This window comes from Pseudoalteromonas sp. 2CM39R (assembly GCF_023161845.1).
Genome location: NZ_JALNTM010000003.1, coordinates 403,701 through 461,371 on the forward strand (window position 1 = coordinate 403,701; position 57,671 = coordinate 461,371).

General features: G+C 37.6%; 51 protein-coding genes and 1 riboswitch (2 of these 52 cut by a window edge). Of the genes, 22 read left to right on the top strand and 29 right to left on the bottom strand.

Features of this window, described 5'->3' with window-relative positions:
* The 4 genes from MTF66_RS09120 to bfr (MTF66_RS09135) form a co-directional block, all read left to right on the top strand.
* On the top strand, nucleotides 1–187 hold the 3' end of the coding sequence (locus MTF66_RS09120) for a cation diffusion facilitator family transporter (protein ID WP_248527065.1). The gene continues 674 nt to the left of window position 1, outside the view; 187 of the gene's 861 nt are visible here — the last part of the coding sequence; its start codon lies beyond the left edge, outside the window; the stop codon is at nucleotides 185–187.
* 267 nt (nucleotides 188–454) lie between these two features.
* On the top strand, nucleotides 455–2,593 hold the full coding sequence (locus tag MTF66_RS09125; protein WP_248527066.1) for a TonB-dependent receptor: 2,139 nt from the start codon (nucleotides 455–457) through the stop codon (nucleotides 2,591–2,593).
* Nucleotides 2,594–2,813: 220 nt separating this feature from the next.
* Nucleotides 2,814–3,287, top strand: a complete 474-nt coding sequence (gene bfr, locus MTF66_RS09130; RefSeq protein ID WP_008466858.1) for a bacterioferritin — start codon at nucleotides 2,814–2,816, stop codon at nucleotides 3,285–3,287.
* Nucleotides 3,288–3,298: 11 nt separating this feature from the next.
* The gene (bfr, locus tag MTF66_RS09135; protein WP_008112262.1) at nucleotides 3,299–3,763 is read left to right on the top strand and encodes a bacterioferritin; all 465 of its coding nucleotides are present in this window, start codon (nucleotides 3,299–3,301) and stop codon (nucleotides 3,761–3,763) included.
* 107 nt (nucleotides 3,764–3,870) lie between these two features.
* On the opposite strand, the gene MTF66_RS09140 is transcribed toward bfr (MTF66_RS09135), so the two are convergent.
* The 4 genes from MTF66_RS09140 to MTF66_RS09155 all read right to left on the bottom strand — a co-directional run bounded on the left by MTF66_RS09140 (nucleotide 3,871) and on the right by MTF66_RS09155 (nucleotide 6,469).
* Nucleotides 3,871–4,065, bottom strand: a complete 195-nt coding sequence (locus MTF66_RS09140) for a (2Fe-2S)-binding protein (protein WP_010389142.1) — start codon at nucleotides 4,063–4,065, stop codon at nucleotides 3,871–3,873.
* Nucleotides 4,066–4,592: 527 nt separating this feature from the next.
* Nucleotides 4,593–5,009, bottom strand: a complete 417-nt coding sequence (locus tag MTF66_RS09145; protein WP_138621860.1) for a VOC family protein — start codon at nucleotides 5,007–5,009, stop codon at nucleotides 4,593–4,595.
* A 124-nt stretch (nucleotides 5,010–5,133) separates the two neighbouring features.
* A complete protein-coding gene (locus tag MTF66_RS09150) occupies nucleotides 5,134–5,757 on the bottom strand; it encodes an SMI1/KNR4 family protein (protein ID WP_171043255.1) in 624 nt (207 codons plus the stop codon).
* A 103-nt stretch (nucleotides 5,758–5,860) separates the two neighbouring features.
* Nucleotides 5,861–6,469, bottom strand: a complete 609-nt coding sequence (locus MTF66_RS09155; protein ID WP_138621856.1) for a hypothetical protein — start codon at nucleotides 6,467–6,469, stop codon at nucleotides 5,861–5,863.
* Nucleotides 6,470–6,620: 151 nt separating this feature from the next.
* Between MTF66_RS09155 and MTF66_RS09160 the strand changes: the two genes are divergently transcribed.
* On the top strand, nucleotides 6,621–6,758 hold the full coding sequence (locus tag MTF66_RS09160; protein ID WP_161781326.1) for a hypothetical protein: 138 nt from the start codon (nucleotides 6,621–6,623) through the stop codon (nucleotides 6,756–6,758).
* A gap of 91 nt (nucleotides 6,759–6,849) precedes the next feature.
* Here MTF66_RS09160 and MTF66_RS09165 read toward each other — a convergent pair whose 3' ends face one another.
* The 4 genes from MTF66_RS09165 to MTF66_RS09180 form a co-directional block, all read right to left on the bottom strand.
* Complete coding sequence (locus tag MTF66_RS09165; RefSeq protein ID WP_138621855.1) at nucleotides 6,850–7,332, bottom strand: hypothetical protein; 483 nt, start codon at nucleotides 7,330–7,332, stop codon at nucleotides 6,850–6,852.
* On the bottom strand, nucleotides 7,332–8,054 hold the full coding sequence (locus tag MTF66_RS09170; protein ID WP_109875200.1) for a hypothetical protein: 723 nt from the start codon (nucleotides 8,052–8,054) through the stop codon (nucleotides 7,332–7,334). Before MTF66_RS09170 ends, MTF66_RS09165 begins: the two co-directional genes overlap by 1 nt.
* A gap of 330 nt (nucleotides 8,055–8,384) precedes the next feature.
* Complete coding sequence (locus MTF66_RS09175; protein WP_138621853.1) at nucleotides 8,385–8,753, bottom strand: hypothetical protein; 369 nt, start codon at nucleotides 8,751–8,753, stop codon at nucleotides 8,385–8,387.
* Nucleotides 8,754–8,910: 157 nt separating this feature from the next.
* Nucleotides 8,911–9,261 (bottom strand): cupin domain-containing protein, encoded by a 351-nt coding sequence (locus tag MTF66_RS09180; RefSeq protein ID WP_138570178.1) that lies wholly within the window; start codon nucleotides 9,259–9,261, stop codon nucleotides 8,911–8,913.
* A 506-nt stretch (nucleotides 9,262–9,767) separates the two neighbouring features.
* Between MTF66_RS09180 and MTF66_RS09185 the strand changes: the two genes are divergently transcribed.
* Nucleotides 9,768–11,393: a methyl-accepting chemotaxis protein gene (locus MTF66_RS09185; RefSeq protein ID WP_248527067.1), complete on the top strand. Its 1,626-nt coding sequence runs from the start codon at nucleotides 9,768–9,770 to the stop codon at nucleotides 11,391–11,393.
* A gap of 86 nt (nucleotides 11,394–11,479) precedes the next feature.
* Here the strand turns inward: MTF66_RS09185 and MTF66_RS09190 are convergent, their stop codons facing one another.
* Nucleotides 11,480–11,791, bottom strand: a complete 312-nt coding sequence (locus MTF66_RS09190; RefSeq protein WP_138595812.1) for a hypothetical protein — start codon at nucleotides 11,789–11,791, stop codon at nucleotides 11,480–11,482.
* Nucleotides 11,792–11,969: 178 nt separating this feature from the next.
* Nucleotides 11,970–12,071, top strand: a riboswitch (yybP-ykoY riboswitch).
* 84 nt (nucleotides 12,072–12,155) lie between these two features.
* Here MTF66_RS09190 and MTF66_RS09195 point away from each other — a divergent pair.
* Nucleotides 12,156–12,716, top strand: a complete 561-nt coding sequence (locus tag MTF66_RS09195) for a TMEM165/GDT1 family protein (protein WP_075169947.1) — start codon at nucleotides 12,156–12,158, stop codon at nucleotides 12,714–12,716.
* Between the two features lie 138 nt (nucleotides 12,717–12,854).
* On the opposite strand, the gene MTF66_RS09200 is transcribed toward MTF66_RS09195, so the two are convergent.
* The 3 genes from MTF66_RS09200 to MTF66_RS09210 all read right to left on the bottom strand — a co-directional run bounded on the left by MTF66_RS09200 (nucleotide 12,855) and on the right by MTF66_RS09210 (nucleotide 15,517).
* Nucleotides 12,855–13,379 (bottom strand): DUF6436 domain-containing protein, encoded by a 525-nt coding sequence (locus tag MTF66_RS09200; RefSeq protein ID WP_075169948.1) that lies wholly within the window; start codon nucleotides 13,377–13,379, stop codon nucleotides 12,855–12,857.
* On the bottom strand, nucleotides 13,363–14,829 hold the full coding sequence (locus MTF66_RS09205; protein ID WP_075169949.1) for a methyl-accepting chemotaxis protein: 1,467 nt from the start codon (nucleotides 14,827–14,829) through the stop codon (nucleotides 13,363–13,365). Before MTF66_RS09205 ends, MTF66_RS09200 begins: the two co-directional genes overlap by 17 nt.
* A 133-nt stretch (nucleotides 14,830–14,962) precedes the next feature.
* A complete protein-coding gene (locus tag MTF66_RS09210; protein ID WP_248527068.1) occupies nucleotides 14,963–15,517 on the bottom strand; it encodes an isochorismatase family protein in 555 nt (184 codons plus the stop codon).
* A gap of 159 nt (nucleotides 15,518–15,676) precedes the next feature.
* Here MTF66_RS09210 and MTF66_RS09215 point away from each other — a divergent pair, with 159 nt between their 5' ends.
* Nucleotides 15,677–20,176, top strand: coding sequence for an EAL domain-containing protein (locus MTF66_RS09215; RefSeq protein ID WP_248527069.1), 4,500 nt, complete (start codon nucleotides 15,677–15,679; stop codon nucleotides 20,174–20,176).
* Nucleotides 20,177–20,217: 41 nt separating this feature from the next.
* Here the strand turns inward: MTF66_RS09215 and MTF66_RS09220 are convergent, their stop codons facing one another.
* Nucleotides 20,218–21,111 carry a cation diffusion facilitator family transporter gene (locus MTF66_RS09220; protein ID WP_010389173.1) on the bottom strand — a complete coding sequence of 298 codons (894 nt, stop codon included), beginning with the start codon at nucleotides 21,109–21,111 and terminating at the stop codon, nucleotides 20,218–20,220.
* A 223-nt stretch (nucleotides 21,112–21,334) separates the two neighbouring features.
* On the opposite strand from MTF66_RS09220, the gene MTF66_RS09225 reads away from it, so the two are divergent.
* The 4 genes from MTF66_RS09225 to MTF66_RS09240 all read left to right on the top strand — a co-directional run bounded on the left by MTF66_RS09225 (nucleotide 21,335) and on the right by MTF66_RS09240 (nucleotide 26,258).
* A complete protein-coding gene (locus MTF66_RS09225; protein ID WP_248527070.1) occupies nucleotides 21,335–22,759 on the top strand; it encodes a diguanylate cyclase domain-containing protein in 1,425 nt (474 codons plus the stop codon).
* 175 nt (nucleotides 22,760–22,934) lie between these two features.
* The gene (locus MTF66_RS09230) at nucleotides 22,935–23,786 is read left to right on the top strand and encodes a patatin family protein (protein WP_248527071.1); all 852 of its coding nucleotides are present in this window, start codon (nucleotides 22,935–22,937) and stop codon (nucleotides 23,784–23,786) included.
* A gap of 206 nt (nucleotides 23,787–23,992) precedes the next feature.
* Entirely contained in the window at nucleotides 23,993–26,017 is a 2,025-nt protein-coding gene (locus tag MTF66_RS09235) for an ATP-binding protein (RefSeq protein WP_248527072.1), read from the top strand.
* Between the two features lie 49 nt (nucleotides 26,018–26,066).
* A complete protein-coding gene (locus tag MTF66_RS09240; protein WP_008115648.1) occupies nucleotides 26,067–26,258 on the top strand; it encodes a DUF3185 family protein in 192 nt (63 codons plus the stop codon).
* A gap of 94 nt (nucleotides 26,259–26,352) precedes the next feature.
* Here the strand turns inward: MTF66_RS09240 and ahpF are convergent, their stop codons facing one another.
* From ahpF to MTF66_RS09255, 3 genes are all read right to left on the bottom strand, one after another.
* Nucleotides 26,353–27,930, bottom strand: coding sequence for an alkyl hydroperoxide reductase subunit F (ahpF, locus tag MTF66_RS09245; protein WP_248527073.1), 1,578 nt, complete (start codon nucleotides 27,928–27,930; stop codon nucleotides 26,353–26,355).
* Nucleotides 27,931–28,091: 161 nt separating this feature from the next.
* Nucleotides 28,092–28,661, bottom strand: a complete 570-nt coding sequence (gene ahpC, locus MTF66_RS09250) for an alkyl hydroperoxide reductase subunit C (RefSeq protein ID WP_008115650.1) — start codon at nucleotides 28,659–28,661, stop codon at nucleotides 28,092–28,094.
* 199 nt (nucleotides 28,662–28,860) lie between these two features.
* Nucleotides 28,861–30,963, bottom strand: coding sequence for an EAL domain-containing protein (locus MTF66_RS09255; RefSeq protein ID WP_248527074.1), 2,103 nt, complete (start codon nucleotides 30,961–30,963; stop codon nucleotides 28,861–28,863).
* 283 nt (nucleotides 30,964–31,246) lie between these two features.
* On the opposite strand from MTF66_RS09255, the gene MTF66_RS09260 reads away from it, so the two are divergent.
* Nucleotides 31,247–34,777, top strand: a complete 3,531-nt coding sequence (locus tag MTF66_RS09260) for an ATP-binding protein (protein ID WP_248527075.1) — start codon at nucleotides 31,247–31,249, stop codon at nucleotides 34,775–34,777.
* Nucleotides 34,778–34,919: 142 nt separating this feature from the next.
* On the opposite strand, the gene MTF66_RS09265 is transcribed toward MTF66_RS09260, so the two are convergent.
* Both MTF66_RS09265 and MTF66_RS09270 read right to left on the bottom strand, forming a co-directional pair.
* Nucleotides 34,920–37,175, bottom strand: coding sequence for an ATP-binding protein (locus MTF66_RS09265; RefSeq protein ID WP_248527076.1), 2,256 nt, complete (start codon nucleotides 37,173–37,175; stop codon nucleotides 34,920–34,922).
* A 9-nt stretch (nucleotides 37,176–37,184) separates the two neighbouring features.
* On the bottom strand, nucleotides 37,185–38,453 hold the full coding sequence (locus MTF66_RS09270) for a PotD/PotF family extracellular solute-binding protein (RefSeq protein ID WP_010389226.1): 1,269 nt from the start codon (nucleotides 38,451–38,453) through the stop codon (nucleotides 37,185–37,187).
* 213 nt (nucleotides 38,454–38,666) lie between these two features.
* Here MTF66_RS09270 and MTF66_RS09275 point away from each other — a divergent pair, with 213 nt between their 5' ends.
* From MTF66_RS09275 to MTF66_RS09285, 3 genes are all read left to right on the top strand, one after another.
* A complete protein-coding gene (locus MTF66_RS09275; RefSeq protein ID WP_010389229.1) occupies nucleotides 38,667–39,086 on the top strand; it encodes a DUF3429 domain-containing protein in 420 nt (139 codons plus the stop codon).
* A gap of 67 nt (nucleotides 39,087–39,153) precedes the next feature.
* Entirely contained in the window at nucleotides 39,154–39,546 is a 393-nt protein-coding gene (locus tag MTF66_RS09280; RefSeq protein WP_055011455.1) for a hypothetical protein, read from the top strand.
* Nucleotide 39,547: 1 nt separating this feature from the next.
* Entirely contained in the window at nucleotides 39,548–40,357 is an 810-nt protein-coding gene (locus tag MTF66_RS09285) for a class I SAM-dependent methyltransferase (RefSeq protein ID WP_248527189.1), read from the top strand.
* Here the strand turns inward: MTF66_RS09285 and MTF66_RS09290 are convergent.
* The gene (locus tag MTF66_RS09290; RefSeq protein ID WP_248527077.1) at nucleotides 40,349–41,947 is read right to left on the bottom strand and encodes a GMC family oxidoreductase; all 1,599 of its coding nucleotides are present in this window, start codon (nucleotides 41,945–41,947) and stop codon (nucleotides 40,349–40,351) included. The two genes, MTF66_RS09285 and MTF66_RS09290, sit on opposite strands and share 9 nt — an antisense overlap.
* A gap of 88 nt (nucleotides 41,948–42,035) precedes the next feature.
* Between MTF66_RS09290 and MTF66_RS09295 the strand changes: the two genes are divergently transcribed.
* From MTF66_RS09295 to MTF66_RS09315, 5 genes are all read left to right on the top strand, one after another.
* On the top strand, nucleotides 42,036–43,037 hold the full coding sequence (locus MTF66_RS09295) for an AraC family transcriptional regulator (RefSeq protein WP_109875168.1): 1,002 nt from the start codon (nucleotides 42,036–42,038) through the stop codon (nucleotides 43,035–43,037).
* 35 nt (nucleotides 43,038–43,072) lie between these two features.
* Nucleotides 43,073–44,071, top strand: coding sequence for a Gfo/Idh/MocA family protein (locus MTF66_RS09300; RefSeq protein WP_248527078.1), 999 nt, complete (start codon nucleotides 43,073–43,075; stop codon nucleotides 44,069–44,071).
* A 174-nt stretch (nucleotides 44,072–44,245) separates the two neighbouring features.
* A complete protein-coding gene (locus MTF66_RS09305) occupies nucleotides 44,246–45,112 on the top strand; it encodes a DMT family transporter (protein WP_008115672.1) in 867 nt (288 codons plus the stop codon).
* 334 nt (nucleotides 45,113–45,446) lie between these two features.
* Entirely contained in the window at nucleotides 45,447–47,861 is a 2,415-nt protein-coding gene (locus MTF66_RS09310) for a TonB-dependent receptor (RefSeq protein WP_248527079.1), read from the top strand.
* A 110-nt stretch (nucleotides 47,862–47,971) separates the two neighbouring features.
* Entirely contained in the window at nucleotides 47,972–49,561 is a 1,590-nt protein-coding gene (locus MTF66_RS09315; protein ID WP_248527080.1) for a sulfotransferase, read from the top strand.
* 385 nt (nucleotides 49,562–49,946) lie between these two features.
* On the opposite strand, the gene MTF66_RS09320 is transcribed toward MTF66_RS09315, so the two are convergent.
* From MTF66_RS09320 to MTF66_RS09360, 9 genes are all read right to left on the bottom strand, one after another.
* The gene (locus MTF66_RS09320) at nucleotides 49,947–50,312 is read right to left on the bottom strand and encodes an energy transducer TonB (RefSeq protein ID WP_248527081.1); all 366 of its coding nucleotides are present in this window, start codon (nucleotides 50,310–50,312) and stop codon (nucleotides 49,947–49,949) included.
* A gap of 125 nt (nucleotides 50,313–50,437) precedes the next feature.
* A complete protein-coding gene (locus tag MTF66_RS09325) occupies nucleotides 50,438–50,896 on the bottom strand; it encodes a hypothetical protein (protein WP_010389244.1) in 459 nt (152 codons plus the stop codon).
* Between the two features lie 299 nt (nucleotides 50,897–51,195).
* The gene (locus MTF66_RS09330; RefSeq protein ID WP_171048716.1) at nucleotides 51,196–51,372 is read right to left on the bottom strand and encodes a hypothetical protein; all 177 of its coding nucleotides are present in this window, start codon (nucleotides 51,370–51,372) and stop codon (nucleotides 51,196–51,198) included.
* A gap of 102 nt (nucleotides 51,373–51,474) precedes the next feature.
* On the bottom strand, nucleotides 51,475–51,996 hold the full coding sequence (locus MTF66_RS09335) for a hypothetical protein (RefSeq protein WP_248527082.1): 522 nt from the start codon (nucleotides 51,994–51,996) through the stop codon (nucleotides 51,475–51,477).
* 91 nt (nucleotides 51,997–52,087) lie between these two features.
* Nucleotides 52,088–52,549: a hypothetical protein gene (locus MTF66_RS09340; RefSeq protein WP_248527083.1), complete on the bottom strand. Its 462-nt coding sequence runs from the start codon at nucleotides 52,547–52,549 to the stop codon at nucleotides 52,088–52,090.
* Between the two features lie 94 nt (nucleotides 52,550–52,643).
* Nucleotides 52,644–53,003 carry a hypothetical protein gene (locus MTF66_RS09345; protein ID WP_248527084.1) on the bottom strand — a complete coding sequence of 120 codons (360 nt, stop codon included), beginning with the start codon at nucleotides 53,001–53,003 and terminating at the stop codon, nucleotides 52,644–52,646.
* 1,251 nt (nucleotides 53,004–54,254) lie between these two features.
* A complete protein-coding gene (locus MTF66_RS09350) occupies nucleotides 54,255–54,626 on the bottom strand; it encodes a hypothetical protein (RefSeq protein WP_248527085.1) in 372 nt (123 codons plus the stop codon).
* Nucleotides 54,627–54,742: 116 nt separating this feature from the next.
* Entirely contained in the window at nucleotides 54,743–54,967 is a 225-nt protein-coding gene (locus MTF66_RS09355) for a hypothetical protein (RefSeq protein ID WP_248527086.1), read from the bottom strand.
* A 311-nt stretch (nucleotides 54,968–55,278) separates the two neighbouring features.
* The gene (locus MTF66_RS09360) at nucleotides 55,279–55,773 is read right to left on the bottom strand and encodes a GNAT family N-acetyltransferase (RefSeq protein WP_096039026.1); all 495 of its coding nucleotides are present in this window, start codon (nucleotides 55,771–55,773) and stop codon (nucleotides 55,279–55,281) included.
* A gap of 587 nt (nucleotides 55,774–56,360) precedes the next feature.
* Between MTF66_RS09360 and MTF66_RS09365 the strand changes: the two genes are divergently transcribed.
* Entirely contained in the window at nucleotides 56,361–56,723 is a 363-nt protein-coding gene (locus MTF66_RS09365; protein WP_248527087.1) for a hypothetical protein, read from the top strand.
* Between the two features lie 166 nt (nucleotides 56,724–56,889).
* On the opposite strand, the gene MTF66_RS09370 is transcribed toward MTF66_RS09365, so the two are convergent.
* On the bottom strand, nucleotides 56,890–57,671 hold the 3' portion of the coding sequence (locus tag MTF66_RS09370; RefSeq protein WP_248527088.1) for a PA4780 family RIO1-like protein kinase. The gene runs 73 nt beyond the window's last position; the window shows 782 of its 855 coding nt (coding positions 74–855); its start codon lies off the right edge, out of view — the gene reads right to left on this strand; the stop codon is at nucleotides 56,890–56,892.

Consider the following 57,671-nt stretch of genomic DNA (forward strand, 5'->3'; position numbering starts at 1 on the left):
GAAATTACTGCAACAGTTTGCTATTACGCAAATAAAATCAATAAAAGCGTGGCAACTGGACGATACTACCACTCACTGTGAAATTGTGATGCAAACAGATACCCCTATTGAGCTTAATGCCATAAAACACTATTTACATGATGAATTTGCAATTGAACACTGCGTAATTGAGTGTTGTTCACCTTAGTTTGATTATACAAAGTACTTTGTAATTAAAACTGAACACATATTTATTTTTATGCCTTGTGCAACAAAACGCAGAAGGCCTGCTAACAATAATCAACTGCCGTTACGAGCATCTATTTTAACGCAACGTTATATTTGACCCCCTATAGCTTGCAATAGCATGCATGCAAATAAAAACAATTATCATTAACCTTGCGTTTACTTTAAATTACTCTTAATATTGCGCCCATCATTAATACAACTAAAACCATTCAAACGAAGGACCCGCATGTTTAAAACATCTCTGAGCTTAATTGCATTAATAGTCAGTGGCGCCAGTATTGCAGACGAATCAACGATCCAAAGAAATTTAAATCAAACAGAAATGGAGTACGTTATTGTTTCGGGTAGTCGTGTTTTTGAAAGTATTGATGAGGTCCCTGCTTCCATAACTATTATTAGTCAAAAGCAAATAGAAGCGCATTTAAAAGTTAATCCAGAATTACAAAGCCTTTTAGCACAAATGGTTCCCGGCCTTGCTCCAGATACTGGAAGCTCAAGTAATTCAGGACAAACTTTACGCGGGCGTGCCCCACTGATCATGATTGATGGCGTGCCACAGTCAACGCCACTGCGTAACGGATCATTAGGGGTAAAAACCTTAGATCCAAGCGCAATAGGTCGAATAGAAGTCATTAAAGGGGCAACGTCAATTTATGGTAACGGCGCATCAGGCGGAATTATTAATTATATTACCAAACAAGCGCAAAGTGATGGCCAAACCCAAGGTGAAATAAGCTTATCGAGTCGTTTTAGTGCGGTAAAACTTGAAGAAAGCGCAGGCGCAAGGTTATCTGCAGCATTGAATGGTCGTGCAGATAAATTTAGCTACTTAGTAACTGCAAGCTATGAAGAAAACGGTGTACAACGCGATTCGCAAGGCGATATTCTCGGTTTACAATATGGTTTATCTGATGCCGTTACACAAAATTACTTCACTAAGCTTGGCTATGACTTTGATGATGAAAAGCAACTCCAATTTAGTTATAACTACTTCAGTTCACAACAAAAAACCGACTTAGGCGATGTTGTTGGTGATATGAGCCTAGGAGAAAAAACCTACGCCATTCATGTGCCGTCAGAATTACAAAAGCAAGGTAAACCACAAGGGCCAGAAGGCAACGAAAATATAACCTTAAAATACACCGACTACGCACTGCTTGAAAACACACAAATGACGTTAGACCTCTATACGCAAGATATAGAAAATGTGTTTTTCTTCTCTCCAAACCTTGCCAATCCTGATGAGAATTATCAAGGTGGTCAATCAGTTATAAGTTCAGAAAAAAAAGGCGCCAGAGCAACTTTTAATACCCAGGTAGACTTTGACTCAGTTGAAGCGTCATTTATTTACGGAATTGATGCGTTAAATGATGTAACTGCACAACCGCTGGTTGATGGGCGTGTTTGGGTGCCAGAAATGGACATGAAAAGTGTCGCGGGCTTTTTACAAACTAAGTGGGTTATTGCTAATGACTTAATAATAAAGGCCGGTGTACGCAAAGAAAATATCGACCTTAGCGTAGATGATTATCGCACGCTTAAATTATGTAAAACGGCCACGCAATGCTCTGTGCCAATTAGCGTAAAAGGCGACACGGTTGATTACAATGCTACGACCTATAACGTGGGCATTAAATACAATCTAGATGAAAAATTCAGCCCCTTTTTAAACTACTCACAGGGATCTGATATATCAGATATTGGCCGCCTGCTTCGCTCTGCCACAGTAAATGATATAGGCCTTATTCAAACACAAGCTTCAATTATCGATAATTATGAAATTGGTTTTAATTCTCAATTTGATGCAGTTCGTTTAGAAGTCGCAGCATATCGAAGCACCTCTGAGCTTGGTACTACAAACAAATTTAATGAAGTAACCGGTGTTTATGAACCGGTTAGAGCACCTCAAGAAATTTGGGGTTATGAAGCCTTAGTAGACTACACCATAAGCCCATCCCTTAAATTACTGGCAACTTATAGTTATGTAGAAGGTAAAAATACTGAAGCCGATATATATTTAGGCTCTAAGCAAATCAGCCCACCAAAAGCCACAGCCAATCTTAACTGGCAACCTACGGACACCCTATCATTAACATTAAGTTACTTGTATGTGGGTGATAGAAAGCGCTTTGAGCCTAATGATAATGGTAAATATGTTAGCGATCAGGGACCTGTCGATAACTACACGGTTTTTAATTTAAGCGGTCAGTATCAGTTTGCAGACAACTGGAAAAGTTTTATCGGGATAGAAAACCTATTTAACCAAGACTACTTCCCTGCCCGTGCGCAATCTTACACCTATGGTGGATACAACATTAAAGGTTTAGGTACAACGGCCACAGTGGGTGTTACTTATCAATTTTGATCACTTACGCGTTCATACTTTTACGGTATGAACGCGCTTATACCCTCAACTAACTTGCTGATCTAAAATACAAATAACAACCTGTCCGTTTATTAACCAGCAATGCAAACTTAAACGAGAATCAAACTCAATATTAACCATATGATTTATAAGTAAATTACTTGCAATTCTGTGCCTATATACTAGACTAGCCACAATTAGAATTTTTAGGATAAGCGCTATGAAAGGTAATCAAAAAGTAATCGACGCCTTCAATACACTGTTAGCTAACGAATTAGCTGCTATTGACCAGTATTTTATTCATTCTCGTATGTACGACGATTGGGGCTTAAACAAACTTTATGAGCGTCTTAACCATGAAATGGAAGAAGAAAAAGACCACGCTGACTGGCTAATCAAGCGTATTCTTTTTTTAGAAGGCGTACCAAACATGACCAAACGTCGTGACCTGTTAATTGGTAACGATGTAAAAAGCATGATGCAAAACGACTTAACCTTAGAACTTGAAGTGGTTGAGTGTGTTAAAGAGGTTATTGCTATCTGTGAACAACAGCAAGATTATCAATCTCGTGAAATTTTAGAAAAGCTATTATTTGATACCGAAGAAGATCACGTCTACTGGTTAGAGCAACAACTGGGTCTGATTGACAAAATTGGCACTCAAAACTATCACCAAGCTCAAATGGGCGAATAAGGACTTATATTATGAAAGGCGATAAAGACGTTATTGCAGCACTAAATAAAGTACTTGCTAATGAGCTTGTGGGTATTAACCAATACTTTTTACATGCACGCATGTTTAAAGATTTTGGTTTTAGTAAACTAGACAAAGCTGATTACAAAGTATCGATACAAAAAATGAAAAACGCCGATCGTTTAATTGAGCGTATTTTATTTTTAGAAGGCCTGCCTAACCTTCAAGATTTAGGACGCTTACGCATTGGTGAAAACAGCGAAGAAATGATTGCCGCTAACATGAGCTTTGAACTTGATACAGTAGACGAGCTTCGTGCTGCCATTAAACTAGCTGAAAGTAAAAAAGATTACATTAGCCGTGAAGCGCTCGATAACATTTTAAATGAGCAAGAAGAGCAAATTGATTGGCTAGAAACACAGCAACTACTGATCAAAAACACTGGGCTTGAAAACTACTTACAATCGCAACTGTAAATTAAAGTTATAAATACAAAAAAAGCAGCTAAGGCTGCTTTTTTTATGTTTAATTTTTAAATGTTAAACCAATTCGTTTAGATAGGGCCTACTTTTATAAATTACTATTAAGCCACTTGATCGGTTATATCTGCAATTTGAATCAGTTTACGATTGAGGATCTTTTTAGTACAGCAACAACACTTACCGCATTGGCTGCCCACTTTAAGCTCTTTAGTTAGCTCGCGCATGGTAGTAGCACCATCGTCGATGGTTTGCTCAATTTTTTTATCGGTCACACCGTGACAAAGACAAACATACATGAATACAAACAACTCTCAATTTCATTTAGTAGGTTTATATTAATCTAAACGAAAATAGTTATCAATTGGTTTTTTATAAAATTTGAATTTTTTGCATTTTTTTTAGCCAGCGCCACTTAAGTTGAGAATTCGCGGCAGCTTGAGAATTGTTTGAGTTTCATTCGAAGTATGGCACTTAAATTGAGAATTCGCGGCAGCTTGAGAATTGTTTGAGTTTCATTCGAAGTATGGCACTTAAATTGAGATTTATTAGCTAAAGTCTGACCTTGAATTTAAGTAGGTTTAGAGGTAAATAGTTGAATGGTTGAGAATTAGTTACTTTAAAGCCAGAAGAAACCTTAATGTATAAATATAGAATTAGTGCATGGGCTATTTCCGGTTTATACCATTTGCAGACAGTGGTAACGCCCAATTAAGGGGTGAACAACGCCTCCACCCAAACCTAAAGCATTGTGCCATAAACACTAAATTTGAAGTAGAAGCAAAAATGCCGAGCGTTGTGAATCCCTCTTAAATTGCTTGTTATGCTACCTTTTCGCCATTGGATGGCCTGGGTTTAGTTGGAGCAGATCCCACAAGTTCCCATACAGGTCTTCAAACACTGCCACCGTTCCATAGTCTTGTTCTGCTGGCTCTCGAACGAAATTAATACCAATAGATTTCATGCGCTCAAAGTCACGCCAGAAATCGTCAGTATTTAAGAACAAAAATACTCGGCCACCAGCTTGGTTTCCAATAAAGTCATGCTGCTCTGGTTTCGATGCTTTAGCAAGCAACAGAGTAACACCATGAGAGTTAGGCGGGGCGACAACTACCCAACGTTTATCTTGCTCAGGTTGATAGGTATCTTCAATAAGCTCAAATTTGAGTTTGTTTACGTAAAAATCTATTGCTTCATCGTAGTCTTTTACAACCAAGGCTATATGGACAATGTTCTGTTTCATAGTATTCCTTATTGAAGATTTCGGGCCGGTAGCATAACGCCACATTAAGCGGACTAAAATTGTTGGCTAAAATGGTAGCGAAGCGAAACTGAGCCAACTGTTTTAGTTCCATTTAAATTGCTTGTTAGCTGTGATTGTGGCCAGGTACATATTTCCACGTTGGGGAGTTAAACCAATTCCCAGGATCAATACTACTCTCTGGCTTTAACCAATGTACATCATCTTCTAGTGCATCTTCTTGCAGAGTATACTTACCATCTATTAAGTCAGATGCAAACGACTCGATATATTCTTTCACCGAATCTGCAAGTTTTAATGCCACATTACAGTCATAATCAATTAATATCACTTGCCCATATGTACCATTACTCTCAGGATCTAAGTCAACACATATCAAACAAGTACCTGAATCATCTCCTATTGGAAGCCTTAACTTTCCGAAAGTGTAACTACCTTTTATACCCTCGTCGGAATGGGTTAACATCGCTCCATCATTAGGAGACTCAAGCTCAGTTACCTTTTCTATTATTTGTTCGATAGAAATAATTGGTATTCCATACGCGAAGTTTGCAAACAAATTTGGATTGATCCCATTGTGCGTTTTATATAGGGAGATTAAACTTTCTGGTAATTTACATCCAACTAATGATTCCAATTCTTCAAGTTTATTTGTTGATGCTGGACTTTGAAGTGCTTCAACAATTTTTGGAGCATTGACAGATAACCATTCAATTGCTTTTTCTAACATGGGGTACATTTCCTTATGAATAAATGAGTAACAGCTAACGCCCAAATAATGGGCTTGAATCAGTTTGCTAAAATGTTTGAGGAACGAAAAACAGCAAACTGTTTTAAGTCCTATTAATTTTCTTGTTATGTGCTCTTCTAATTAAAAATTGACCTATTGACCTAAAAAACCATGACTTTACAACTTTGTTTAACATATATAGCTGGAGTTGAGGTCCAATGAAAAACGTCTCGTTTTCACCTGTAGATAAGTTAACCTCTACTCGAATTCGGCTTATTAACTCTGCTTTCATATAAGTACTAGTTCGAAATGTACTACACACATTTTCAGCTAGTGTTTCTGGATCAAATTGAAACTCAAACGTTTCGACTGGTGCCAATTTAATAGGCATTAGTTCTTTTAATTTAGTTTGGATATTACTTATTTGGTCAATCTCAAATTTAGAGTTTGAGTTTTCTAATGACCATAAAATTTCATCTATTACTACATCTCGGCTATCTTGATTCGTGATACAAATTTTACATTCTGGCTTAGATTGAAGGTAAGGATCATTCCAGATTTGCTTACTAGAAAAGAAAACATTCCTTTTTCTATATTTTTGATCTGGTTCTTCCAGACTCTTGTTTTTCTTATAGACATACAATTGAAAACTCAACGCCATTAATGCTACAAACACTGATACCGCTGGTGCAATTTCAATAAAAGATTCCAATGCTACTCCTTAAGCACATAACAATTTAATAGTGCGCTCATCGCGCATATTTCTGCCGACTTAACGCTCATTTATCTACTTTATATAGTTTTAACAAATTACCTAAGGCATTACTATCACTAAGTTTTCTAAATTTTTTAGGTAAAGTTAAATGAACCAATATGCGGGCAGCGCTCATTTTCATGAATATATGCGCAAAGAGCAGTTTAACCAATCAATTAACGACGATATTCAGCCAGTCTCGATGACCGATTATCGCTCATACCCGAATTCTTTTGTAGCGAGCTAAGCTTAAACTCCATAAACACCGGAGTACAACTAAGCGTTTGGCATTGGTTTCTAAAAAATATGTTAATCCGCGCTACTTAGTTCTCATAAAATTATAATGGAGCTGTATCAATATTGATTTGATAAGGCTTACTGACAAAGTCAGCCATTCTTATACACTCCTTAACTGCAAATCCTCGTCCTTTGTAGCTTGCGAAAGCAACATGAGTATTATCAGTTAACACCGCATATAATCTATAGTTATGTTTGTAGCCTTTTCTTGGTACAGCTTTAAAACCTTTAATATCTGATAATTTATAAACACGTTTAAAAATAGTATATAAACTACTAGACTTTAATTCCAAGGTTTGTTTTGCGAGATCAAAACGACATACATAGCCACCAAACGAGCCACTCCACCCTAACCAGCATATAAACCCAGATACCCATATTGGTAATGATTTTGCTTCATCAGAATTAAACACATTAATTAGTCCGATAAATAAAAAGAAACCACACAACAAAACTAGCAATAATCTAGTTAACCTTGGTTGTCGATAAATAGCTAGCTCACTAGATAGTTCTTTAAAATACATTACAGCACTCCGTATTTAACTAAGCCGGCAATGGCTGTAAAAACAAAAAATGGCAGGGATAATTTTATTAGCGATTTGCGATCCCATATTTCAATGAAAACAAGATCCTCTCTATTAAAATCTACATCTTTCAGATGAGAGTTGGAATTAGCTTTTGTGCTATCATGAGCAATTTGTGGTGAAATATCTAATTCGCTTTGAGCAAACCTTATCGGCGTTTTATTTGGCCAATCCGATATGGTTTCAGCAGTAATAATATTATATTTTTTATATAAAAACGAAATGAACATCTTAGCATCTGTATACTGTTTAAATTCATATAACTGATCAACAAACTTAATTTGATAAGGGCCTTGCGCGCCTATACTACTTAATTCAAATGATAGTGTATCAAACGATGTAATAACTTTACTTCTTTGAAAGTAACCCCATAATGCGGTTTTTAAATTAAGCTGTTTTTCTGTCCCGTTAAACTCTAAGCGGCTCTTTTGACCAAAAAGCAATATAGATACTCCTAAAAAGAAGCTTGCCGAAGTCGCGAAGAAAATACTTTCCCCTCCTTCGCTTGCAACGGTCATCACGATGCTAATAATTCCAGGAATAAGCATAATAAACGCAAAAATTTTGCTTGTCATTTCGCGTCTTGAGGGCATTGTTGTATTACCACTTTGATCTGTTTTGAGAACTTTTTTTACAAGCTTGGATAGATTGTTATATTCCATTACTTCAACCTTAAAAGTTAATTATTACCTTATTTACATTAACATAAAGTAGCTAAGTAAACCTTATCTCACGATACTCATATCGTTCCTTATACAGGAGCAAAATTACTATTTACAATACAGTAGTTAGTTCAAGTCAGGAAAATCTTAAATGCATTTGATATAAAAAGGTTACCGTCCGGTTAACGCTTTCAAAAAACAGAATATATTTCCGATAACTACCTTTGAAGCACTAGAAACGGAAGTTTACTCCCGTTTTGTACTTTAAGATTATAAGCCGATGTCTAGTGAAAGCTAGGAAGTCTACATCGAACACATCTGTATTAGTGCTCATCCGAAGATATGGAATCCAGTTTGCAACCTTTCGACGATCGCGACCAAGCCTATTCCCATTACCACACCTATGAGAAGCACTCCAAAAACAAGACACGCATAGAGCAATGTCCAAGCTCTGGTAGTTTTTGACCCCGCCTGCTCTTCGGAAGTCTTATCGGAACATCGGTAGATTTGACTCAAACTTCTTTCCACCCCAAGAACGGTGCCACCGATCACTCCAAAAAGCAGTGCGACCGCGAAAGTGAGGACCCGATACTCCGCATTAGCAAAGCCATCCCACAAAAGAATAGCGCCGTTGGTCCAAGCTAATACAGTGCAACCCCATGAAGTAAGTTGATAAACAATTGTTAGTCTTTGGGTCATTAATTACTCATTTTTTTGGATTGTCTGCCTAACGCTGCGTTAAGTGGTGAAGAACGCCAACCACCATACCTAACCCACTATATCTTAAACACTAAATTAAACTTGAACTGAGATCGCCAAGTGTTGTGAATCCGCCTTAACGCTTTGTTATGGCGATTTATTTTAGACTTGCTTGGATTATCAGTAACTCAATTTCATGGTCCGATGTATTAACCAAACCATGGGTGCCAAAACGTTTATTAACTATCATATCTCCTGAGGCCACTTTTCTGTCCTCTCCTTCAATGGTCATAGTGCCTTCACCTTTCAAAATAATATACATTTCTTCGTCATCTCCGTGAGAATGCTCTCCCATAGAACTTCCAGGTGGCATAACGACACGGATGGCAAAATCCCAAGCACCATCGAAATCTTTACGTCTGAATGCACGATAGATATCTATTGAACCTTGTCCATCATGGCTATTTTCGTCGACTTCTTTATCGCAAGTGTAGAAATTACGTATCATCTTTTCCGAATTCCTTTTTGATTATTTTCCACAGTTCAACTGAGCGCCATAACAACTTTATCAGAGGGTACTTTCCCTATAATGGCGCGAAAGGTCTTTATTTTATGAACTTACATTAATAGCAAATATTGTAAGCTATTGCCAAATATAAACATTATGCTTTCTGTAGTTTATATAAATATGTAAAAAACAGGAACGTTTCCACTTATTCTTACTCGGTTAATGACGGCTCACCTGAAAAATCGGTTATCGCTCTAAGCGGCACTTCAATCACAACAAAATTTGCTTGGCGTCTTACAAACAATGGCAAGCTTACCTTTCCTTCTATTTACAGTAACAATAATTAAAATTGATTGGACTATGCGAGTAAAAGCCTTTTTAGATGACCAGGCGTTAATAACTTAAAACACATAAGAGTTATTAAGCTAAATAATTTTTTATAAAAATTCAGTAAAATTTTTTTTCCAGATTATACTTTTTTATTATTACTGTAATTTTGGACAACTATGTTAAACAATTATTCTGTGCGTACCCGTTTAGCAGTGCTTGCATTGCTACCAATTATGATTTTTTTAATTACATCGTTTTTTTCAATAAACACAATGGGAAGGTTAGTAGCAGGGATTGATAGTTTATACGACGACCGTGTCGTACCACTTAAACAAATTAAACTTGTGTCAGATAATTACGCTGTAAATATTGTTGATTTACTTCACAAGTATCGTGCTGACTCTATTACCAAGTCAGAACTCTTAGCAAATATTAATCAGGCTAGAAATACGGCTGATAATGAATGGAAAGCTTACTTAAGCACACAGTTAACAGCTGAAGAAAAGCGCTTGGTAGATAACGTTGAAAATAAACTAAAGCCTGTGCTCGTGCATTTGAATAATTTAATTGTAAGTATTAATAGTGGTGAATTTTTATCACTACCACAAAATCAATTTGTTTATGAGCTTTACCAACTCTTTGATCCGCTTAGTGCCAGTTACCAGGCTTTGATTGATTTGCAGCTTAAAGAAGCGAGTGACTTTAGAGTTAAAGCTGATGAAAATTATCAATTTATAAAATTTATAATGAGTGTGACAATCGCGATATTAATTTTACTTCTACTGATTGTTGCCTACTTTATTTACTGCTCGATACAAAACCCATTAATGTCATTACGCGATACCATAACGGATATTGCAACCAATGCCGATTTAACAGCTCGTGCTAAGGTTCAGGGTAAAGATGAGATTGCAGATACCGCATCTAACTTTAATGATATGTTACTTCGGATCCAAGGTTTAGTAAAAGATATGGCAGGCGCAACACTAACACTTGCTTCGGCAGCTGAAGAAATGAACTCTATTAGTATTCAAGTAGCCAGTACAGCAACCCAGCAAGAGCAACAATCAGCTATGATTGCAACTGCAATTACCCAAATGAGTAGTGCAATAGAACAAGTTGCTCAAAACGCGCAAATAACCTCTGATAAAGCCACAAGTGCTGACATAAAAGCAGGCCAAGGTCAGCAAGCTGTTGCTGATAATATCGAGTCAATAAATACACTTTCAACTTTGGTTAATACAAATACGCAGCTAATTACAGATCTAAATACACAAACCAATGATATAAACCAAGTTGTGATGATGATCCAAAGTGTTGCTGAGCAAACTAACTTGTTAGCCTTAAACGCAGCCATTGAAGCAGCAAGAGCTGGCGACTCAGGTCGAGGTTTTGCCGTTGTAGCCGATGAGGTAAGACAACTTGCCCACAATACTCAAAAAGCAACCGCTAGCATTAATGAAATGATCACAAAACTACAAGGCATGGCTCAGCAAGCTGTTAATGCGATGGGTAACGCTGAAAGCAGCGCTAAAGAAAGTGTCGACCATGCTAATTATTCTTCACAGGTACTCAGCGAAATTAACCAAGAAGTTACCGAAATTGCAGATATGAATACTCAAATATCAACCGCAACTCAGGAGCAAAAAATGGTCGCAAATGAACTAAGCAGTAATATTAATGAGTTTAGCGCGAGTATTACTTCTGTTAGCGAAAGCTCACAACAAAATGCTCAAGCTTCGCAAGAACTCGCACAGCTTGCGGCAATGCTACAAGGACAAGTTAATGTATTTAAAGTTTAGTTGCTTTAATTTTGAGGCATATTAGCGCTTATACTTTAAATAAAAACCTTATATGCCATCATTTAAATGATGGCATATTGGTTACTTTAAGCGCTAGTTTGATTAGACAATATAGTTATCCAATCACTGGGGTTTGAAAGTATAAACTGATATGAGCTGCCATCTTGCGTGAAAACCTCTATTGCATCAGCCGTTATTGGAATAAGGCCTGCGCCCTTACCTTTACATTCAACCACTTTTAAAATTGTATCACGGGCAATTGTATATGGTTCTAACCCTAACTTTTCATTAAAAGGTTCAAAATTTAAGTCGGTTTGCGTAATCCAAAACTTTCCGTCCGCTTTCATCACTCCATTTTGAATGGTTGCCATTGTTGATTTAACGACAGTTGATTGCATATTTAAATTCCTTTACACGTGCATATAATTTCAAATTGTTCAACTTCCTTCTGTTTATTATTACAGCTAACTTGATAGCCAAAAGCAAGTTTATTTGTGCACTAACGCCACAAAGCCACCTTTTAAATTTAAAAGTTACCCGCATATATTTACCTGCTTTAAACTTTGTGGAATAATCGCTGCCCTCTTAGGGGAGTAGCCCGCTCAGTAATGAGTAAACTTATCAACATAATTGCACCTCATGTGCATGGTAAGTTTGTAATGTTGTAGCAAGCGTTATCGGCGAGACCTAGGTAGACACTATCCTCATGGCGGGAGATAGCTGTTTGCCTTGGTTTAGTATTCCCGCCTGAAGATTATATTAATGGATATTTTTTTAACCTCTACCGTCACTGTTGCCCTTGCCGAAATAGGCGATAAAACCCAGCTTTTATCTTTACTATTAGCTGCTCGCTTTCATAATAAAATTGCACTTATTTTAGGCATTCTCGCTGCTACTATTATTAATCATGGTTTATCTGCATGGTTTGGTGATTGGCTAAGCGGGAACTTTGCCGTCGAATACTTACCTTGGATAGTCAATATAAGCTTTATTGTGGTAGGGCTGTGGCTACTTATTCCAGATAAAGATGAAGAAGTGAGCCATAAATACGACCGCTATGGTGCATTTTTAGTGGCCTTAATCTTATTTTTTATTGCTGAAATTGGGGACAAAACACAAATTGCAACCGTGTTACTCGGTGCACAATATCAATCTGTTTTATGGGTAACAATTGGTACAACCCTTGGTATGCTAATCGCCAATGTCCCGATTATTTATGCCGGTAAGGCGCTACTAAAAAGAATTCCATTAAATACCGTTAGAGCGATAGCCGCCACTGTGTTTGTATTACTTGGTGTTTATGGCTTAGTAACCATTATGTAATTATGTAACCTGAATTTTGGATAATAAGTCTTTTAACCAGCGTTCAGGTTAAGTAATTTACAACAAAAAACGCTTACCTAAAGTAGGTAAGCGTTAAAAAAGCATTAGCACATATCATAAATAGAAATAAGCGAGCTGTTATGCTCGGTTAATGCAATAACACCCTTTTGTATCGGCAATTAACAATGATGAGTTAAAACCAGCTTGTAGATTACTTATCATGGTCTCTACAAACCCGCTACCTTGAGAGCATGCCAGCCCTTCAGATAAAGGCCCTGCATAAACAAACTCACCATTTTTATCAATTAAAACCGCGGCTGGTGTAGCCGGAACCACTGACTTTAGTTGGCTATTGAGTTTAAATGTTTGTACCTCAACGCCCTGGTTTTTCGCAAACTGCTGTAAAGATGATAGGTGTGGTTTAGCTTGTATAGTACATCCACACTTATCTTCTGTAATAATAAGTAATTGAGCACTATCTTTGTTTTGCCAAACCACCTGTTCTTTAAATTGCGAAAACCAATTGTGTCGTTCCAGCATTTTATTTTCATCAAAAGGCTTTAATTGGCCAAGTTGAAAATACACTAAACCCGACACAACAACGACAAGCCACACACCAATTAAAGCAACAATAAAATAGCGCTTATTAGTTAAATTTTGCAATGCTTTGCTCTAACACATCAATACTAACATCAATCATTTGTACCTTGGCGGTAAGTTGATCAACAATTTTTCCGTCTTCATGTTGGCGTTGACGCATTTGATCTGTGCTTATTGCAATTTGCTCGGTATTGCCTGCCTGCTCAGCAACTACTTGTGCAACCGAATTAGAGCTTGTGGATACAGCCTGTATCTGCTCGCTCATTGACGAGATATTCTCTTTCATAGTGGCACTAATTTTCGTAAGATCTACAACAAAATCAACACATTGATTCATAGATTGTGTTGAAGTGCGGCTGTTATTCACTAAATCTGTTAACGTAGATGCTATTTTTGCTGTTGTTTTCTGGCTGTTATTCGCTAAAGAACGAACCTCATCTGCAACGACAGCAAAACCACGACCATGCTCGCCCGCTCTGGCTGCTTCAATGGCAGCATTGAGTGCTAGCAAGTTAGTTTGATCCGCTATACCTGATATTTCATTCAACAAACCTGTAATTACATCACCAGCTGCCACCAAATGACTTAGCTGCTCTTCTGTATTGGTTAGTAATGTGAGCAACTCCTTGCTCTTACTGTCTGTTTGTAATACTTCTTGCAAAGCTACATGAGCAGAATCGGTTATATTGCTAACTTGCTGCTTTAAAATATCACTCTCTTGCTCAACCAGTTTAAAACCGTGGGCTACTTGTGAACCTGAATTGGCAATATCATCGGTTTGTATATTTCGGTGCTTAGCACTGTCTGCCAGCTCATCATGCACATTAATAAGTTCTTGAGAATTATTTTTTAATGAATCGGATTGAGTTTGAACCTGTTTTATAACATCCGACAAGTATTCTAGTAGCGTGTTAAAGCCTACTACTGCACTGCTATTGGTATCATCAGCTCGCATTGAGAGCTTTACTTGCTCTGGATCTTGCATTATTTGCTCAGTGGCATGGCTTAACGACAAACCTGCACGACGTTCGCGTTGTAATGTTACTGCAATAAAACCAGCAACAAGGGCTTCTACAATGGCATAAGCTGCGTGAATAAGCACAGTTGAAAAAGCGAGTCGGTCGGGGTCAAATACATAAAACCCCGTGTTTTGCGTTTGTAAATAGTAAAAAGATAAATGATGAACAGCAACAAATACAATCGCCGTAATAAATACTCGCCACTCAACAAACATTATTAACATGGCTAAGAAAATAAATATTTCAAAATGCACTTCAATAAGCCCATAAGCTTGTTGAATATGCAAAAATGAAAACATCATAATAGCGGCAGCGACAACATGAGGTGTAACTTTACTTTCGGGTTGGGTTTTTAATAACCATATAGGGAGCAAGCACAGGGGCAAGCCGACCAAAAACGCCTCTGTTAATGTATCAAAATAAAGGCCTATACCAATAGACTCGACAAACAATAAACAGAATATGATTGTAAACAATCGGCTCACACTAGACATAAAAACCTTAATTAATTTTGTAATAAATTAAACACGCTTATTGCTAATATAACCTTTAACAACTCGCAATTTTTTATTTTAAATCAAGCCCAGCATTACTAATCCAAGTTGATTTAAAAATGTTTTTAATGCGCTACTTAACAATTGATAGTATTTGTTTAAAAGTAGACGTCCCTGCTTTTTTTGTCCATTGAAATATTATTGTCTCTGCACATGATATTACTGCACCGGCTTGACGAAGCTGCTCAACCGCAATGGCTTTGTGCTCTGTATTTCTTGAGGCTATTGCATCTGTAGCAACAGTTACTGCATAACCTTGTTGTAGTAAATCTAAACAGGTTTGTAATACACAAACATGTGCTTCTGTACCAATAACAACCACATGAGGGCGCTGTAATTGCGAAAGAGTATCTAAAAATCCCTCTTCGGCACAGGCACTAAAATTTATTTTTTCGATATATTGCGCGTTTGGTAAAGCTTGCTTAATTTTCTCATCACTTTCACCTAGTCCTTTTTTATAATGCTCTGTAATTATTGAAGGAATTTTATGAATAGCACTTGCATTTGCAAGCTGTAAAGCACACTCTAAGGTCGTATTAAATGAAGATATAGCCGGTGCTAGTTTGCTTTGTAAGTCGATTACTAAAAGTACGCTGTGCTCTGAGTTGATATTTTCTCTAAAATTCATTTGTAGTCCTTTCATTTTAGTTAAATTGACTTTTAACACCCACAAGCGGGCAACAATTAATTCACACTTATAGTGCTTTTTGTAATTTTTAAATTAAACTCATGTTATATTACAGCAATTCTAAATACCAACCTTGGCAATTAAAAAAGGTAAGTGCTTTTGAGTAAGTTTTTCTTCGTTGTTTACATATTTTTATTAGTTTGCATGCAGCAGAGCTTTGCCTCACAAACTTACTCTGAACAATTACAACGCGTATCCAAAAACGAACAATTGGCGCAAAGCTTTGTTGTAAAATCTGTACAAGATGATATTGGCTATGTGTGGATTGCAACTACACAAGGGCTATTTCGGTTCGACGGCTATCAAGTTACGCCTTACGAAAACCAAACAGATTTAAAAAACAACTACATTATTAATATGTACAAAACCAATAACGGTAGCATACTTGTAAGCACACAACTTGCAGGTAGCTATTTAATTGATCCAAGTAGCTTAAAGGCTAAACAAATATACTCAGGTCATTTAAACCAAGACCAAGAAAAATACTCTCCCGTTATTGCAGTGGTTGAGGAGCTTACACACTTTTATTTTTCTATTGATTCGCACGTATACCGGTTTGATAAAAAATCAAAACAATTAACACTCGTCGCATCTTTGCCTGATGAAAATATGTTTATCCGTGCATTGTCACTTTATCAAAACACCTTATATATAGGTTCCGATCAGGGCCTGTATAACTACAGTTTTATCAATAACGAACTCCAACAAACAACACTTAGCGACACACAAAAAGTTACTAACGATAGTAACAACGTAAAATTTTTATCAGTAGACCAAGAATTTGGGTTGCTAGTTGGTACGGTTGAGGGAATGTATCGGATTGCTTTTGATGAAAATAAAAATATAAACCCTACTGCAGTATCAACACTTATTAGTGACTATAATATTTGGGATTATGTAAACACCCCCTATGGAGAGTTTATTGCTACAGAAAGTGGTTTATTTGAGTTTGATAGAGCAACCTTAAAGCTCACTGCTATTTTAAACTTCAAAGATAGTAGCTACAACATTACAGAAAACACCATCAACGATATTATGTTTGATGAATCCGGTTTGTTATGGCTTGGCTCACGAACTCACGGGGTATTAACGTGGGCAGCACAAACTAAGAAGTTTAAAAGAATTACACTGCCTGAAAATAATATTGTAAATGTTATATATCAAGATACGCAGCAATTGCTCTGGATAGGCACTGACGATGGACTTGTTCGTTATAACTCAAAAACGAAAACGAGTGATTTATTTTTACAATCTAAAGATAACAAAGCAGCTTATGGTTTATCTGCAATTGGTGATATTTTTCCTGCCAACAGTAAAGGTGAGAACTATCTTTGGCTAGCTACTTTTTTTGGACTCGAGCTTTTTAACAAAGAAACGGGAACATTTGAACAAAACAAATTTATCACCGAGCATAATCTAAATACTGACTATTTATTTGGTATTACTCTGGTAGCGCCCGATAAGTTTGCTTATATCAATAATGATAACTTTTATATATTTGACGGTAACTCTGGTGAAAATAGAGTTATAAAAGGCTTAAAAGAACTTGTATCGCCCTTACAAGCTTACGCATTCCATACCCCTTCAACGATGTTCCCTGGCGAGCTACTTTTAAGTACCTCTGACACTTTTTATAGGTATAACGAAGCAACGGGCACTTTAACTGCTATTTTTAAATCTAAAATGGCAAAAAAGAACCTGTACCATACGGTCGAGAATTATTACTACGATGCAAAACGAAAACTACTGTGGTTAGCAACAACTCAAGAAGGCTTAATTGCCGTTAACGCTGAAACATACGAGCAAGTTCATACTTTTAATAAAAACAATTCATTAAATACTAACTCTATTTTTGAGCTTATTGCCGATGATAATGATTTTTTATGGGTTAGTTCTGACAACGGACTGTATAAACTTAATTTAGATTCATTAAACGTAACAACTTATACAATAAAAGATGGCCTAAGTAGCAATCATTTTACTGCACTTGCAGCACTTAAATTGCAAAATAATGAACTCGTGTTTGGTAATCGTAGCGGTGTACTTCAGTTTGACCCTGATCAATTTAAGAGTAAACAACAAAACACCCAAAGCAAGTTAGCAATTACCAATATCAATTTATTTTCAGAGACGCTCAATTATACACCTGAAAAATATCGTAATGAACCGTTAAAACTAAAGCATGACGATATGGGGTTAACGGTTCGGTTTTCTAATTTTGACTATAAAAATATTAGTAAAACCTTCTACCGAGTAGAGCTTACTGGCCCCTCATCATTGAGCTATAACGATTTAAAATCTAACCAGGTGTTTTTTACTAAATTACAACCTGGTGATTATGTATTGTCAGTATCAACTCAGCAGCGTAATGGAGTCGTTACTAGCGAACCTGTAAAGCTTAAATTTAGCGTCGCCTATGCACCTTGGCAGTCTCCTCTCGCTTATGCATGCTACTTCCTTGCTGTGACCATAATTCTGTTTTTATTTTTTTGGCAATACCGTAGCCGTAAAATAGCAATTGAGCGCGCCCACCGTGCAGCTATTCACTCTAAAACTCAAACTGAGCTCGCACTAAAAAGCAATAAAAGTGGTGTTTGGAACTATAGCTTTGCAGACAATACTGTAAATACAGCTAGAGGTATGGAGTTAGGCTTTGCAGACTTGCCTGAGCGCATTGATATACAAAGCTTTTTTAATATTATGCATCCTGATGAGCGCCGCAGAATACAAAGCAAGTGGGATACATTTATAAAACAGACTCAGCAGCAAGACTGGCAAGCGACTTACCGGTTACGCCATAAAGATGGTCATTGGTTGTGGTTTCATGACTTAGGGCAAATTATTTATAATCAAGACACTAAAAATCCTGAGTATGTATCAGGTATTTTTACTAATATTACTGAGCAGTTAGCAAACGAACAGCAAGCAAAAATACTCGGTGAAGCATTTAGCCAAATCAATGACTTTTTACTTATCCTAGACGAAAATCTAATGCCTTTTTCAGCTAATAATAGCTTTATGGAGGTATTTTCTGATGATGGTGATGAGGGAGCTGTTACCTCAGAGCTATTTATCAAAGCCATTGGGCAAACCAAATGTAAAGAATTTGCAGCCACATTAAAGGCACTGCAACCCAAAGAGAATTGGCGAACAAATGCCTATGTTAATACTACAAAAGCACAGCAGCATCCTATTCATTTAAGTGCCACAGCTGTCGCTAATGAAGAAGGTAAAGTTGGCTATTATGTTATTGTTATAACAGATTTAACCGAACAAAAGCGTGCTGAGAATGAGCTACGTTATTTGGCCAACTATGATGCGTTAACCGGGCTACCTAATCGTAGTTTAATGAATCAAAAAATTGAAAATGCCATTACAAAAGCCGCTAAAAACGACTTGCAATGTGCGGTTATATTTATAGATTTAGATAAGTTCAAACCTGTAAATGATTCGTTTGGACATGCCGTGGGCGATAAATTACTGTGCAACATTACCGAGCGAGTTGGCTTATATCTGGGCGACCATGCGACCTTTGGCCGTCAAAGTGGTGATGAATTTTTAGTATTAATCGAGAACATTACCTCTATGTCTTCACTGCAGCATACACTTAACGAAATGAGTAGTGAGCTGGCAAGTAAAGTTATTATTGAAGACTTTTCTATTAATATATCTGCCAGTATTGGTATTGCCTTGTACCCCCATGATGCAAACTCAACAGATGCCTTAATACGTAATGCAGATATCGCTATGATGCATGCAAAACAAGCAGGTCGAAATGGATTTCAGTTCTTTAATGAAAAAATGAATGAGCAAATCAAACAAAAGCTTATCCTTGAAAATGACTTAAAAGACGCAGCAAAAGATAATCAGTTTTTTAACCATTACCAGCCAGTAGTTAATACAAAAGATAAAACAATAAGTGGTGTTGAATTATTGATGCGCTGGGAAAACCAAGGAAAACTAATCTCTCCGGCTTTATTTATACCGGTAGCAGAAGAAACTGGCTTAATTGATATGCTTACTGAGCAAGCATTGCAACGTGCAATTACAGAGCTTGCGCCTATTCTTAGCGTTAACCCACTGTTTTATATTTCGTTAAATGTATCACCAAAACATATTTTAAAAGCTAATATAACCCAGCGACTGAGCGCTATACTTGAAAAAGCCAATATCAAGCCACAGCAAATACGTCTTGAAATTACAGAAAACACGCTGTTAGAAGATAAGCACAAAGCAGCTAAACAACTTAAAAGTCTTCAAGCTGCAGGGTTTAAGCTGTTTCTAGATGATTTTGGTACTGGCTATTCATCACTCACTTATTTGAGCCAATTTCCAATTAACGTAATAAAAATTGACCAAAGTTTTGTAAATAGTATCGGCATAGATAAAGGTGACGAATCGATTATTAAAACAATTTACTCGCTTGCTGAAAACTTAGAGCTATATTGTATTGCTGAAGGGGTAGAGACGCGGGAGCAACTAGATTTTTTAACGAACATAGGTTGTCATAAGCTACAGGGCTACTACTTCGCACGTCCTATGAGTGCTAGCGATTTAATGAGCCCTGCATGCTTTGAAAAGATTATTAATTTAATATAAACCTAAAAACAGCTTAACTAAGTCGCTTTTAGGTTAATTCATTAATGTATGTGCTTGCATTCATAGCTTTCGATTTGAAGAACACTATTACGTACATTAAATTTATCTGCAAGCAGTTTGATTACTTTTAAGCGACACTCTTCATCATGTTTTTCTATAGTGCAATGCTGCTTTAACACCACATGAGCCCCCACTATCACCTTTTTATTTTTACGAACAACAGTCACATTGTGCACATTTGCTACATGCTCCATAGTCGTTATTTCTGTTTCGATATCAGCAACATCAGGTAACTTCGCTTTATTCGAATGCAACCCTTTGATACAGCTAACAATGACCTTAATACCCGTAAACAATACAAATGATGCAATTAACATACTCGATAAAATATCAATTACATTCCAGCCTGTTATATAAATGAGTACACCGGCAGCAAAAGTAGAGACCGTTGATATTAAATCAAAAAACGAATGTAAAAATACCGCATACACATTAATACTAGCCTTACGGCCTTTATACAGCACCCATGCTGCCGCACCATGAAATAAAAAACCAATAGCAGCAATCACCGACATTAAATAACTATTTATAACCAACTCATGCCCACCTTTATGATGCATAAAGCGCTCAGCTCCCTCATACAAAATAAGTAAACTAATGGCTAGATAGAGAATTCCGTTGATCAGACCACCGATTAATTCAGCTTTTTGGTGACCGTCGTTGTAAGTTTTAGCCAGATGAATAGCGAAGCTTGAGGCAATAAGTGCTATAAATAGCGAACTGTTATGAACAAATAAGTGGCCGGCATCAGCAAGAACAGCCAGTGAATTAGCATAATAAGCACCTATAAGCTGAATAACCATAAACGAACAGGTAATTGCAAGTGCAATTAATAGACGGCGACGGGAGGCGTGATGTGTAGTTATTTCTGTCATGAAATATAAAAGGCCTTTACTGAAAACGAAGTAAGCTCATGAAATAAAGCAAATTGGGAAATACGTAATGATATACAATCACAATTGTAATACGTAGGCCAAATAAACGCACTAAAAACTTAGTAAAATACAAAAAACTGTACTAAAAATAACTAAGCGGATACAAAAATAATAATTAATTCATAAATATGGGTAGTTTTCATATTTTAATGCGGAGAAACAAGTGAGCCATGACTCAAACAATACAATTTGGCAGATTTTTAATCTAATTAATTTAGCTGTTATTGCTTATGATAATAAAACGCATCACTACACGTTAAACCAACATGCTAAAACACTACTTAATATAAATAGTGATGACGCTGTTAGTAACGATGTTTTTAATAATATTACTCTTCGCGACTTTAATGATGATACGGTGATAACCATTGAGCAATTATTTTCATCAAATATCACAGCTGTTTTATTAGAGTGTGAATTTTCGCCGCAGCTTTTAAATGTTAATCACTCAATAGTTAATGACTCTGTATCTATGATCACTTTAGAGCAAGATCGTACACTTACAGAACAATATAACTTTGATCAAATTATCTCTAAAATTTCTACCAAACTTATTGATATACAAAATGACAATATAGACCAGCAAATTAACTTTGCCCTTAAAGCCATTGGCACTGTACTGAAGGCAGACCGCAGTTATTTATTTGAATTCAACACCGACAACGAAACTATCACTAATACTCACGAATGGGTCAATACGGGTATTATCGCTTGCAAAGACAGACTGCAAAATGTACCCAAAGTTGAACTACCCTACTTTTTTGAAATAATGAATGAGAGTCATCTATTTCAAGTGAATGATATTGAACAATTACCAGCAAAAGCCGACGCTGAAAAAGTTGAATTTAAAGAGCAAAATATTCAATCTGTTTTGTGCATAGGCCTCCGTTTTGATGAAGAGCTAGTAGGCTTTATTGGTTGTGATTGTGTTAAAACAAAACGTAATTGGAGCAAAATAGATTTAATTAGAATAAAGCTCGTAGGCGAAATCATTAATAATGCACTTAAAAATATTAACTATAAAAAAAAGCTACAGTTAACCCAACAGCAATTAATTAACGCCAATATAAAGCTCAATAAATTAGCGAATACCGATGCGCTGACTAATATTGCTAATCGCCGTTTTTTTGATGCTACACTCAAAAGTGAAATTAAACGCTGCGCAAGGCATAGCCAACCCGTTAGCTTAATTATATGTGATATCGACTTTTTCAAACGCTATAACGATAATTATGGTCACCAAAAAGGGGATGACGCATTAAAACAAGTAGCAAGCGCATTAAGCAGTTTATGTAAGCGTGAAGGAGATTTAGCAGCTCGATACGGAGGCGAAGAGTTTGCCATAATTTTACCAGCTTCTAATATAGAGCAATGCCATAATTTTGCTTTATTAATTCAACAAAAAATCAAAGCGTTAAACATTACTCATGAGTTTTCTTGTGTTGCACCTCATATCACACTGAGCTTTGGATACTTTACCAGTTATCCAAAAGGTAACACCAACATGCAAACTATAATAAAAAATGCCGATATCGCTTTATACAAAGCCAAAAAAGCAGGGAGAAATCAAATATGTTCTTTTGAATAACGAATATGTTTATTATTAATTTTTAAGAGCAAGTTATCGCTTCTATTTCTAGCAACCTTTTATATGTTCTTATCCTAACTAATGATAAAAAAGTCCCATATCAGAGTAAAAAGTTGCTCGCACAGTTAGGGCACACTTGGTAGCATAAGTGCATTGTCAAAGGATGGAAGTTAATATGAACAATACCCAGCACGCATTAGTGGTTGAGGGCGGTGCCATGCGCGGTATTTTTGCCGCAGGTGTACTTGATGAGTTTTTAGAGCAGGGATATCAACCTTTTACCAGCTATTTTGGTGTATCAGCTGGTGCTACAAATGTTGCTGCGTATTTATGTAAGCAAGCAACCCGAAACTACAAAGTAATCACTGATTATTCCTGTAGGCCTGAATTTATTAACCTGCCACGATTTGTTAAAGGTGGACACTTGTTTGATTTAGACTGGCTTTGGCAAGAAACAGTACGTGAAATTCCTTTAAATACCGACGAATTCTCGCAATCCCCTCACGACTTTTATATTGTTGCAACGGCAATCGAATCTGGACAAGCTCATTACTTACAAGCAACAGGTAGCGAAATGGTAGAGCAATTAAAAGCCTCTTGCGCTATACCAATAGCTTATCGGGATTATCCAACAATAAACGGGATCGCCATGACCGATGGCGGCGTTACAGATTCTATTCCGGTAAAAAAAGCTTATGAAATGGGGGCATCAGAAATAACAGTTATCCTTTCTCAACCTTTAGGCTATCGTAAAAAAGATAACAAAGTCCCTTGGTTAACCAAACAACTCTATAAAGATACCCCAGCGCTTGCAGAGGCGGCCATACTGCGTTCTAAAAAATATAATGACAGTATTGATTTTTTGCATAATGCTCCACCGGATTGCAAAATAAATATTATTGCTCCACCAGCAGGGTTTAAAGTCGGCCGCACCACTAAAAATCTAGCTATACTCAATTCAGGCTATCAAATGGGCATAAGTGAAGCTAAAACTTACCTAGGTAGCCCTAGGTTGCGTGAGAAATGAACATAAGCTATAAAATCAACCTATAAGAAGTATACAGTGATATAACCTTTGAATTTACAGCTTACTCCAGCTATTAATTTTTAAACCAACGGGGTAATGTAATAAAGAACGATGTGTTCGTCGTCCTATAGCAAAAAAACAGATTAAATTTAGGCATGTTTTTTGCATTAAATTTTTTGTACACACCAAATAAATTAAGGGTTTTTGTGAATTTTCTTCGATGCTTTCATAATATAGTCTCAGATCAGCAGCTAAGCTTTGATCAAAAAATTGCAGACTTACTTGCTTTTGGGCTCGATGTTTTTCAACTCGACTTAGCTATTATCAGCCGCGTAAAAAATGATTCTTATATTGTTTTACATGCCATCACCCCTGACAATTCTCTTGCAATTGGTACAGAGTTTGAATTAAACGGCACCTATTGCACGCATACCTTGTCGGCCAACTCTGCACTCGCATTTCATAATGCGTCGCAAAGTAGTATTGCAAATCATCCATGCTATATTAATTTCCAATTAGAAGCGTACATTGGTGCGCCTATACGAATAGGCAAAGACGTATTTGGAACTGTTAACTTTTCATCTGCTCAAGAATGCGCTCCTTTTAGCGATGAAGCCTATGATTATATTGAATTATTAGCGCAGTGGTTAGGCTCAGAATTGGCGCGCAATCAGGATAAAGTCAATCTCACTAAAAATAGTGACACTTTATTAAAGCTTGAAAACGTAGCAAATATAGGTACATGGGAAGTCGACCTAATAGAAAATACTATTTTTTGGAGCCAACAAACTCGACGTATTCATCAAGCCGAAGAACACTATACTCCAGATATAGAAAAAGCCATTGAATTTTATAAAGCAGGTAAAAGCCGAGACAGTATTAATAAAGCGGTAGAAAAGGCAATATCTACGGGTGATAAATGGCATTTAGAGCTGGAAATAGTTACCGCTAAGCAACAGAACATTTGGGTTTCAACCTTTGGTGAGGCCGAGTTTAACAACGGCCAATGTGTGCGGTTATTTGGTACTTTTCAAGATATAACTGAAGCCGTAAAGTTACGCGAAGAGTTAAAACAAAAAAAAGCGCTTGCTGAACAGCTATTAAAAGATAGAAGTATGCTGTTTGCAAAAATTAGTCATGAGCTACGCACTCCGCTAAATGGCATTACGGGTATGTTAGCGACACTCATTGATGAGCACGATTATGACAAGCGGGCGGAAAAAATTAAAGTCGCCCTGCGAAGTGCTGATATTTTATTGAATATTATCAATGAAGTGCTCGACTTTTCAAAAATAAATCATGGTGAATTAAAACTGGAACCTCACCACTCCCTACTTAAAACGGTATTTACCGATTTGGTTTCTTTATATTCGGTATTGTTTAGCAATAAAAACATTGAACTACGAGCCACTAACCTCATTCCTAATGATGTTTGGGTATACTGCGACACCTCTCGATTAAGCCAAATTGTCTCTAATTTACTGAGTAACGCATTAAAATTTACAGAGCATGGTTCTGTTTCTCTCGATTCACAGTTAGCATTAGATACAAAGCGCCCTTTACTTACAATTAAAATAACCGATACGGGTCGCGGCATGAGTAAAACGTATTTAAACTCATTATTTAAGCCTTTTACCCAAGAGGTTGATGCTAACAACAATAAAGGTGGCACCGGGTTAGGCTTAGCCATAGTTAAAGAGCTCGTTGGTTTTATGAATGGCAAAATTGAGGTAACCAGTGAGGTTAACGTGGGCACATGTTTTACCTTAACTATCCCAATTGAGCTTGGTAAACAACAAACACAAAAACCTAGCCTTAAATTTATTAATAACCATAGTAATAAGCTCTCGGTTTTGGTGGTTGATGATAACGAAATAAATCGCCTGGTATTAGAATCAGCACTGGATAAATTTAATATAAAATCAGACTTTGCTATTGACGGCCAAGATGCCCTGTTAAAATGCAAACAAAAGCATTTTGACCTTATTTTTATGGATTGCATTATGCCTATCATGGATGGTTTTGAAGCCACCAAGCAACTAAAGGCACAAGGTATCTGTGACCCGCAAGAAACTTATATTGTGGCGTTAACTGCTAATGCATCCTCACAAGATAAACTAAACTGTAAGCAAGCAGGCATGGATATGTTTATAGCCAAACCGTTTAAACTGCCAGCGATAGAAGAAGCAATTACAAATACACTAAAAAGACTGGGCGTAGCCACATTATAACAACGAGTGTCGCCCAGATTAATTTGCACTAAAAACACAAAGGATCATTATGACAAATAAAATCATTGGTATTGTACTTATTGTTATTGGCGTAGCACTTGGTATGTGGGGTTATGATGTTTACGATTCTGCAGCTTCACAAGTTACTCGTGCATTCAATGGCGAAACCCCAGTAGAAGCATGGCTTGGCTTTATTGGTGGCGCAGTTTGTATTTTAGTAGGTCTTACCCGACTTAAATAACACACAAAAAAGCCGCCTTTGGAGAGGGCGGCTTGGGTGAACAAACAGCTATGGGTGAGAGCTGTTTTATCAAGAGGCTTACGCTAAAACGCTATTAAGCAGCATTTTGCTCTGCATCGGGTGTTTGGCGAATTAAGTAGTCAAAAGCTCCTAAGCTAGCAGTTGCTCCGGCGCCCATAGCAATAATAATTTGCTTAAATGGCGTATTGGTCGCATCGCCCGCCCCGTATATACCTGGTAACGACGTTGCACCTTTAGCATCAATGAGTATTTCACCAAATTGACTAAGCTCAAGGTCACTCTCTTTTAACCATTCGGTGTTTGGTATCAAACCAATTTGTACAAATATACCGGCTAAAGCTAGCTCCTTACTTTCTCCAGAAACACGATCGGTATAATTCAGGCCTATAACTTTGTTACCATCACCGAGTACTTCAGTAGTTTGTGCATTTTTAATAATAGTAATGTTTTTTAAGCTATTAGCTTTACGAATAAGCACTTCGTCAGCACGTAACGTATCGGCAAATTCAAGCACCGTTACATGCTCAACAATGTTGGCTAAATCAATAGCCGCTTCAATACCTGAGTTACCGCCACCTATTACAGCAACAGGTTTGCCTTTAAATAATGGTCCATCGCAATGCGGGCAGTATGCAACGCCATGGCCTTTATATTGCTGCTCGCCAGGTACGTTCATTTCACGCCAGCGTGCACCGGTTGCTAGCACAAGTGATTTAGCTTGTAATACAGCGCCATTTTCTAAAGTAATATCATAGCCATTACTGCCTTTTTGCAGATTTGCAGCGCGTTGGTTGTGCATTACATCAACATCATATTCTTTAACGTGCTCTTCAAGCTGAGCCACCATTTTTGGCCCTTCGGTTGCTTTTACCGAAATAAAGTTTTCAATGGCCAATGTGTCAGCTACTTGGCCACCAAATCGATCGGCAACCACCCCCGTATTTAGCCCTTTACGTGCAGAATAAATAGCTGCCGAAGCACCTGCTGGCCCACCACCGACGACAAGAACATCAAACACTGATTTTTCATTCAATGCTTTGGCTTGGCGCTGTGCACCTTTGCTATCAACTTTATTTAAAATATCGGTTAGGCTCATTGCCCCTTGGCTAAAAGGTTCTCCGTTTAAGTACACAGCGGGTACAGCCAATATATTTCGTTGCTCTACTTCATCTTGAAACAGAGCACCATCAATCATGGTGGCTTTAATATTGCTTTTTGTAGCAGCCATTGTATTGAGCGCTTGAACCACTTGCGGGCAGGTTTGGCAGCTCAAACTAATATACACTTCAAAATTGAGTGTTTGCTCAAGTGTTTGTATTTGTTCAATGTCATCTTTACTTGCTTTACTAGGGTGACCACCCGTATGTAATAGCGCTAACACTAAACTAGTAAATTCATGACCCATAGGTACCCCTGCAAAGGTAATATGGGTGTTTTTTTGTGGCGAATGCACCACCATTGAAGGTCTGCGTGCCGAAGTATCTGGATTGTTACTCACACTAAACTTATCGCTTAGTGATGCTAAATCATTCGCTAAACTTTCTACTTCTGTTGATTTTTTGCTGTCATCCAAGGCGATAAGCAGCTCAACAGGCTGAGTCAGCGATTCAAAATGGCTTTTTAATTGGTTCTTTATGTTGTTGTCTAACATGGCTTAGCCCCTTACGGAAAAATAAAACAGCAGAACCCCCATGCCATCAGTGCATGTGCGAATTTTAGAAAAGAGTGATGGCGTGGAAGAGTGCCCAGTGAGCCAAGTAGGCTCACTGGTATTAGAGTCATGTTCTACTCTAAATTTAGTGAAGGTAAAGTTTAAATCTTACCAACTAGGTCTAGTGAAGGTGCTAATGTGTCTTCACCTGGCTGCCAAGATGCAGGACATACTTCACCGTCATGAGTGGCAATGTATTGTGCGGCTTGTACTTTACGAACAAGTTCTTTAGCACTTCGACCAATACCTAAATCATGCGTTTCAACAACTTTGATTTCACCCTCTGGGTTCATTACAAATGTACCGCGAAGTGCTAAACCATCATCTTCAATCATTACACCAAAGTTACGTGTAATGCGACCTGTTGGGTCGCCAATCATTGGGTAAGTAATTTTACCGATAGTGTCTGACGTGTCATGCCAAGCTTTGTGAGTAAAGTGCGTATCTGTTGATACCGAGTAAACCTCTACGCCCATTTCTTGTAGCTGTGCGTAATGATCTGCAAGGTCACCTAATTCAGTTGGGCATACAAATGTGAAATCTGCTGGGTAAAAGAAAAAGATAGACCACTTACCTAATACGTCTTTTTCAGTGAGTTCTACAAAGTCACCATTGTGGTAAGCTGTTGCATTGAAAGGTTGTAATTTTGTGTTAATCAATGAAGTGCTCATAGTATTCCTCATTTATGTTTAGTGTATTTAAAAAAGTTAACGCCCTGTGCGTTGGCTTGATTAATACAATAAGGCTATTGAGAAATTAAATAAAATTGATTGTTTAGATTAAAACAATCGATTTTTAAGATTGATGGAGATAAGAAGTTACAATAATTGAATGTGAGCTATCTTAAACTTAAAAATACTAGTTACACCATCAGAAAATGAGATTTTCAAATTCGTTTTCAGGTAAAGCTTTGCTAAACAAAAATCCTTGCCCTTCTTCACACTCAAGCGAAATAAGTGTATCGAGCTGTGCTTGAGTTTCAATGCCTTCACCAACAATCTTTAAATTAAGTGAGTGTGCTAAATGGGTAATTGCTTTCACTATATCTAGGCTTTGCTTATCATCAACCATATCTTTAACAAATGACTGGTCAATCTTTAATACATCAACAGGGAATAGTTTTAAATACGATAGACTCGAATAGCCCGTTCCAAAGTCATCTATCGCTATGCTCAAACCAAGGTTTGAAAGCCCGTTTAATATTCTACTTGTTTCATCAAAATCACTCATTAAAGCGCTTTCTGTCACTTCTAACTCAAGGTAACCACTAGGAAGCTCAGTATCCTCAAGTATTTGCGCTACGCTTTCTATAAATTTAGGATCTGTAAATTGTTTAGCCGCCACATTAACAGCAACTTTAATTGGATGACCTTTATCTAGCCAGCGTTTAGCAGCTCTGCAGCTTTGTTTTAAAACGCTATGACCCAACTTATTTATTAAGCCTGTCTCTTCGGCTAGTGGAATAAAGTGTAACGGCGATATAAAACCGCCCTCCTCATCTCTTAACCTTACTAACGCCTCAGCGCCTATAATTAATTTATTTTTTAGGCAAAGCTTGGGCTGAAAGTGAACTTCCAACGTGTCTTTTTCAAGTGCATTTCTCAAAAGCTTATCTATATTTTGACGTTGATGAAATTCATGTTCTAAGTCATCTGAAAAATAACAAAATCTATCTCTACCGTGCTCTTTGGCTTTATACATTGCTGCATCAGCATGCGACATCATTAATTCGGCAGAATCAGAATCAGTTGGATTAATACTAATTCCCACGCTTATAGTTAAATTAAACTCTCTTCCATCGACACGAAAAGGTTGATGCATTGCATACAAAATATCAGATGCAACAGCATCGACATGACACGCCGATTTAATATCGGGGAGCAATAATACAAATTCATCCCCGCCAACTCGGGCTAAGGTCGTATTTAAATCAACAATAGATTCAAGGCGTTTAGCGACCAGTTTTATGATTTGGTCGCCAACATGGTGTCCCTCGGTATCATTTAAATATTTAAAATGATCAATATCAATTAGCATTAATGCCACAAAAAAACCATTACGCACAGATACCTGACAGGCATGCGCAACGCGATCATGTAATAAAATTCGGTTGGGTAAATCGGTTAATTGGTCATGGTTTGCTAAATGACTCATTTTAACGGCCATCGCAATTGACTCGCTCACATCATGAAAAACTATAATCGCGCCAATAATATTACCTTTTTCATCCCTAATAGGAGAGGCAGAATCCTCAACCCGATGAATTCTGCCATTTAAGCTCGTTAATTGGCAATTAAGCGCCATAGCTACTCTTCGCTGCTCCTTTAAAGCAATAGAAATTGGATTAAGACTTTTATGCTTTGTGGTTGCATCCCGTAGTTGCATAACCTCTGAAATATAATTACCAACAGCTTCATGCATCACCCAGCCGGTCATCATTTCTGCAATCGGGTTCATAAACGTTATTTTTTCGTCTTTGTCAGTTGCTATAACAGCGTCGCCAATCGAGTTGAGCGTAACCCGCAATCTTTCTGATTCAATAGCAAGTAACCGCTGAGAATGCTTTAATTGTTGCTCTTGTGTTTTTAGTTTTAAATGGTTGCCAACGCGTAAACGGCAGACCTTAAGATCGACTGGCTTTTGTATGTAGTCAATCCCACCCAACTCTAAAGACAAATGCTCAAACTTACTTTCATTATGAGAGGTAATAAATATTACCGTTACACCACTGGTTTTGGGATTGTTTTTTAAGCGTCTACACACTTCTAACCCGCTAATATCTGGTAATTCAATATCTAATAAAATAATTTCAGGTAAAAACTGCTGTGCTTTTTCAATTGCACCAAAACCAGTATCGCTGCATATAACTTCTGCGATATCTGATAAAGCCCCCTCTAGAATCATTAAACTAGAAGGTTCATCATCAACAATAAGCACTCGATGCGCAAAGCTTTGATCTACAGTGGTTAACACAATAAAGTCCCATAAAAAAATTAAACAAACGCGACTAAAGTTTAGCTGAGTTAACCTAAACGTCCATTAATTACCTAAAATAAGTACTAACAATATTAAATTAATTGTGTTAGCTACAAGATGTCTATAATCATCTGCAGTAAACAAAAACCAAAACTCCTTTTTAATAGTAAAAACTTTTTTCTTATTTTTTTTATTATTAAGCTCAAACTTGATAAATTACCTATAGTTCTCTAGGTTTAATTATAATTAAATAATGGCTAGTTTTTAATTGGAGTAATGGATGCCAATAAATCTTAAAAAAAGGATAATTCGTCAGGTAAGTAATTACACCCTTTTATTCCCTATTTCTTTATCCGCCATAATTATCTTAATTGTTTTAGCCATTATTATTAATGAAGCAAGTTTATCGCGCTCAGTACTTGGCTCTGTAGAACTAGAAATAATAGACAAAAACCAATCTATTAATTCACAAACACAAGAGGTTATTGAAAACTACCGTCGAGATATTCGTTTTTTACACGCAACCCCTCCAATCAAAGGCTTAGCCAGGGCATCAAATAACAAAGGTGTAGACCCACTAGAGAACACCACCTATGCTCAATGGAAAACAAGGCTTGAAATTATATTTGCAGCGTTTTTAAAAAATAACCCAGATTACGAGCAGCTAAGAATCATCAGTACCAACAAAAAAGGACAAGAACTGGTAAGGGTTGATCGCGTTCAGGGCGCTGTAGAGGTTATAGATTTAAATAGGCTCCAAAATAAAGGAGCGCAAGAGTACTTTACGGCCAGTAGTAACCTCTCTGATGGCGAAATGTATCTGTCTGAAATTTCGTTGAATAGAGAGTACGGTAAAATAGAGTTTCCTTATCGCCCGATGTTGAGGCTATCTATGCCAATTTTTGATGAAAATCAAAATAGATTTGGCTTTATCATAATTAACGTGAATGCTAATAACTTATTAACCCTTTTAAAAAACAGTATTAATACACCATTTCAACTCGCTTTAACTGACAGTAACGGCTATTTTCTATCACACCCAAATAAAGATTTCACCTTTGGTAAAGACCTAGGTAGTGATATTAGTATCAATAATAACTACACTTTTAACCCCGTTGCTAATAGCTCATTGTCGCTTATAAAACCAAAAAATAATGCGCAAACAAGTTATTACACTGCAAGAAAACAAATCACTTTAGCGCTGGGTGAAAAACAAAACTTTTTATCTAGTCACGTTTTAGCGCCTGTTGAGCATATTAAAAATATTGAAATGGAACGTAGAACAAAGCTCTACGCCTTTTTACTTATTTTGGTTATTGTATTAACTATCATTCTCGCATTTTTCAATCGTAGCCTTCGCAAAAGCCAAGAGCTTGCAAATGCGCGCGCACAATCTGAGGCAATTATAACTGGCTCATCTGATGCGGTAATTGGCATTACCAATAACGGTATTGTCTCTAGTTGGAATAATGCCGCAACTCTGATGTTTAAGCTTGGAGAGTTAGAAGCAATTGGAAAACCAATTAATGATTTAAAAATAATAGATCAGCTAAATTTTAACGAGATAATTGAAAAATTCACTGATGGTACTCGTCAATTTAAGCAAGACGCTAGTATCAGTAACGGCTCTACTAAACGCTACTTTTCACTCTCTTTATCAGCCATTATCGATCAATTTGGAATGTTTATTGGTATTGCAATAATAGCCAGAGATGTAACCAAAGAGCGCACCATTGAGAATGAAATAATAAAAGTAAATCATGAGCTTGAAAATAAAGTAGCCATTCGCACTAAAGAGCTCAAACAAGCCAGTGAAGTAAAAAGTGCGTTTATTTCTAATATAAGCCATGAAATGCGTACTCCACTTAATGGCATAGTGGGTACTTTAAACTTAATAAAAAAAGAGCCATTGAGTGAAACACAAAAAAACTATTTAGAAATGACCGAAGTTAGTGTGAGTGCTTTATCTGTATTAATAAATGATATTTTGGATTTATCTAAAATAGAAGCAGGTAAACTAGAGTTGAACTTTAAAGAGTTTAATTTAATAAAATTAATCGAAAGCGTTTGTGGCAGTATGGCTGTTAAAGCTCAGGAGAAAGGCCTCGAATTTGTTTTAGATGTTGTTAATTTAAAATGTAAAACGATTAAAACTGACCCCCATCGTTTTTCACAAATCCTGACTAACTTAGTAAATAATGCGATTAAATTTACTGAAACTGGGTTTATAAAGGTCACCGCTTATTGCGAGCAAACAAGCAATGATACTGTGACCGTTCACGTAAAAGTTACCGATAGCGGTGTGGGCATTGCACAAGAAAACCAGAGCAAATTATTTACCGCCTTTTCCCAAGAAGACAAAAGCGTGGCATCTAAATTTGGTGGAACAGGGCTAGGGCTTTCTATATGCAGACAGCTTTGTAGCCTTCTAGGCGGAGAAATTAGCTTTGAGTCAGAAAAGTCACTAGGTAGTAGTTTTCACATAAAACTAACACTGAGCAATGATGATACAACTCATTATAGTTTTACCCCTCGATTAAAAAACAAAAGCTTTGCTATTGTGACTAAAAATAACGAGTTAACCGACAGCATAAATAATTTAATAGCTGCTTTTTCTGGAAACAGTTTTTCACCTGAACAATTACAACAATCTCTTGTTTCAGATGATATAAAAAACGTACCTTTACCTGACTTTATACTTATTGAACAAGACGACATATTGTTAAAACGTTTAGATGAAATGTGGCCATCTATTGCTAATCATCATGCACTTAAAGTTATTTTATTAGCAAATCGCGGTTATCCGCAAATTAAAACAAGACACGTGCAAACCAGCTTACTTTCTAAACCAATACTTATTTCAGAGTTTTTAAAAACAGTAGCCGATGAACGCAGCCTTGAAGATAAAATAAGTGCTGGTAGCAGCAATATTAATATTAACAAACGCCGTGAATCAGACTCAGTTAAAACTGATAACTCTGACTTTAAAGGGGCACATGTTCTTATCGTTGATGATAACGATATAAATATAGAAGTAGCCGCGGGTATATTGTCATGTTTATCTTTAGAGATAGATACCGCGTCAAATGGCCAACAAGCAGTAGAAAAACTTGTTAACTCGGTGGCCAATAATCATCAATACCACTGTGTATTTATGGACTGCCAAATGCCTATATTGAATGGTTATGATGCAGCAAAACAAATAAGAGCTGGTGAAGCAGCGCCTCAAAATATTGATATTCCCATAGTCGCTATGACTGCTAATGCAATGATGGGTGAAAGACAAAAATGCCTAGATGCAGGAATGAGTGATTACATCACTAAACCAATCTCTGCAGAGGTATTAGTTGCAACAGCTACAAAGTGGTTGTCTTCAACTTTTATAAAAGAGGCTCCATTGGAAAATAATCAGCTTAACGAATTTAATAAACCAATCCCTGATACTTCAGATAGTCAAAGTTTACCTGATTGGGATAAAGATAACGCGCTATCTCGGTTATTAAATAATGAAGAGCTGCTTATAAAAGTATGCGAATTATACCTTCAAAGTACACCAATGAAGCTAGAAGAACTTGAGGATGCAATAAATAACAATAATTTATCGCAAATATCAAAACTAAGTCATGGCTTGAAAGGCTCATCGGGTGATGTAGGTGCGGCTAACTTGCATAAATTATTTGATGAATTAGAAGTAATGGCCAGTGAAAATGCCATGGGCAGTATGAAGAATAAATTAGAGCTCATTCAAACTAGCTACAAAAAACTCGAATCAACCATTAACAGCTACTTAGAGATACAACCCAGTAGTTAGCATTTTGTGGGTAATAATGAATAAACCACTGAAAATATGTATTGCTAATTAAAGTTAAAAGCGCCTAAAGGCGCTTTTAATTTTTGGTGGTATTGCTAACCAATACCACCAAAAAATATAAAAGCACATAGGATATTTATTCTTACTCGCTATACTGGTCAATTATAACTTTTAAACTATTGAATTCTATAGGCTTGTTTATAGTGTTAGTTATACCCGCTGCCACGTACTCAGGCTCGTCTTTTTCAGTGATGTTTGCAGTAACGGCAATAATGGGCACATCGTGGTAATTGGCTAGTTCCCTAATATATTTAGTTGCCAAAAGCCCGCCCATTACCGGCATTTGAATATCCATCATAATTAAATCAAATTGTTGTTTAGTACATAGCTCAAGCGCTATTTCACCATTATCTGCCACGGTTATATGTTTAATACCCATTGCTTTTAAAAAGCTTTCTAGCACGATTTGATTTACCGGATTATCTTCGGCAATTAATACCTGCACATCTTTATTTTTAATAGTTACATCGGGTAATTGTGCTTGTTGTTTAACGTTTGTATTTGCAATGGGAATATTAAGCCTTAGCTGAAAATAAAATCTCGAACCCTTATCCAATTCACTTTCTACTTGTAAATTACTGCCCATTAAGTTTAATATTTTACTAGAAATAGTTAATCCAAGTCCTGTACCACCAAAACGACGTGTTGTTGAAGTGTCTGCTTGGGTAAAAGCATCAAATAACGTTTTTATACTGTGTTGTGAAATACCTATACCACTATCGATAACGCTAAATAGTAACACCACCTCATTGTTATTTTTCTCTTTTAGATCAACAGACAAGGTTACTGTTCCAAGCTCTGTAAACTTAAATGCATTCCCCAATAAGTTCATTAGCACTTGTTTTAAACGGGTTTCGTCGCCTTGTACCAAATCAACAGAATCTACTTTTTCTTTTACTATTTTAAACTCTATATTTTTATGGTCGGCTTGCGATTTAAAAATTTGTTCCAGCTCATACAATAAAGCACTTAATTTAAACTCTCTGTTTTCTAGTAGCATTTTATCGGCATCGAGCTTACTTAAATCGAGAATGTCATTAAGAATAACCAATAAACTCTTACCTGAAGAGCTAATAACCTCAATCATGCGCTTTTGTTTAGCATCGAGTTCGGTATTACTCACTAGCTGTACCATGCCTAAAATACCGTTCATGGGAGTGCGTATTTCATGGCTCATATTAGCTAAAAATTCAGATTTGATTCGGGATGTTTCCTCTGCCGCTTTTTTTGCTTCAACTAGGCGCTCGTTTAGCACTCTAAATTTATTTGCTGCTTGGGCTAAAAATCCTATTTCATCTTCACGGTTAATATCAGCTATGTTTGCTGAGAAATCACCATTTAAAAATGATCTAAAACTAACGGTGAGTCTGTTAATCGCTTTAATAATATGAAAGTGAAAAAATAAAGCAAAAAGAATAAACAAGGTAACAGACAAAAATAACGACACTTGAATAACAGTTTGCGCGGCATTAATGCTCTCTTGACTGGTTTGCGAAATATCACTAAGCAACAACAATGCATCTTCTTGCAATTTTTTGGCAAGTGCTGAAAATTCAACCGAATCACCGGCAATAACAATATTACTTAAGGTTAAATAGTTTCTATTAGCTTGAATGGCCTGAGCAAATAAAGACTCGAATTTAGTTGTTAAACTATTTAGTTGCTCGACCTTGTTGTGGCCAATCATTTTGTTTGTAGCGCCACTGTTGGTTAATTGTTTAATTAATTGTAGCCGCTGTTTTACTTGACTACGTTTGGCGTAATCGCGTTGAGTTAAAAACAGGATTGAATTGCGATACAGATGATGCCAATGATCCTTTAGCTGAAACAATAATAAATCCTTGCCCAGCTTGGCCGTTTCTCGATCCCTGCTTGCTAAGGTAGTTAATGCTAATTCGTAGGTATTTGGTAACTGTTGCTCAATAATTTTAGACTTTTCATCATATCGTTTTTTAAGACTATCGATACTTTTGCCATAATTTAAAACCAATGATTGCATGGCGTTTAATGAGTTTTTAATCTTGTGTTGCTGAATTCGCTGTTGTGCTTCAATTAACCGCGCTTGAATACTTTGCTGAGTGCTTTTTATTTTATCAAAAATAACCTCGCTACCCGACACACCATAAACCGAAATATCTCGTTGAATCTGTAAAATATCTTTGTTAATTTCAAATACAACAACTGACAGCCCATTAATATTCAATACATTTTTACTGGCTTGCTCTATTTTGTCGGTTCGCTCATTAATAAAAACGTAAACTATTATTTGTATTAAAATAAAAATAGCCAACGAAGATAATACTTTAATAGATAAAGAACCAATTAACTGTTTCAGCATTCAATTCCCTTATGCGTTTAGTAGTTCAAACCATTTATCTAAACTGTAATCGTAGTTATCCATCACTGTATTCCACACCGCAATATTAGAAAAGCGCTTTTCATAGCTGCCGCCATCGCGAATTTGCCCTGGCATAATTATATTTTTGCCATCGGTACCCGCTAGTGGTTGAGTCGCTTCTTTGCCATCGTACCAATAATCCCATTCGGGGGTGGTAATTATTTCTTTACTACGTTCTGGATTAGAAATGTAATAACCTTGCTTTGAAATAAATGCACCAGGCCAGCCCGATAACCACCAGTTCATATATTCATAAGCGGCGTCTTTTACGTGCCCTACCGTATTAGCAGAGAGACACATTACCCCATGCCATGCTCGATACCCTTCTTTAGGAGATGCATTAACAACGGGTAAACCTTGGGCTCTACATGCAGTCACCCCCGGTGAAAATATGCTTTGAATATGCACGCGCTTTTTAAGCATAAACTCAACAGATTGTGGCACCGATGTCCAAAACCCAGAAAAATGCCCTGCTTGCTTTTTATTAATTAAAATTGCAAACAGTTTGTCTATTTCTGCAACACTCATATTGGCAATATTATTAAATGTCATCAGCCCTTGAGCCTGGGCTGCCAATGCGGCATCGAAAATACCTATGGTGGGGGCATTCACCAAACCTACATGACCTTTGTTACTCTCTTCAAGCAACCAGCCCCATGACTCAGTCTCGTAAGCCACACCCTTAGGTATAAAATTAGTGTTATAGCCAAATGAATCTACATTGTGAACATAAGGCATAAAACTTATTTTATCAGTTGCTTGGCTTCCAAGTGAGCCATCTTGTTGAACATATAAAATTTTGTTGGGCGCATCACCTGCGCCCAATTTTGCTGTGGGAACTAACTTACCGGTTTTGGTTAGTGGGTTTATTTCCTGCCAATATTTTAGTCTTTCTACTTCAATTGGTTGAATAGCATTGGCTTGCCACAATATATTAATTGAGTCAGACCATTGTTCATATAAATCAAATGAAGAGGGATCAGCTGCTGCTTTTTGTAAAACGGCCGCACTCCCCATAGGGGTAAATTCAATATTAATACCGAGCTCTTGCATGGCGCGGACTCTAAGCTCTTCTTGTAAAGTTACATGCGTTCCCATGACTCTAAGCGTAACCGGTTTTTTTGCAAACACATACGGCGCTTTAAATGCGACAGCAGAGGTCGCAGCACCGACCGCTAGCGTACTTAAAAATTTACGTCGAGTGACATTGTTAGCCATACTAATCATCCATTTAGTGATTCCCACAATCAGTATAGGTAATAATCGAATAATCACTAACTTAGCGCTTCAAAAAACACTATTTTAATTAAAATGAGTGATCGTCATAAATAACATGGTCGTTTAAGCATTGTGTAAATTGTTTGAGATAACTCTATCTATCCTTGTTACACTAGCAGTGTTGAAATACCTACTCGATTAAGGCGCTTACCCATGGAAAAATTTGTTAATCACATTCAACTAGGCTATTTAGGCTTACTGCCGTTTTTAGGCTGTGTGGGTTGGCCACTTATGTTTGGCAGTAACAGTGTCAATTTAGAGTTTTTTAGTTTTTACAGCATCGCTATTTTAGCTTTTATGGCGGGTAATTTATGGCATGCAGGGCAACAAAGTTTTGCCGATGCCATTAAAGCAGTGCTGCCGGTCATTCCTATTCCGTTTTTATCATTTTTGCCGATTGAGTGGATGCTTGCGTGGTTAGGCGCGAGCTTTTGGTTGGTACTAATTTTCGAAAAAGCGTCGATTCATTGGCAGGGTTACCACAAAGATTACCAAAAAATGCGCTTTGTGCTCACATCTGTGGTGTTTGTGTGTCATATTCTTATTATTGGTATGAGTATTTACCCTAAATAGTCTGCCATTACTTAACCATTGGTCTGTAATAGGGTAACATCCGCGCACTGTATTGAGAGGACACCCCATGATAGACCAATTGCGCCAACAGCTTACTGACCTTGGTGAGAATTTTGTAGAAAAAAACGCCGCTTTTAAAATTAAAGTGATCCCTTTTTTTTGTGCTATAAGCATAAAAAAAGATCATAAAAGTGAAGGTCGTCTTTCTTTTTATTCAAATCAACTCATTGAAATACTAATGGTTGTGTTGTTTGTATTGTTTGGTTTATCTATATTTGATCCTGACGCAGGATTTACCCATGGTCCTATCCACATTGTTTTTGCTATTTTGATTACCTTTAACCTAATTTTAAAACAGGTTGCTATTGAGGGTTTAAAAACACGTTTAGCTATGTACAGGTTGCATCAAGCACCTCAGCAAAATGATGAGACCGAAAACCCAAACACATCTTCACGCTAATATGTATTTAAATCCAAACTGGAACATACTTACGGTAGGTGATGGCGATTTATCGTTTTCAAATGCGCTTTATCGTCATATTAAGCCAAAAAAGTTAGTGGCATCCACTTACGACGACCAATCAACTATTGAGCAAAAGTACCCAGACAATGCGCTCAATGCTTTAAAGTCGCAAAAGGTAGAAGTACTTAATAGCTTTGATGTAACCAACCCACAATGTTGGCAAACGCTCGGCCAGCATTTACATAGTTTTGATGTGGTTATTTTTCAATTTCCGCTTATTCCTGCATTTGTTGGTCGCGATGCATTTGAACACAATACACGCCATACCAGCATGAACGTACTTAACCGCGCATTACTGCATCAATTTATAAAATACGCCAATGAGTTTGCTTTAAATACACAAGGTGCAGGGCTATGTTTCATCACTTCAAAAGATGTTAAACCTTATCGAGAATGGAATATTGAAGGCAGTTTAAATACCCATTTAAACGCACAATATCAGGGGCAAATGCCATTTGATATTAGTCACTTTAATGGTTATAAAATTCGTAATGTTGACCGTGATAAGCACGTTAAAGACACCAGCGGCATTACCTATGTATTTAGTGAAAAACCCTTACCTGAACTAGCTAGCTTGTTAACTTTGCCTGCTTACTTATCCGATAATTATTGCTCGCTATGTCGTGTAGGGCCGTTTTTAGCTGACGAAGATAAAAGCAAGCATTTTGCTGCTAAAAAACACCTGCAAATGATCAAACTAGAGCAAGACTGGCAGCAATGGTTAACAGCGTTTTATAAGTCAAGCTAGCTTAATTAAGTCAGCTGCTTTTTCGGCAATGGCTATCACACAGGCATTGGTGTTGCCGGTAATTATATGCGGCATAATTGAGGCATCAACCACTCGCAAATTTTTCACGCCATGTACTTGTAGTTGGCTATTCACTACCGCCATGGCATCTTGCCCCATTTTACAAGTGCCTACAGGGTGATATTCAGTCTCGGCCGTTTGCCTAATATACTCAATAAGCTGCTCATTATTGTTAATATCTAGCGGGTAAACCATATTACCTCTAATTACATCAAATGCTTCACTTTGCATAATCTGCAGTGTTTTTTTAAGCCCCGCTACCATCACGTTTAAATCATCGGGGTGGCTTAAATAATTAGGATCAATAAGTGGAGCACTCAAGGGGTTGGCATCGGCTAATCGAATCGTGCCACGGCTTTTAGGGTGCATAATACTACAGTGAATACTATAACCATGGCCTAGGTGCAGTTTACGGCTATGGTCATCCACCAGCCCAATTACAAATTCAAGCTGTACGTCGGGTACTTTTGAATCGGAAAATAGCTTTATAAAGGCATGTGATTCTGCAAAATTACTAGTAAGCTGCCCTTCACGTTTGGCAAACCAATCAACGCATCCTTTCGCAATATTAAACGCCCCACCCGCACTTATACCAAATGTGCCTTTACTGTATTTAGCTTTATACAATGGCACAACGGTTAAGTGGTCATGAAGGTTCTCTCCAACACCAGAAAGCTCGTTTACTATTTCAATATTATGCTGCTTTAGTTGCTCTTTAGGGCCAACTCCCGATAGCATTAAAATTTGCGGTGAGTTAATTGCGCCAGCGCTTAAAACCACCTCTTTTTTTGCATGCAATACAACGGCCTTATTGTTTATAGAAACAGAGACTCCGGTTGCGGTTTTATCGCAAAAAAGCACTTTATTAACGTGTACTTTGCTAAGCACAGTTAGGTTTTTTCGATTTAAATGGGGGGTTATATACGCTTTTGCCGCGCTACAACGCTCCCCTTGATATTGAGTCACTTGCGATAACCTGGCTCCCACTTGCTGCCCTGCGTTTATATCGGCATTGTGCGGTACACCTTGTTGTTCGCAGGCGTTTAAAAACAGCTGATTTACTGGGCTTGGCTGGCTTAAATCCTGCACATGCAAAGGACCATAAACCCCGTGTAGATCACTTTCAGTAAAGGTTTTATTATTTTCAGCTTTAATAAAATAAGGCAATAAACTCTCATAGTCCCAGCCCTCATTGCCCAGTGCAGCCCAACTATTATAATCGTGCTTATTACCTCGAATATAAACCATGGCATTAATGGAACTTGAACCGCCAAGCACTTTGCCACGAGGCATAAATCCGCAGCGGTTATTAAGCTCTTTTTGAGGTACCGTGTTGTAATGCCAGCTATTAATGCCATAAGGCACACTAGCAGCAACCCCTGCAGGCATTTGAACCATTGCGCCTTTATCACTGCCGCCCGCTTCAATTAAGCACACACTCACATTTTTATTTTCAGATAATCGCGATGCAATAACGCAGCCTGCACTGCCTGCGCCAACAACAATGTAATCAAATGTAGTGATATGCATACTTATTCTCCAATTAAAAAACCAGTTTGCATGGAACATCGAATAAAAACTTGTTATTTTTAGACATCCTCACGCAAAAGTATATTTTATGAGCCGCTTAATTAGAGCCACCTCTTTACAAGGAATAGACCATTTAATTGCAGAACTTGGGGGAGATTTCGCTGCCATAATGCAGCAGTGCGCCATTAATGTGGACTTTAATAAACTAGAGCAAGAGACCCTTACTTACCGCGCGTATGCACAGCTATTAGAGCATTGCGCGAAAACACTAAATTGTACAAATTTTGGTTTAAGACTAGCAAGCCTGCAAAGCTTTGATATTTTAGGCCATATTGCAATAGCCGCTCAAACAGGCACTAACTTAGCTGAGGGGTTAGATTGGGTGATAAAATATTTACACTTGCATACGCCAGCGCTTAATTTAACCACTCTCCCACTTGATGATAATGAGCACGTGTTTTTATCATTCGCTATAAATCTCAGGCCATTACCGGCAATAAACCAGGTAATAGAGCTCACCATTGCATTGGCCATAGCTACCTTAAAAAATATGAGTAATGGCCGCTGTAAGCCACAAAGTGTATTTTTACCTCATACCCTAGGCGCAAATAAGCAGACCTACCACCAGCATTTTGGGTGTAAGGTTATTACTCACAGAAATAGCGCCGGTGTATTAATTGCCAAACAAGACTTAGATTTAACACTTAACATAACTAAGCAACATAAAACCCAAGCAGCACTTAACTTTTTAGCTGAAAATAATGCTTATGGCCAATCTTTACCCGATCAGGTAAGCGCGCTTATTCGCATTATGCTGCCGATATTTCAAAGCGCTAATAATACTATTGCCGCTGCGCTTAATATTCACCCTCGCACCTTGCACCGAGAACTTAAAAAGCACGATACCAGTTTTGTAAAGCTCAAAGACGCTACTCGCCGCGCCTTATGTGAGCACTATTTATTACAAAACCAATTGTCGGTGACTCAAATTTCAGAGCTTTTAGGTTATCAGGAGCAAGCTACGTTATGTACTAGCATTAAACGTTGGTTTAATTGCTCTGCCCGCGCATTTAGAGCCAAACATTGTTAAACTGCGCCCTTGTTTAAAAACAGCAAAGGCTATTCATGAATTTTGTAATTGTAGGTACTAATTTTATTAGCGACACGTTATTGGCAGCGGCTAATACTCTCAGCAATTTTAATTTATACGGTATTTGCTCTCGCCAAATAAGCAGCGGCGAGCGCTTTTTAGCTAATCATCCAACAAATACCGATGCTAAAATTTTTACCTCTATTGATGCTGTGTGCCAAGATGAACAAGTAAACGCAGTTTATATAGCGGCGCCAAATAGCCTGCACAGTGCATATGCAATACAGTGTTTAAAAGCGGGCAAACACGTATTAGGCGAAAAGCCCTCAGCGGCTAATAGCAAGCAACTTGCGGCTATTTTAACTGCGGCAAAGCAGCATCAGCGCCTTTACATGGAAGCGATGATGACAACGCACTTACCTAATTTTTCGCACTTACAAGCTGCCCTAAAAAAAATAGGCACACCACGTAAGTTTATTGGTCAATTTAGTCAGTATTCATCACGTTACGACAAGTATAAAAATGGTGAGCGCCCTAATACCTTTTTACCTGAATTTGCTAATGGTGCCTTACTAGATTTGGGTATTTACCCACTTTATCTCGTTATTGCATTATGGGGAGCACCACGCTCTGTTCACGCCAGCGGCGTATTACTTGAAAGTGGTGTAGATGGTGCAGGCGATGTGCTTTTAAATTATCCCGACAGACAAGCGGTGATCAGCTATTCGAAAATTTCACAAGGCGAAAATATCACTGAAATTCAGGGGGAATTAGGTCGAATTAGAATTGAAGCCGTGTCGCAGCTTAAAAAAATAGAGTTTATTGCTAACAATGGTCATAAAGAGCTTATTAGCACGGAATTTGACGAGCACTTTATGAAGTACGAACTCGAGAACTTTATCAATACCATCGAGCAAAATCAGGGGGAGTCTAGCGTTAATACTCATCAGCTTTCTGTCGATGTAATGCAAGTACTTGATACCGCACGCGCACAACTTGGTGTTGTTTACCCAGCAGATTTATCCTCTGAATAAAACAAAAACTATCGGCTAAGCGATAAGCGTATTTTATCGCTTGGCCTTTGAGCACACTTTACTAAACACTGCTATTTTGAATTAAGCTTAAAAAGATCACAAAATTTGACTTACCTCTGAGATCAAAAGCAGGTAACATGCCGCCAAAATTCATCGCAATCTTTAAGGACATCCATGCAAAAATCAACCAAAGATCTATTACTGGCTATTTTATGCATATTGCTAGCAATGATGACGATTCAGTCAGGCGCGTCACTGGCTAAACAGCTTTTTCCTATTGTTGGGCCTGAGGGCACAACAGCCTTACGTTTAGGGTTTTCGGCCGCTATTTTATGTTTGATTTTTAAACCATGGAAACACTTCCCTGTTGCAAGCCAACGCTTACCCATATTAATTTATGGATTAAGTTTAGGCGGCATGAATATTCTATTTTATTACGCGATAGAACGTATCCCATTAGGTATTGGGGTTGCGCTTGAATTTACAGGCCCATTAGCTGTCGCGTTGTTTTCTTCTCGCAGAAAACGTGACTTATTTTGGGTTGCCTGTGCAGTGGCCGGTATATTATTACTTTTACCTGATATGAAAGGTCAAGACAGCCTTGATCCAGTCGGTGTAGTGCTCGCACTTGCGGCGGGTGCCTGTTGGGCTGGCTATATTTTATTTGGTAAGAAAACAGGCAGCCAAAGCTCTGGTGGCGCAACGGTTGCGATGGGCATGACCATTTCAGCCATCGTGCTGGTGCCTTATGGCGGCATTTCACAAAGTGCTGCATTTACTTGGGATATTATTCCATTAGGCATTGCTATCGCCGTGCTTTCAAGCGCCCTGCCTTATACTCTTGAAATGATTACTTTACGTAATATGTCGCCACAAGGTTTTAGTATTGTAATGAGCCTAGAACCTGCAATTGCAGCACTCGCTGGCTTAGTTATTTTAGGTGAACTGCTAAGCATTTGGCAGTGGCTGGCTATTTTACTGGTGATTATTGCCTCGGTAGGTAGTTCAATGTCTAATGGTAAAAAGCAGCCTGCTGCTTAGAGTTTAATAATTTAATTGCGTCATGAACTATCATGGCGCAACTTCTCATCTCCTATTTTACAACTCCCTCTTAGTATAATTAAGCCTACGTTTTATCTCTCCTTTCACACCATTCATTGTTGCACTTAAAACAATATATACCATCTCCTGTGTGTGCATTATTTATACAAACACCTTGTTATATTTAAACTTTAAATTTAAGCAAAAAACCACAGCTTAATTTTTATTCTAAAAAAGTGAATTAAAATTCATATTTTTATTTCCATCAACAAAACTCCCTGATATTATTAGCGCTCATTTATTAACTTACTAAATCTAACTGGGATCAATTTTTATGTTCAAACCAAGCCTGTTAACCTTGGCTGTATCAAGCGCACTGAGCGGTGTATTATTTAGCGGTAATGCAACAGCACAAGAGCAAATTATTGAAAAAAATAAATCGCTTGAAGTTATTGAGGTTACAGCAACACGCCGAAGTGGTTCTATTCAGGCTGCGCCTCTTAACATTACTGCGCTTGATGCCGATGTAATGAAAGACCAAAATATCAGCGAATTAGCCGATGTAGCGCGTTGGGTGCCAGGTTTAACAATTACTGATCAAGGTGGTCGCTCTGGCTCACCTATTATAGTTCGTGGATTAAATACAAATTCATCAGGCCCTTCATCAGATGGCGGCACGGTAGCCACTTACATTAACGAAATTCCAGTATCGGTAGATATGCGCCTTGTTGATGTAGAACGAGTAGAAGTACTTATTGGACCACAAGGCACATTGTATGGCGCAGGCACACTAGGCGGTGCTATTCGTTACATGCTTAAAGAGCCAGAGCTTGATTTCATATCAGGTGAAGTATTTGGTGATGTTTTTCAAACTCAAGAAAGTGATTCGGTCGGTGGCGAAACTGGCTTTATCTTCAATTTACCATTAATTGAAGACAAACTGGCGGTACGTACCAGCTTGAATATTTATGAAGACCCAGGGTTTATTGACTACGCCTACACAGTTCGTGAACCGGGTGTGTCGATCACCGACCCTGATTGGACAAACCTTGATGCAGTAAACAGCAATCTTAAAAATGTAAAAGACGCCAACGGTGAAACCACCACAACTGGGCGTATTTCATTGCGTTACAAAGCAAATGAGTCATTTGAAGGCACATTAAACTACTTCTATCAAAAGCAAGACACCGAAGGTCGCTCAATTGTTCATCACAATAGCCTAAACGAAAATAATGGTTTAAGTGATCGCATCGGCAAATACGAGTCAGCGTACCGTTTTGAAGAGCCACGGGAAAAAGAAGATCAATTACTCAGCCTTGAACTTAAAGCCGACTTAGGTTTTGCTGAGCTGGTATCAGCTACCGGTATTTCACACTTTGAAGCCGATGGTCAACGCGACCAAACTGACCTTTTAATTCGTTTAGACTATGGCTACGAAGAGTTTCCTTCGTTTTCAGCATTTACCCGTGAATTAGACGAAGTCGATACCTTTACTCAAGAGCTACGTTTGGTTTCACAAAGCGATAGCGACCTAAGCTGGATTGTTGGTGGTTTTTACAACAAAACCGATACGGACGCATCAAGCAGAGAGTTTACGCCAGGCTTTGATCAGTTCGCAGTTGATAATTTTGGTGGCGCACAGCTAAGACCAGACTCTTTAGAGTATTTAGAAATTACTGGCAGCAAAGTCACTGAGTCTGCACTTTTTGGTGAAGTGGGTTACCAAGTAACCGATAAACTCGACATTACTATTGGCGCGCGCTTTTACGAATACGACGTAGAATCAAAAGCGGCTTTTGATTTCCCATTAGCAAATACCTTGTATGAAGGTGCTGCACCTGATGCAATTTCAGTTAACTTTGAAGAGAACGAAGCCGGTGACAACGGTAATCTGTTCAAATTTAATGCTAAATACCAATTTACAGATTCAGTAATGGCGTATGCAACTATAAGTGAAGGATTTAGAATTGGTGGCTCAAATGGCTTAGTGCCTTGCCCAACACCTCTACCTGAGGACCAACAAACAGGCTGTGGTACACCTGATGAAATGCTATACGATGCCGATACAACCACCAACTATGAGCTAGGCTTTAAAAGTACCTGGATGAGAAGCCAGCTACACTTTAATGCCGCACTATTCAATGTAGATTGGGATAACGCACAAATTGCCGGTGCAACAACAGTAGGCCAATTACCTTACTTATCAAATGCTGGTAGCGCAAATGCGAAAGGGATTGAAATTGCCACGCGTGCAATTTTATCAGACTCGTTTACTGCCTATGCAACTTATGCCTATACAAAAGCAGAACTAACCTCAGACGCTCCGTATTTATTTAATGCCGATGGCACTAATGGCGCGAAAGATGGCGACCGTTTACCGGGCTCACCTGAGCATCAGTTCTCTATGGGTATTAACTACCAAACAGACGTTTTAAATGATAAAACCCTTGATATTAACTATGGTTTAACCGCACAAAGTGATGTAATTTCAAAAGTAGGCCTACGTGACAACGGTGAAGCACTCCCAGGTTATAGCTTAAGTAATATTTCAGCTAAATTAACCGCCGATGCGTGGTCGACTACTTTATATGTAGATAACCTATTTAATAAATATGCGGTTACTTCTGTTCGTCGTTCAGATGCGGATATTACAACAGCCAATGGCGCAGACATACAACGTAACTATGGTTACTTTATTAATCGCCCGCTTACTGTTGGCATTAAATTTAACTATCAGTTTGAAATATAATTAAGCGACAAGTTTGAAATGTAATTAAACGATAAGTTTAAGTACAATCAAGAGGCTCAAATTAATTTTGAGCCTTTTTATTTGTAAGTACATTATTTATAAGAGTATTCATGCTGCCAAACTTAAAGCAACTACACCAAAGCGCTATCAACAACTTAAACCAAGGCAATATTCAGCAAGCGCATAAAGCACTGGTTGAGCTGGTAACACAAAAACCAGACTTTGCTGATGGCTACTTTTTGCTCGCTATGGTTAATTTACAGGTTGGCCAAATTTACAAAGCGATAAAGCTAATTGAAAAAGCATTAAGCTTTACCCAGTCTATTGAATATACAGCGCAACTTGCCAAGTGTTACGCTCTTACGGGCGACTTACAAAAAGCAAAAAACACCGCCCTCAGCGTTAAGATTGAACATATTAGTAAAGCACTTGATGCCGATACATTAGGCGTCGCGCTCACCCAAGCGGGTTTACATCAGCATGCTGCTGACTACTTTACATGCGCGTTAAATTTAGCTGAGGCGAGTAACAGCAGCCAACCGCAGTTTTATTATAACTATGGAGTATGCGCTAAGTTTTTAGGCCAGTTTGATAAAGCACAGCACGCGTTTGAAAATGCCATTGCACTGAACCCGCTTCATCATCAAAGTCATTTTGCCTTAGCCGATTTAACTAAAGTCACCGAACATAATAACCACATCACGCGATTAAAAAATGTATTCGAACAAGTCAATCATCCCGACGCTAAACTGCATATAGGTCATGCGCTCGCTAAAGAATATCAAGACTTAGGAGAGTTTTCAGCAGCCTTTACCGCGTTACAACAAGGTAAAGCAGCAAAACTCGCTAATAAGGCGTTTGATAACCAAGCGTCTGAGGCTTTATTCGCGCATATCAAACAGCTCGGTGATAAATACAAAAACCAACAAACAGCTGGCAACCAAAGCAGTGAGCCAATTTTTGTGTTAGGTATGCCGCGCTCTGGCACCACATTAGTTGAACGCATTTTATCAAGCCACAGCGACGTACAATCGGCGGGCGAGCTGCAAGACTTTGGCCTAAGTGTAAAAAAACTTAGCCAAACGCACACGCCTCAAGTACTCGATATAGACACCTTAAGCCAAACTTACCAGCTTGATTTTGCAAAACTTGGCAGTACTTACCTTGAAGCAACCCGTGTTGTAACCGGCAGCCATAAACACTTTATTGATAAACTACCGTTTAACTTTTTTTATATTGATTTAATTACCAAAGCCCTGCCAAACGCCAAAATAATTTGCCTACTTCGCGACCCCATGGACACCTGTATTGGTAACTATCGTCAGCTATTTACGATTAATAACCCCTACTACGCGTACTCCTTAGACTTACTCGACACCGCTAAATTTTACAGCCGCTTTTATAAACTGATGCAGCACTTCAGCAAACTGCACAGCAATATTAAACTAGTAAAATACGAAGAGCTCATTGCCGCACCAGAGCAAAAAATAAAAGAGTTAGTGAGCTATTGCGACTTGGACTGGCAACCACAGTGCCTTGATTTTCACTTAAACACCGCACCGGTATCAACCGCCAGTAAAATGCAAGTACGCCAACCGCTTAACAACAAGGCCATAGGCCGCTGGAAAAAGTTTCAGCCCTATACAGATGAAGCGCAGACTCATTTAGTTAATGAAGGAGTTATAGGTTTAATTAAATAACAACAATTGTTACGTGGACGGGTAGTTCATTGTGATTAATTTTAAAGTTACCGGATGGATATAAGTTTTTAAGCTGAATGTATTTGGGGGTTTTTCTCTGTTAACTTACCCTCTTCCACTTAAGGAAAAACCCAACGCTACCATAAAAAACTAACAAAAAGTAATACACCAATTACAACAGCAGCTATAAATAAGTATTTACCAAGCTTAGCATTGAGTTTAAGAGATTCTTGATGTTTAGCCTTAAGCATAAGTAATTGTGTTTCGTTTAAATCGGAACAATGCGTACATTTATCCAAAAACTCAGAATAATACAGTTCACACCTATCACATCGTTTTTGTTTAGGTTGCTTAGATCTCCATGATATGCTCATATCTAGAGACATTATAACCTCCACTCAAGAGTACCAGCGTACTCAACCTTAACCAGCCTACCATTTAATAACGCAGGCTTAAATCGCCATAGTTTTAAAGCCCGTAAACCTTCCTTTTCAAATACACCTTTTGGGGCAGATTCAATTACTTCAACTATTTCTAACGCTCCAACTTCATTCACTATTGCTTTGAATTTTAAGTAGCCCTCTACGCTATTTTTAGCTGCATCTTCAGGATATTTTGGTTCAATCTTCACAACCCATTTAGCAGGTGAATCTGTTTGCGCATTGATATACACAATACTTGAATTTGCCGCTTCATTAGTACTATTACAACCAACCAGTAAAAGGACTAAAAATATAGTTATGTACTTCAAAGACTACCCCTAAAAATATAGCTAAATAAAATGTACAACTAGTGGCTAAGTTTACTAAGGTGTGCAGCATCACGAAACAAGACCAACTATTATGCATTCAATAATTTATGGCCTTGTTATATGTACTATTGCATTAACAAATCAGATAAAAACTTTATACTATTTATTTCAACTTTACCGTCAGATGACTGCAAACCTAATTGAATATGAGCTAATCCTGTATCAAAGGTTACAGGTACCTGATAAACAGCATATGTCACACTTGAGCTACCAACTGGAGATAACGTTTTCCAATTTTGCAACTCTGCTTTACCGACTGATTGAAATACACCTAATTTAGCAACCTTTTTTACGTACAACTCCCATTGCTCTGAAGTTGCACTAGTGTAACCTTGCTCAGACATTAGCTCTTTAAAAGGAGTTACTTCCCACGTTGTTAACTTAGGGATTGCCTTTACAATAAAAGGCTCAAAGACGGCCTCTTTATCAACAGTATTTATGGATGCAACAACTCCAATACCAATGAAAAATATAACAACACTTAAAATTCCAAAACCTAGATATTTGAAGAATTTCTTCACCATAACTCCTTGTACATACAACCGCTTTATCAGTTAACACTTTCCACATTCCAGCGTGAAAATGCCATTATTTTATTAACATATATTAATAACAAATAGTGTAAGTTATTACCAGCTATAAATTTTATGCTTAATGTAGGTTATTTCGCTATGTAAAAAAGGGAGGGTTTCTTTTGATTCTTACTAAGTTAAAAACGACTCACCTGAATGATCGTTCATCGCTCTTTGCCGAAGTATGCCTGTGTGCTATGAGAGGACATTGAGCACCATAGTCACTTGTTAGCAGTTTATGCTACCAGCCTCTAGGCTGACATTTTTAATAAAAACAAACCTAACCCTCCAAATAATGTTAGAAAAACCACCAACATGATTATTAACGTTTTAGATTCACCTAGAGATTGCATTAACCCCATTTCAGTAGGTAATAATTGATCAAGTAAACTTGGCTCTTTAATTTTATTATTTTGCTCTTTATCCATGATACAAACTCCATATAAGACTAATACTGCTAACGCCTCAAGCAGCGGCGCGCGTTAGCGCGTCCAGCCCGAAGGGCGATGCTGCCTTGATTTGTTAGGTGATTACGCACGAGACACCCATTCTGAGACAATAGACTTTGCAAGCGTGAATTCTGGCAATTTTGTATTAGTGGCTATAATTCTCTCCGCCTCGGGTAATTCAGTATTTTTCAGTTTGCACCTATTGAAGTAGCTTTTAAGCTTTTGTTGATGTCGCTTGATAGGCCTATCAACTCCAGCTAAAACCCAATACACGATATTAACCAATGCAACTTCGTGCTTGTTTTCAAGCCTTAAAATATTCGCCATATCTTCATGGACGCTAGCGTCAAGCGCTAGAACTTGGTTAGCCGTAAAGCCTGATCGGTTAGCGTGCTGCATATAGAATGATTTTTGTTCTTGATAAAACCCCCAAGCCTTATCATATTGCATCTCTTTAACCGCAGCCTTAGCCTTATGACCGGCCTCAGCTGCTTTGCCAAGAAAATCATTTCTTTGAAAATCGGCCATTACCTCCTGAGCATAATTTTCAAACTCTAAGTCAGGCTTTGGTTTTTTCCTTTTGAATATGCTGAACAATCCCATTCGATCACCTAACGCCGCAAATAAACGGCTAAAAATAGTGGGCTATAATTTGTGAGGTACGAACAAAGCCCACTGTTTTTTGTCCGCACTTTTAATTTACTTTGTTATACTGCGATTTACACAATACATTTTGATTAGCGCCACTACCATACAACTTTAACCTTTCTGTACCACCTGTTTTTTCAAAAAACTCTTGTAACGTAATTTCCTTTTGCTCGTAGCTCATTAGCTGCCAGAAACCGTAAAAACCTTGGAACCAAAAATAATAGAACACAGCTCCGACAGCTAACAGTAAATATACAGATTTACCTACTTTTTGTTTGTACTTTATGCCGCAATAAAAAAACCAAATACAGCTAAATATTGCCACAATAAAAAATGCAGAGAAAGGAGTTATTACAGTATAGGAGTTACTCCAAATAGAGCTTAAACAAGTGAAATTTCTGCCTGACACTATTGAGAAGGTCAAAGTAATTTTAAAAAAGAAATACAACAACACGGTAATGAACACCGCATATAAGATACCACTTCCCTTGCTTTCTTTTTTATTCAACGCTTGACCTTACAAAGCAATATAACATCCCAAGCAACGCAAAATACGAACGTTTTGGCGCAGCCAGTGAGTGGTTTTCCGATGACTTGGTTTGTTAGTTTTCAATTTTGTCAGCAATTCTACCATTAATAAATAGTATTCCATTTTTTACAAGTACATCTCCATTCCAGATAGAATCATAGTATGTATCATCAAGATACAAGTCCTTCTCATACTTCCCAACGATCTTTAAAATATGTATCTTCTCGGAAGTCCCGAACTTTATCGTATGGGTTAAGGGCGAGGGAGAGCTTTTACCAATAGTTTCTATAGGAATTAATTTTTCACTATATGGTTCAATGATTGTTACATCTAAACCTGGGTGTATTACGTGATACTCAAACGAATCATCAACCTTTTTTCCTTCATCAGCACCAGTAACTCCGTAAATACTTGCACATCCAGATACAAACATGATTAAGCTAATACAAAATAGTCTCAAAATTGACCCCATAAATTTCCTTGAAAACTAACTTTTAAATAAGGGCGCAGGCGCGTAGGGCATAATGGCGCAGCCGCCCTGCGTGTTTGCGTCCCAGCCCGCGCAGCGGGCGTGCTTAATTTTTTTGTTATGTTGCGTGTTAAAAAAGAGCATACCAGATAAAACAATAAAAGATGAAAACGCCGATAGCTTTGAAGAATTCCAATCTATTAATTTTGTCACTTTTGGTAGACGTATAACCAAAGTGAACAAATACCATGGCCATCACTAATGGCAAAAGATAAAAGAACATTCCAGTCAGGTATATCTTTTGGGATGGGGCCCTAGCTTGAATAAGAATAGACAGTACATAAGAGAAGAAGAAAAGTTGAACCGCTAGGTACTTTGAAAAACTGCCTAAGGCCAGCGCAAGTTTATTTTGCATAGAAAATGTCCTTTTCCTTCAAGCCACATAACTTTTAAATAAGGGGCGCATACACGTGGGCTATAATGCGAAGCAGCCCATGTGTATGCGTCCCAGCGAACGCAGTGAGTGACTTAATTTTTTTGTTATGTGCCACGCTTATTTGATACACCATGATTCTAACTGCTTCTTATTTCTTATAATTTTAGGGTGCATTGTGCACAGTAATTCCACTTCTGGTACGGTGTAATTCGTTTTTGAGGCTAAATAGGTTGTAGGAAGAAACTTGCAATTGTGTTTTTCTAAACCAGTTTCCAGAGTTTTAAAAACTCTCGGTGCCTTACAAAAGCGACGGTTAATCCACTTAAAAAGTGAAACACACATCAACACGGCCACGCCAGCAACAAATGCAACGATGACAGAGTTGTTACTAAGCGTATTTATAAACTCCATTTTATCCATTACCTTTAAAATAGATTAATAATCAATTCCTTGCTTTCCACCCTGACACTTTGGGCATTTACGTTGGAAAATATCTGTGCCGTTCGCACCATAAATATTACCGCAACCCGGTGACAAACATTCCATCTTGTATGAGACGGAATTATGATCCGAGCCTTTTAAGCCACGAGTACCATGATTTTTTTGATTATTCGAATTGATGTAACCAATTTGTGTTGTTTTAGCTGTTCCACTAACCCACATTTTTCAAATTCCTCTCTGGCACATAACGCCTTAATAAACGGCGAAAAATAGCAGGCTAAACTAAGCGAAGCATGAGCGCAAGCCTGCTGTTTTGCGTCCACTGTTTAATTAACTTGTTAGTTTTCGTTATACCAATTTTCCCAAATTTTAGGAGCGGGGTATTTAAATTTATATGCTTGAATATCGTCTTTACTTGCGTACTTTAAATAAACGCCAAAATAATCGATTAGATACTCTTCACCTGTTCCCATTCGCCAAAATATATTGCTAGGTTCATATTCAGGGAATTTTTCCCAAGGAGGTAAAGGAGGATTCGCTTTGAGTTCACTTTCAAACCTTTGCTGAAGCATGGCTTCCCAATCCTTTTTGTGCTTTAGATAGGCTTCCCAATCTTCAGCCGAAACTCCTTCAGGTGCTCCTATTTCATTTGAAGCCATAGTTGTCCCTGCAATCATAAACAAACTTAAAAATATAAAACGAATCATCATAAGAAAACTAACGCTTACATAAGCGGAAAAATATAGTTGGCTATAATGTTTGAGGAACGAAAAACAGCCAACTGTAATTTTTCCGTTTGATGTTCTTGTTAGCCAGAATTAACGCACTAATCAACTGATTGTACTTGGAATAACCTCATACAATTTCTACCAATTTTTTCTTTACCGCTGCAACTAAATTGTGCAACATCAAATTTAACCAAAACATTAGGATTATTACATTCAGGGTTAGTGCAATTGACGGAAGCGTTTTCAGCAGGACTGTTAAAGTAGGATGTTTCTAGTCTCTCACAATAATTATATTCAGTAACTTCGATTTTCTTATTAGGCATTATTAATCCTTTCTTTGCTTTATGGCTAACAATTTAATAGTGCGCTCATCGCGCATATTTCTTCCGACGCTACGCTCATTTTTCTACATTATATAGTTTTAACAAATTACCTAAGGTATTACTATCGCAAAGTTTTCTAAAGTTTTTAGGTAAAGTTAAATGAACCAATATGCGCGCAGCGCTCATTTTCATGAATATATGCGCAAAGAGCAGTTTAACCAATCAATTAACGACGATATTTAGCCAATCTCAATGGCTGGTTTTCGCTCTTTACCAAATTTTACTTAAGCGCAGAAGACGTTGTAATCTTGCTAGTTATTTGTGATAACAAACTCGTGGTAGCCTTCTGTTTCAGGGGGGTCAACTTTATCAACACGCACAACGTTTAATTTAGCAAACAAACTATTCCAAAATTTCAACGCTGAACTATCGTTTAAATGAACTGCTACATGCCACTGATTTGTTTCAACAGGCATCAAATTTTGAATAACGAATTTAGCAATGCCTTGTTTTCGATATTTGGGTAGAATAAAAATATCAGCCAACTCAGGTATTTCTTTGCCAACGATCTCAGTTGGTTCTACGGTAGCAAAACCAGCAATTTGGTTAGAAACGAGTACAAGATAAATAATGCAGTCTTCCTCACCACGAACTACACACTCTAAATATTCTTCATCAATATCATAGCAACCATCTAAACCAACATCTTCTAAGTCAAATATACTCTGATGATATTGGTAAAACTGCCATAGCATTTTTATTGCAGCGATATCGGTTGATTCAGCTTTTCGTATTGTAGTGTCCATTTTATACCTATTTCCTTATGTGTGGTCCGACATTAGCTTTTACTAAAGAGGTGAAGATTCGCTAATAGTTATCTTTAAAAAACATCATGTTATTAAACGATAACGACTCGAAAATAACAACAAAATAAATTTTAAGAATGAATTGAAAAAACCGCCAACAAGCTGATAGTCAAGCGAGCAAAACTTCACGTCACACAGAAAAACTCTGACTAACAGCTTCTCGCTCTTTGTCTAACTTCGCAAAAGTGTCAACTTTAGTTATTCAGGACTCTCTCGTTTATGCTTAAAAAGTTGTCGAAAATACGACAAGGTGGGCTTTGTACGATATCACAATAACGTGGTCAAAAAGGTTAGCAGGCAAACACAAGGGAATGGACGAAGTGCATATTTTATTCAGGCGCTTAAATATAGAAATACCATTGTTAATTTAATAAGATAGGCTACAAATTTAAAACCTTAGTTTCTGTTTGCTTAAATTATTGAGTCGACCTTAACTCTTACCTCTGCGATCGAAGATGATATTTAAATTTACCAAAAACTGGCTCTCTCCAAATTTTGTTATGGTTGTTTTGTTCTCAATAATATCCATGATCTCTACCTATTATTTACATGACTCTGAGTCTGTAAAGATAAAGGCTGCTTTGTTTGTTTCTCCTTTTTTCTATTTAACAGGGCTCTATTACTTTTTGCATTTATTAACAACACCCAATAAAATTACTTTAGGCAACAACAGTATCGAAATTGATGGTAAGGTTTATTCGTTAGGCATAAATACTAAGTGTAGTGTTTTATTTAATAAAGCATCACAGGCTGAATTCGAAATAACCATAAATAATAAAAAGATTGTCACAACGTCTTTTTTTTATAAATGTGATTTTAATGAGGAAGAATTTATCAGCTATTACATTGATAATGAATATGTGTTTGCAGACTCAATGGCATTTAATTAATGTTTAGTATCAAGCTGCTTTTAGTTAAATGCACACCTGTCGGTTCCCGTTGATAGTAATGACAGAACTAACTTAGATTTTGCAGTGACCAGCTAAACCCATCCTTATGGCTCATACCTACATGCTAAGTTTTGATCTAATAATCAAAACTCAGCACGTATAAAGATTATTGCTCATCGGCGTCGCGAATGCGTTCTTTACGTTCTTGCTCTTCATCAAAGGCGGCTTGAATTTCGTCAAGTACTGAATCTACATCTGCAACTTCGCTGTCGTCTTCAAATTCGCCACTGAGTTTTGAGTGCGGGGTTAAGTTAGCATCTGCAAACAATGCCCACATTTCTTTGGCGTATTGCGTGTGTAATAACGCAGGTGCAAATTGGCCATAATAGCGGCGTATGTTATTTACATCGCGGGCAAACATCGCCTCGGCACTATTATTAGCAGAGGCGTTAACCGCTTGGGGTAAATCAATAATTACTGGGCCGTTACTATCTACAAGTACGTTAAACTCCGATAAGTCACCGTGAATAATCCCAGCGCATAGCATTAGTTTAATGTAGTGCATCATTAATGTATGTTGCTCAATGGCTTGTTGCTCGGTTAAATCAACTGCACCAAGCTGAGGTGCAACATCGCCTTCATCATCGCTTACTAGCTCCATTAACAAAACACCGTCAATGCAGCCGTAAGTTTGCGGTACGCGAACACCTGCTGAAGATAAACGCGACAGCGCGTCAACCTCGGCATTTTGCCAAATTTCTTCTTCTAATTGACGGCCATAGCTTGAACGCTTACCCATAGCACGGGCTTGGCGGCCACCACGTACTTTTCGCCCTTCTTGGTACTGTGCAGCTTTTTTAAAACTGCGCTTACTGGCATCTTTGTATACTTTAGCGCAGCGAATGTCATCGCCACAGGCGACTACAAATACATCGGCCTCTTTACCGC

Coding starts and splice junctions, on each gene's coding strand:
- MTF66_RS09125 (WP_248527066.1), top strand. CDS start 455: ATGTTTAAAACATCTCTGAGCTTAATTGCATTAATAGTCAGTGGCGCC.
- bfr (WP_008466858.1), top strand. CDS start 2,814: ATGAAAGGTAATCAAAAAGTAATCGACGCCTTCAATACACTGTTAGCT.
- bfr (WP_008112262.1), top strand. CDS start 3,299: ATGAAAGGCGATAAAGACGTTATTGCAGCACTAAATAAAGTACTTGCT.
- MTF66_RS09140 (WP_010389142.1), bottom strand. CDS start 4,065: ATGTATGTTTGTCTTTGTCACGGTGTGACCGATAAAAAAATTGAGCAA.
- MTF66_RS09145 (WP_138621860.1), bottom strand. CDS start 5,009: ATGAAACAGAACATTGTCCATATAGCCTTGGTTGTAAAAGACTACGAT.
- MTF66_RS09150 (WP_171043255.1), bottom strand. CDS start 5,757: ATGTTAGAAAAAGCAATTGAATGGTTATCTGTCAATGCTCCAAAAATT.
- MTF66_RS09160 (WP_161781326.1), top strand. CDS start 6,621: ATGAACCAATATGCGGGCAGCGCTCATTTTCATGAATATATGCGCAAA.
- MTF66_RS09165 (WP_138621855.1), bottom strand. CDS start 7,332: ATGTATTTTAAAGAACTATCTAGTGAGCTAGCTATTTATCGACAACCA.
- MTF66_RS09170 (WP_109875200.1), bottom strand. CDS start 8,054: ATGGAATATAACAATCTATCCAAGCTTGTAAAAAAAGTTCTCAAAACA.
- MTF66_RS09175 (WP_138621853.1), bottom strand. CDS start 8,753: ATGACCCAAAGACTAACAATTGTTTATCAACTTACTTCATGGGGTTGC.
- MTF66_RS09180 (WP_138570178.1), bottom strand. CDS start 9,261: ATGATACGTAATTTCTACACTTGCGATAAAGAAGTCGACGAAAATAGC.
- MTF66_RS09185 (WP_248527067.1), top strand. CDS start 9,768: ATGTTAAACAATTATTCTGTGCGTACCCGTTTAGCAGTGCTTGCATTG.
- MTF66_RS09190 (WP_138595812.1), bottom strand. CDS start 11,791: ATGCAATCAACTGTCGTTAAATCAACAATGGCAACCATTCAAAATGGA.
- MTF66_RS09195 (WP_075169947.1), top strand. CDS start 12,156: ATGGATATTTTTTTAACCTCTACCGTCACTGTTGCCCTTGCCGAAATA.
- MTF66_RS09205 (WP_075169949.1), bottom strand. CDS start 14,829: ATGTCTAGTGTGAGCCGATTGTTTACAATCATATTCTGTTTATTGTTT.
- MTF66_RS09210 (WP_248527068.1), bottom strand. CDS start 15,517: ATGAATTTTAGAGAAAATATCAACTCAGAGCACAGCGTACTTTTAGTA.
- MTF66_RS09220 (WP_010389173.1), bottom strand. CDS start 21,111: ATGACAGAAATAACTACACATCACGCCTCCCGTCGCCGTCTATTAATT.
- MTF66_RS09230 (WP_248527071.1), top strand. CDS start 22,935: ATGAACAATACCCAGCACGCATTAGTGGTTGAGGGCGGTGCCATGCGC.
- MTF66_RS09240 (WP_008115648.1), top strand. CDS start 26,067: ATGACAAATAAAATCATTGGTATTGTACTTATTGTTATTGGCGTAGCA.
- ahpF (WP_248527073.1), bottom strand. CDS start 27,930: ATGTTAGACAACAACATAAAGAACCAATTAAAAAGCCATTTTGAATCG.
- ahpC (WP_008115650.1), bottom strand. CDS start 28,661: ATGAGCACTTCATTGATTAACACAAAATTACAACCTTTCAATGCAACA.
- MTF66_RS09260 (WP_248527075.1), top strand. CDS start 31,247: ATGCCAATAAATCTTAAAAAAAGGATAATTCGTCAGGTAAGTAATTAC.
- MTF66_RS09265 (WP_248527076.1), bottom strand. CDS start 37,175: ATGCTGAAACAGTTAATTGGTTCTTTATCTATTAAAGTATTATCTTCG.
- MTF66_RS09270 (WP_010389226.1), bottom strand. CDS start 38,453: ATGGCTAACAATGTCACTCGACGTAAATTTTTAAGTACGCTAGCGGTC.
- MTF66_RS09275 (WP_010389229.1), top strand. CDS start 38,667: ATGGAAAAATTTGTTAATCACATTCAACTAGGCTATTTAGGCTTACTG.
- MTF66_RS09280 (WP_055011455.1), top strand. CDS start 39,154: ATGATAGACCAATTGCGCCAACAGCTTACTGACCTTGGTGAGAATTTT.
- MTF66_RS09285 (WP_248527189.1), top strand. CDS start 39,548: ATGTATTTAAATCCAAACTGGAACATACTTACGGTAGGTGATGGCGAT.
- MTF66_RS09290 (WP_248527077.1), bottom strand. CDS start 41,947: ATGCATATCACTACATTTGATTACATTGTTGTTGGCGCAGGCAGTGCA.
- MTF66_RS09295 (WP_109875168.1), top strand. CDS start 42,036: ATGAGCCGCTTAATTAGAGCCACCTCTTTACAAGGAATAGACCATTTA.
- MTF66_RS09300 (WP_248527078.1), top strand. CDS start 43,073: ATGAATTTTGTAATTGTAGGTACTAATTTTATTAGCGACACGTTATTG.
- MTF66_RS09305 (WP_008115672.1), top strand. CDS start 44,246: ATGCAAAAATCAACCAAAGATCTATTACTGGCTATTTTATGCATATTG.
- MTF66_RS09310 (WP_248527079.1), top strand. CDS start 45,447: ATGTTCAAACCAAGCCTGTTAACCTTGGCTGTATCAAGCGCACTGAGC.
- MTF66_RS09315 (WP_248527080.1), top strand. CDS start 47,972: ATGCTGCCAAACTTAAAGCAACTACACCAAAGCGCTATCAACAACTTA.
- MTF66_RS09325 (WP_010389244.1), bottom strand. CDS start 50,896: ATGGTGAAGAAATTCTTCAAATATCTAGGTTTTGGAATTTTAAGTGTT.
- MTF66_RS09330 (WP_171048716.1), bottom strand. CDS start 51,372: ATGGATAAAGAGCAAAATAATAAAATTAAAGAGCCAAGTTTACTTGAT.
- MTF66_RS09335 (WP_248527082.1), bottom strand. CDS start 51,996: ATGGGATTGTTCAGCATATTCAAAAGGAAAAAACCAAAGCCTGACTTA.
- MTF66_RS09345 (WP_248527084.1), bottom strand. CDS start 53,003: ATGTTTGTATCTGGATGTGCAAGTATTTACGGAGTTACTGGTGCTGAT.
- MTF66_RS09350 (WP_248527085.1), bottom strand. CDS start 54,626: ATGATGATTCGTTTTATATTTTTAAGTTTGTTTATGATTGCAGGGACA.
- MTF66_RS09355 (WP_248527086.1), bottom strand. CDS start 54,967: ATGCCTAATAAGAAAATCGAAGTTACTGAATATAATTATTGTGAGAGA.
- MTF66_RS09360 (WP_096039026.1), bottom strand. CDS start 55,773: ATGGACACTACAATACGAAAAGCTGAATCAACCGATATCGCTGCAATA.
- MTF66_RS09365 (WP_248527087.1), top strand. CDS start 56,361: ATGATCTCTACCTATTATTTACATGACTCTGAGTCTGTAAAGATAAAG.